Origin of the sequence: Kribbella capetownensis (assembly GCF_004331485.1) — a bacterium.
Lineage (GTDB): Bacteria > Actinomycetota > Actinomycetes > Propionibacteriales > Kribbellaceae > Kribbella > Kribbella capetownensis.
Genome location: NZ_SJKD01000002.1, coordinates 1 through 57,671 on the forward strand (window position 1 = coordinate 1; position 57,671 = coordinate 57,671).

The 57,671-nt window shown below is 67.1% G+C and carries 49 protein-coding genes and 1 pseudogene; 24 read left to right on the plus strand and 26 right to left on the minus strand.

The genetic code is table 11. The annotated features are described in order from the left end of the window. Positions 1-536 precede the first annotated feature (536 nt). The 3 genes from E0H75_RS10240 to E0H75_RS10250 all read left to right on the plus strand — a co-directional run bounded on the left by E0H75_RS10240 (position 537) and on the right by E0H75_RS10250 (position 3,607). Positions 537-1,802, plus strand: coding sequence for an MFS transporter (locus E0H75_RS10240; RefSeq protein ID WP_165553605.1), 1,266 nt, complete (start codon positions 537-539; stop codon positions 1,800-1,802). A gap of 61 nt (positions 1,803-1,863) precedes the next feature. Continuing rightward, entirely contained in the window at positions 1,864-2,781 is a 918-nt protein-coding gene (locus E0H75_RS10245; protein ID WP_131513200.1) for an alpha/beta fold hydrolase, read from the plus strand. A gap of 112 nt (positions 2,782-2,893) precedes the next feature. Then, positions 2,894-3,607 (plus strand): ParB N-terminal domain-containing protein, encoded by a 714-nt coding sequence (locus E0H75_RS10250; RefSeq protein WP_131513202.1) that lies wholly within the window; start codon positions 2,894-2,896, stop codon positions 3,605-3,607. Between the two features lie 697 nt (positions 3,608-4,304). On the opposite strand, the gene E0H75_RS10255 is transcribed toward E0H75_RS10250, so the two are convergent. From E0H75_RS10255 to E0H75_RS10295, 9 genes are all read right to left on the minus strand, one after another. After that, the gene (locus tag E0H75_RS10255; RefSeq protein WP_202872937.1) at positions 4,305-5,210 is read right to left on the minus strand and encodes a DUF1254 domain-containing protein; all 906 of its coding nucleotides are present in this window, start codon (positions 5,208-5,210) and stop codon (positions 4,305-4,307) included. 71 nt (positions 5,211-5,281) lie between these two features. Next, a complete protein-coding gene (locus E0H75_RS10260; RefSeq protein WP_131513206.1) occupies positions 5,282-6,247 on the minus strand; it encodes a DUF1254 domain-containing protein in 966 nt (321 codons plus the stop codon). Between the two features lie 33 nt (positions 6,248-6,280). Further along, the gene (locus E0H75_RS45220) at positions 6,281-7,402 is read right to left on the minus strand and encodes an IS3 family transposase (protein ID WP_202872938.1); all 1,122 of its coding nucleotides are present in this window, start codon (positions 7,400-7,402) and stop codon (positions 6,281-6,283) included. Between the two features lie 354 nt (positions 7,403-7,756). Then, positions 7,757-7,993 carry an SRPBCC family protein gene (locus E0H75_RS10270; RefSeq protein ID WP_202872939.1) on the minus strand — a complete coding sequence of 79 codons (237 nt, stop codon included), beginning with the start codon at positions 7,991-7,993 and terminating at the stop codon, positions 7,757-7,759. A gap of 3 nt (positions 7,994-7,996) precedes the next feature. Then, positions 7,997-8,161, minus strand: a complete 165-nt coding sequence (locus tag E0H75_RS43555) for a hypothetical protein (protein WP_202872940.1) — start codon at positions 8,159-8,161, stop codon at positions 7,997-7,999. Next, complete coding sequence (locus E0H75_RS44590) at positions 8,118-8,357, minus strand: ArsR family transcriptional regulator (protein WP_202872941.1); 240 nt, start codon at positions 8,355-8,357, stop codon at positions 8,118-8,120. Before E0H75_RS44590 ends, E0H75_RS43555 begins: the two co-directional genes overlap by 44 nt. After that, positions 8,281-8,772: an SRPBCC domain-containing protein gene (locus E0H75_RS10280; RefSeq protein WP_131513210.1), complete on the minus strand. Its 492-nt coding sequence runs from the start codon at positions 8,770-8,772 to the stop codon at positions 8,281-8,283. The genes E0H75_RS44590 and E0H75_RS10280 overlap by 77 nt, the downstream gene beginning before the upstream one ends. Before the next feature lies 1 nt (position 8,773). Then, positions 8,774-9,553: an ArsR/SmtB family transcription factor gene (locus tag E0H75_RS43995; protein ID WP_238162941.1), complete on the minus strand. Its 780-nt coding sequence runs from the start codon at positions 9,551-9,553 to the stop codon at positions 8,774-8,776. 1,214 nt (positions 9,554-10,767) lie between these two features. Beyond that, a complete protein-coding gene (locus E0H75_RS10295) occupies positions 10,768-13,452 on the minus strand; it encodes a TIM barrel protein (RefSeq protein ID WP_131513214.1) in 2,685 nt (894 codons plus the stop codon). Positions 13,453-13,655: 203 nt separating this feature from the next. Here E0H75_RS10295 and E0H75_RS10300 point away from each other — a divergent pair, with 203 nt between their 5' ends. The 6 genes from E0H75_RS10300 (at position 13,656) to E0H75_RS10325 (ending at position 21,339) form a co-directional block, all read left to right on the plus strand. Beyond that, a complete protein-coding gene (locus tag E0H75_RS10300) occupies positions 13,656-15,095 on the plus strand; it encodes an aldehyde dehydrogenase family protein (RefSeq protein WP_165553607.1) in 1,440 nt (479 codons plus the stop codon). Beyond that, positions 15,092-16,774, plus strand: coding sequence for a thiamine pyrophosphate-binding protein (locus tag E0H75_RS10305; protein ID WP_131513218.1), 1,683 nt, complete (start codon positions 15,092-15,094; stop codon positions 16,772-16,774). The genes E0H75_RS10300 and E0H75_RS10305 overlap by 4 nt, the downstream gene beginning before the upstream one ends. Before the next feature lie 91 nt (positions 16,775-16,865). Continuing rightward, on the plus strand, positions 16,866-17,999 hold the full coding sequence (locus E0H75_RS10310; RefSeq protein WP_131513221.1) for an ABC transporter substrate-binding protein: 1,134 nt from the start codon (positions 16,866-16,868) through the stop codon (positions 17,997-17,999). Between the two features lies 1 nt (position 18,000). Next, entirely contained in the window at positions 18,001-18,870 is an 870-nt protein-coding gene (locus tag E0H75_RS10315) for a branched-chain amino acid ABC transporter permease (RefSeq protein ID WP_131513223.1), read from the plus strand. Further along, positions 18,867-20,657 carry a branched-chain amino acid ABC transporter ATP-binding protein/permease gene (locus E0H75_RS10320; protein WP_131513225.1) on the plus strand — a complete coding sequence of 597 codons (1,791 nt, stop codon included), beginning with the start codon at positions 18,867-18,869 and terminating at the stop codon, positions 20,655-20,657. The genes E0H75_RS10315 and E0H75_RS10320 overlap by 4 nt, the downstream gene beginning before the upstream one ends. Further along, positions 20,638-21,339 carry an ABC transporter ATP-binding protein gene (locus E0H75_RS10325; protein ID WP_131513227.1) on the plus strand — a complete coding sequence of 234 codons (702 nt, stop codon included), beginning with the start codon at positions 20,638-20,640 and terminating at the stop codon, positions 21,337-21,339. The genes E0H75_RS10320 and E0H75_RS10325 overlap by 20 nt, the downstream gene beginning before the upstream one ends. A 12-nt stretch (positions 21,340-21,351) precedes the next feature. Here the strand turns inward: E0H75_RS10325 and E0H75_RS10330 are convergent, their stop codons facing one another. From E0H75_RS10330 to E0H75_RS44000, 7 genes are all read right to left on the minus strand, one after another. Further along, a complete protein-coding gene (locus E0H75_RS10330) occupies positions 21,352-21,996 on the minus strand; it encodes a TetR/AcrR family transcriptional regulator (RefSeq protein ID WP_238162942.1) in 645 nt (214 codons plus the stop codon). A 44-nt stretch (positions 21,997-22,040) separates the two neighbouring features. Beyond that, a complete protein-coding gene (locus tag E0H75_RS10335; RefSeq protein ID WP_131513231.1) occupies positions 22,041-22,865 on the minus strand; it encodes a shikimate dehydrogenase in 825 nt (274 codons plus the stop codon). 136 nt (positions 22,866-23,001) lie between these two features. Beyond that, entirely contained in the window at positions 23,002-23,790 is a 789-nt protein-coding gene (locus E0H75_RS10340) for a citryl-CoA lyase (protein WP_131513233.1), read from the minus strand. Continuing rightward, positions 23,787-24,998 carry a CaiB/BaiF CoA transferase family protein gene (locus tag E0H75_RS10345; RefSeq protein ID WP_238162943.1) on the minus strand — a complete coding sequence of 404 codons (1,212 nt, stop codon included), beginning with the start codon at positions 24,996-24,998 and terminating at the stop codon, positions 23,787-23,789. Before E0H75_RS10345 ends, E0H75_RS10340 begins: the two co-directional genes overlap by 4 nt. Then, on the minus strand, positions 24,988-25,758 hold the full coding sequence (locus E0H75_RS10350; RefSeq protein WP_131513237.1) for an IclR family transcriptional regulator: 771 nt from the start codon (positions 25,756-25,758) through the stop codon (positions 24,988-24,990). Before E0H75_RS10350 ends, E0H75_RS10345 begins: the two co-directional genes overlap by 11 nt. A 227-nt stretch (positions 25,759-25,985) precedes the next feature. After that, on the minus strand, positions 25,986-26,267 hold the full coding sequence (locus E0H75_RS42975; RefSeq protein WP_165553595.1) for a hypothetical protein: 282 nt from the start codon (positions 26,265-26,267) through the stop codon (positions 25,986-25,988). After that, positions 26,264-26,515, minus strand: coding sequence for a hypothetical protein (locus tag E0H75_RS44000; protein WP_165553596.1), 252 nt, complete (start codon positions 26,513-26,515; stop codon positions 26,264-26,266). Before E0H75_RS44000 ends, E0H75_RS42975 begins: the two co-directional genes overlap by 4 nt. Positions 26,516-26,520: 5 nt before the next feature. Here E0H75_RS44000 and E0H75_RS44005 point away from each other — a divergent pair, with 5 nt between their 5' ends. Together E0H75_RS44005 and yicI are read left to right on the plus strand one after the other, a co-directional pair. Beyond that, a complete protein-coding gene (locus E0H75_RS44005; RefSeq protein WP_238163015.1) occupies positions 26,521-27,009 on the plus strand; it encodes an ABC transporter permease family protein in 489 nt (162 codons plus the stop codon). Between the two features lie 31 nt (positions 27,010-27,040). Further along, on the plus strand, positions 27,041-29,266 hold the full coding sequence (gene yicI, locus E0H75_RS10360) for an alpha-xylosidase (protein WP_131513239.1): 2,226 nt from the start codon (positions 27,041-27,043) through the stop codon (positions 29,264-29,266). Here the strand turns inward: yicI and E0H75_RS10365 are convergent. Both E0H75_RS10365 and E0H75_RS10370 read right to left on the minus strand, forming a co-directional pair. Next, entirely contained in the window at positions 29,250-32,081 is a 2,832-nt protein-coding gene (locus E0H75_RS10365; RefSeq protein WP_131513240.1) for a glycoside hydrolase family 3 protein, read from the minus strand. The genes yicI and E0H75_RS10365 overlap by 17 nt on opposite strands. 156 nt (positions 32,082-32,237) lie before the next feature. Beyond that, on the minus strand, positions 32,238-33,449 hold the full coding sequence (locus E0H75_RS10370) for an ROK family protein (protein WP_131513241.1): 1,212 nt from the start codon (positions 33,447-33,449) through the stop codon (positions 32,238-32,240). Between the two features lie 157 nt (positions 33,450-33,606). Between E0H75_RS10370 and E0H75_RS10375 the strand changes: the two genes are divergently transcribed. Genes E0H75_RS10375 through E0H75_RS10395 form a run of 5 tightly spaced genes read left to right on the plus strand, consistent with a single transcriptional unit; the run spans position 33,607 to position 41,359 of the window. Beyond that, positions 33,607-35,274: an extracellular solute-binding protein gene (locus E0H75_RS10375; RefSeq protein ID WP_131513242.1), complete on the plus strand. Its 1,668-nt coding sequence runs from the start codon at positions 33,607-33,609 to the stop codon at positions 35,272-35,274. Then, a complete protein-coding gene (locus tag E0H75_RS10380; RefSeq protein WP_131513243.1) occupies positions 35,258-36,244 on the plus strand; it encodes an ABC transporter permease in 987 nt (328 codons plus the stop codon). Before E0H75_RS10375 ends, E0H75_RS10380 begins: the two co-directional genes overlap by 17 nt. After that, entirely contained in the window at positions 36,241-37,200 is a 960-nt protein-coding gene (locus E0H75_RS10385; RefSeq protein WP_131513244.1) for a carbohydrate ABC transporter permease, read from the plus strand. The genes E0H75_RS10380 and E0H75_RS10385 overlap by 4 nt, the downstream gene beginning before the upstream one ends. Before the next feature lie 20 nt (positions 37,201-37,220). Beyond that, a complete protein-coding gene (locus E0H75_RS10390; RefSeq protein WP_131513246.1) occupies positions 37,221-39,416 on the plus strand; it encodes a WD40/YVTN/BNR-like repeat-containing protein in 2,196 nt (731 codons plus the stop codon). Then, positions 39,413-41,359, plus strand: coding sequence for a beta-galactosidase (locus tag E0H75_RS10395; protein ID WP_131513247.1), 1,947 nt, complete (start codon positions 39,413-39,415; stop codon positions 41,357-41,359). The genes E0H75_RS10390 and E0H75_RS10395 overlap by 4 nt, the downstream gene beginning before the upstream one ends. 2 nt (positions 41,360-41,361) lie before the next feature. On the opposite strand, the gene E0H75_RS10400 is transcribed toward E0H75_RS10395, so the two are convergent. Next, entirely contained in the window at positions 41,362-42,447 is a 1,086-nt protein-coding gene (locus tag E0H75_RS10400; protein WP_238162944.1) for a LacI family DNA-binding transcriptional regulator, read from the minus strand. A gap of 283 nt (positions 42,448-42,730) precedes the next feature. On the opposite strand from E0H75_RS10400, the pseudogene E0H75_RS44010 reads away from it, so the two are divergent. Further along, a pseudogene (locus tag E0H75_RS44010) lies at positions 42,731-42,982 on the plus strand (exo-rhamnogalacturonan lyase family protein); the annotation flags it as partial. Positions 42,983-43,174: 192 nt separating this feature from the next. Continuing rightward, the gene (locus E0H75_RS10405; protein ID WP_131513249.1) at positions 43,175-43,867 is read left to right on the plus strand and encodes a glycoside hydrolase family 12 protein; all 693 of its coding nucleotides are present in this window, start codon (positions 43,175-43,177) and stop codon (positions 43,865-43,867) included. On the opposite strand, the gene E0H75_RS10410 is transcribed toward E0H75_RS10405, so the two are convergent. The 3 genes from E0H75_RS10410 to E0H75_RS10420 all read right to left on the minus strand — a co-directional run bounded on the left by E0H75_RS10410 (position 43,833) and on the right by E0H75_RS10420 (position 45,490). Further along, a complete protein-coding gene (locus E0H75_RS10410; protein ID WP_131513251.1) occupies positions 43,833-44,348 on the minus strand; it encodes a hypothetical protein in 516 nt (171 codons plus the stop codon). The genes E0H75_RS10405 and E0H75_RS10410 overlap by 35 nt on opposite strands. A gap of 263 nt (positions 44,349-44,611) precedes the next feature. Further along, positions 44,612-44,779, minus strand: coding sequence for an FAD-binding protein (locus tag E0H75_RS10415; RefSeq protein ID WP_131513253.1), 168 nt, complete (start codon positions 44,777-44,779; stop codon positions 44,612-44,614). Between the two features lie 135 nt (positions 44,780-44,914). Further along, complete coding sequence (locus E0H75_RS10420; protein ID WP_131513255.1) at positions 44,915-45,490, minus strand: hypothetical protein; 576 nt, start codon at positions 45,488-45,490, stop codon at positions 44,915-44,917. A 337-nt stretch (positions 45,491-45,827) separates the two neighbouring features. On the opposite strand from E0H75_RS10420, the gene E0H75_RS10425 reads away from it, so the two are divergent. The 3 genes from E0H75_RS10425 to E0H75_RS10435 all read left to right on the plus strand — a co-directional run bounded on the left by E0H75_RS10425 (position 45,828) and on the right by E0H75_RS10435 (position 47,409). Then, positions 45,828-46,301, plus strand: a complete 474-nt coding sequence (locus E0H75_RS10425) for a hypothetical protein (protein ID WP_131513257.1) — start codon at positions 45,828-45,830, stop codon at positions 46,299-46,301. A gap of 472 nt (positions 46,302-46,773) precedes the next feature. Further along, on the plus strand, positions 46,774-46,971 hold the full coding sequence (locus tag E0H75_RS10430; protein ID WP_202872942.1) for a three-helix bundle dimerization domain-containing protein: 198 nt from the start codon (positions 46,774-46,776) through the stop codon (positions 46,969-46,971). A gap of 156 nt (positions 46,972-47,127) precedes the next feature. Further along, positions 47,128-47,409 (plus strand): hypothetical protein, encoded by a 282-nt coding sequence (locus E0H75_RS10435; protein WP_131513261.1) that lies wholly within the window; start codon positions 47,128-47,130, stop codon positions 47,407-47,409. A 419-nt stretch (positions 47,410-47,828) separates the two neighbouring features. Here the strand turns inward: E0H75_RS10435 and E0H75_RS10445 are convergent, their stop codons facing one another. Beyond that, a complete protein-coding gene (locus E0H75_RS10445; protein WP_131513265.1) occupies positions 47,829-48,197 on the minus strand; it encodes a VOC family protein in 369 nt (122 codons plus the stop codon). A gap of 59 nt (positions 48,198-48,256) precedes the next feature. Beyond that, the gene (locus tag E0H75_RS10450) at positions 48,257-50,983 is read right to left on the minus strand and encodes an ATP-binding protein (protein ID WP_131514049.1); all 2,727 of its coding nucleotides are present in this window, start codon (positions 50,981-50,983) and stop codon (positions 48,257-48,259) included. A gap of 309 nt (positions 50,984-51,292) precedes the next feature. On the opposite strand from E0H75_RS10450, the gene E0H75_RS10455 reads away from it, so the two are divergent. Together E0H75_RS10455 and E0H75_RS10460 are read left to right on the plus strand one after the other, a co-directional pair. Next, complete coding sequence (locus tag E0H75_RS10455) at positions 51,293-51,952, plus strand: phosphoribosyltransferase family protein (RefSeq protein WP_202872944.1); 660 nt, start codon at positions 51,293-51,295, stop codon at positions 51,950-51,952. Between the two features lie 224 nt (positions 51,953-52,176). After that, entirely contained in the window at positions 52,177-53,388 is a 1,212-nt protein-coding gene (locus E0H75_RS10460) for an MFS transporter (RefSeq protein WP_202872945.1), read from the plus strand. Here E0H75_RS10460 and E0H75_RS10465 read toward each other — a convergent pair. Continuing rightward, entirely contained in the window at positions 53,289-54,521 is a 1,233-nt protein-coding gene (locus E0H75_RS10465; RefSeq protein WP_238162945.1) for an epoxide hydrolase family protein, read from the minus strand. The genes E0H75_RS10460 and E0H75_RS10465 overlap by 100 nt on opposite strands. A gap of 353 nt (positions 54,522-54,874) precedes the next feature. On the opposite strand from E0H75_RS10465, the gene E0H75_RS10470 reads away from it, so the two are divergent. Continuing rightward, complete coding sequence (locus tag E0H75_RS10470; protein WP_202872946.1) at positions 54,875-56,782, plus strand: glycoside hydrolase family 15 protein; 1,908 nt, start codon at positions 54,875-54,877, stop codon at positions 56,780-56,782. A gap of 62 nt (positions 56,783-56,844) precedes the next feature. On the opposite strand, the gene E0H75_RS10475 is transcribed toward E0H75_RS10470, so the two are convergent. Then, positions 56,845-57,579: an orotate phosphoribosyltransferase gene (locus tag E0H75_RS10475; RefSeq protein ID WP_131513272.1), complete on the minus strand. Its 735-nt coding sequence runs from the start codon at positions 57,577-57,579 to the stop codon at positions 56,845-56,847. Positions 57,580-57,671: the final 92 nt, after the last annotated feature.

Sequence of the window (57,671 nt, forward strand, 5' to 3'; positions counted from 1 at the left end):
ACCGCCGATGACCAGGATCCGCTCCATGTGTATCGCTCCCTCTCGTAGGATCGAGTGCAACGGTATGGATTTGATACCGGTATCTTCAACGGAACTGGGCGCAGAACGTCCTGAAGTCAGGCGAGCAGTCGTCGGCTATGCAGACGCCCCTGGCCGCACGGACTAGACCTTGCCGACGGCAATGACCGGCTTACCTTTCACCTTGGGCTCTGCGCTCTGCGTGTCCTCGAAAGATCGACGGACCCCAGTGTTCCCAGCGAATCGAATCGCCCCGCCCGAAGACTCACGTCGTCCCGGCGCGGAGCGGCTCCATCGAGTCGTTCTACAGACCGTGCAAACGCTGTGGCCGGCTTGCGATTCCCAGCGGTAGTGGCAGACGTCACACCTTCAGCATGATGGCTTCGTCGCCACAGTCCTCGCTCGGGGGCCCGCCTGCTGGTCGGCTCGACCTTGCATGCCCTGCCAGAGAAAGCGCCGCCGCCATGACAGCACAGCAGCCGACCGCCCCAGCGGAGACCACAGCTACGCCTCCGCGCATGCGCAAGGTCGTGACCGCCGGCCTTCTGGGCACTTCCCTGGAGACTTACGACCTCTACTTGTACGGCACGGCGTCGGCGACCATCTTCCCGCGCCTGTTCTTCACCAACCAAAGCGACACAGTGGCAACCATCTTGTCGCTCGCCACCTTCGGGGTGTCCTTTATGGCACGTCCGCTCGGCGCCATCATCTTCGGGCACTTCGGGGACCGCATCGGCCGGAAGGAAACGCTGATCACAACCCTGCTGTTGATGGGAGTCAGCACCGCCGTGATCGGTGCACTCCCCACCTACGACAGCATCGGAGCTCTTGCGCCGGTCGTCCTGGTGCTGTTGCGCTTGTTGCAGGGTGTCGGATTCGGCGGGGAGTACTCCGGAGCCGTCTTGATGCTTTCCGAGCACGCCCCAGCCGGCCGGCGCGGCTTCTACGCCGGTCTGAACAACATCGGCCCGGTATTCGGGTTCATTCTGTCCACGCTGGTTTTCCTGGTCACCGGCTCGCTGATGTCGGACGCCACATTCACCGCATGGGGTTGGCGAATCCCGTTTCTGCTCAGTGCCGTCCTGGTCGCGGTGGGTCTCTACGTTCGTAATCAGCTCAGCGAGTCGTCACTGTTCATCGAGGCGGTCAAGAAGCGTGAGTCGGCGACGCCGCCCCTGCTACAGGTCGTGCGGCGCCACCCCAAGGAGCTCATCCTGGGTACCGGCAGCACCGTCGCCTTGTTCGCCATCTTCTACCTGTTCTCGACTTATACCCTCTCCTATGCGACCAAGGTGCTCCAGATGGACCGGAGCACAGTCCTTTGGTCGGTTATTCTGGCCATGGTCGTCAACGGGGTCGCAATCCCGCTCGCGGCTTCACTCTCAGATCGCGTTGGGCGAAGGGCTGTCTGCGTCGCTGGTCTCGCCGCCGCCGCCCTGTGGGCGTTCCCGATGTTCTCGCTCATCAACACCGGGAACTCGTCACTGCTGACCTTGGCCCTGTCGGTGCAGATGGTGTTCTACGGAGTGATCTACGCCCCCATCGCGGCCCTTCTCAGCGAGATCTTCACCACCTCGGTCCGCTTCACCGGCGCCGCCCTGAGCTACAACCTGGGCGGCATCCTCGGAGCAGCCTTCGCGCCGATCATTGCCAGCGCTCTGCTGGCCCGTTACGGCAACACCGACCCGATTGCGCTGTACATCATCGCCATGTGTGTCATCTCCGCAGTCTGCGTAGCGGCGCTGCGCGAGACGCGGCTCACGAACCTCGCCGAGCCGCGATGACACCGCAAGCGTCTCTTGCCCTGGCCATCAGTACGGTCTTGTGCACGGTTGGGAGGCCAGGATGAAACTCGAGCACCAATACGCCGACGTCGGCGAAGTGCGTCTGCACTACGTGCGCGCGGGAGACCGCGCCGGGCGCAAGATCCTTCTGATCCACGGCTGGCCCGAGACGTGGTACGCCTGGCGCCACGTGATCGACGAACTGGCGGAAGCCGACGGAATCGATGTGGTTGCACCTGACCTTCGTGGCCTGGGCGACAGCAGCCGGCCGGCCGACGGATACGACAAGTGGACCATCGCCGCGGACCTGTTTCGACTGGTGCAGTCCCTGTGGCCGACACAGCCGGTGCTGGTGGTCGGACACGATTGGGGTGGGGTGGTTGCATTTGACCTTGCGGTCCAGCTCGGACAGCAAACCGCCGGGCTCGCGGTCCTCGATGTCACTATCCCGGTGGAGGCCGACGACGGCGTCGTCGACTTCAGCCAGGGTGGCCGCCGCTGGCACCACGCATTCCACCAGACTCCCGACTTGCCGGAGCAGCTCATCTCGGGCCGCGAACGCGAGTACTACACCTGGTTCTACACGCACTTCGCAGCCGAGAGGTTCGCAGGACTGGACGCCGCTGTCATCGCTGAGTACCTGCGGTGCTACGGATCGGCAGCGGGAACCAAGCCTGGTCTTGCTTACTACCGTGCTCTACCCGAAGACCGCCGACGCCACACTGAGTTGCCGCGGCCCACGCTCCAGGTCCCGGTGCTCGCCATCGGCGGCGATTCCGGCGCCGGCCGCGGACTGGAACCCGGTTTGTCCCTCCAAGGATTCGCCGACGACGTCACCAGTGAAGTCATCTCGAACTGCGGCCACTGGTTGATGGAGGAACAACCGGCCGCGGTCACGCGGCTGCTCGAGGCCTTTGCCGACCTGGTGCACGCTGGGTGGACTCGTCACACTGGCGAAAACCTGGACACAAGCCAGTGAACAAAAGGGAAGTGCTGTACTGGAGACGAAGCGCGAGACTACTTGGGATCTGGAACGGCAGGCAGAGGAGACGATCGTATTGAGGTGGAGGCAGCCGCGTCGGTCGGGGTTGATGCCTCTGTCCGACGCTCTCGAGGCGGTGGGCGACGACGGCGCGATGGGTACGTACGACGACGAGGTGCCGTTGAGCCAGGTGGTCGGCTCAGTGTCACGTTCGGAGGACTTCGATCACGAGTTCCGGCCGCGCCGGCGGACCGAGCGGTACGACGCTGTGCTCGCCCGGTTCCGCGCCGGTGATCTGCCGCCGGCGGTGAGCGTGGTGCGGCTGGGTGAGCTGTACTTCGTGTCGGACGGGCATCATCGGGCGGCTGCTGCTCGTGAGCTGGGCTGGTCACATCTGGCGGCTCAGGTTCGGCGGATCTGTTCGGTGGCGTACGCGTGCAGTTGCATGACTGTCGCGGACCTTCCGGTCAAGGCGGCTGAACGACGGTTCCTCGAAGAAGTCCCGCTGCCGGACGACATACGTCGCGCCTTGTGGCTCGATCGACCGGCTGATTGGGCGAGGCTGGCTGACTCTGCGCTGGCGTGGGCGTGCCGCCGGCAGCGAGACGGCCGATGGACGCGGGGCGATGTAGACGCGCACAGTCTGGCCAGCGCCTGGTGGATCGAGGAGGTCGCGCCTGCCGTCGCCCGGCTGCGCAGCAACGCACCGACCGACTTGGTCGACGTACAGCTCTACATCACAGAACTCGCCCGCCGCGACGGCGTTGCCGACCTCGCCTGGCCGGCGGCCCATTGTTGCCCAGACCACCTACCGCAGCCCTGATGTGTTGGTGAACAGGGCGGCCGTGACGCGAGCCGAGGGGATGTGACGCACAGTGACGATCACACTCGGCTGCCGGACCCAGCCGACGTGAGAGATGCGGCTGAAAGGGTCGAATAGAAGGAGTCCTGTAGGCATGAAGAAACCCAGGCCACCGTCGTGACCTGGGCTTGGGTGCGCCGCCAGGGACTCCAACCCCCGAACCCGCTGACTTCCAGCTGAGGCTGATCACCGTTTGTCGACGATGCTCGAAAGCTCTTATAGATAAGGGTCTCGCGACTAGGTTCCTCTCGCCGGGCAAGCGCAGGAGGTTGCGCCAGGAGCGCTGCTGTGCACGTCTCGGGTGGCTCTGGCCTAGGCGTCGCGTGACCGTGGGTGAGGTAGAACTCGCCCGCCTCCGTGATTCCCGCCGTCCAGACCTTGTTCTTCCGGCCGACACGGGCGAGGCCGCGGCTGGGCAGCGCGCGGGCGGTGTTCTTCTTGTGGGTCTGATCGCGCCAGTCGCGCGGTGGGCAGCCCTGGCCGATCCACTTGAGTACTTCCACCTGACGATCAGTCAGCTTCGGCGTCCGAACCACATCCAGTAGTCGACCACACCGTCACACTCCGCCAGTTACTGACACAAACCTCACGGCGTCCCTGACACGGATGTTCACTGGGCGCGCCTGCTGCAGGTGTCGAGCGCGGTCGACGGGTGTTGTCAGCCCGTGTACTCGGTGACCTCGGGGAGGATGTACTTGCGTGCGAGGACCTCAGGCCCGGGTCGGTAGGCGCGCATGAGGAAGTTCCATCCGTCCGTGATGTCCAGTCGGTTGGGCTTGTCACCGACGATGTCTGCTGATCCGAAGTACACGGTGAAGGTGTCGTCCGCGTTCATCGCCGTGGTTGCCGGTGACAGGCTGACGTTGTCGGAGTGGAAGAGCGCATCGTCGCCGTAGACAGCGATCGACCAGAACGCATCACACGGTGGAACGCTGTACGTCGCGACGTACGCCGTGGACGCATCGGCGGGTCCGGTGAAGTTGATGTAGACAGCTTCGCTTTCGGGGAACAGCCCCCACGCACCGGCGACGGCAAGGTGGCGGGTGACCTCATCGGCCTCACCCCGGCGTCCCATCCACCCGGCTGGGAACTGCGTGAAGGTGCGGAACTTCTGCTCGTACTGCGCCCGCAGAGCGAGCATCGAGTCCCAGTCCCAATCAGGCGCGGTGAAGGTCTGGGCGCTGCCTGCCTCGATCTGGAAGCGCCGGAGGACGTCGCTGACCTGGGCGATCTCGTCCTCGTCAGTGCGGTTGCGCAACTCGACGCGAGGGATGGCGCAGCAGTATCGGGTCGGGGAGGTGATCTCGTGCCACCCGGGCTCGCGGATGACGGCGACCATGTAGTGGTCATTGTCGATGATGAACACGGACAGATAGCGGTCGTCCATGACCTCCGGCACGAACACGCGAGCGCCGCCGCCGGTGTCGATGACGCTGCCGCCGTACAGGGTGTCACGGTTCATTCGCACCACCGGCTGCTCGTCTGTCGGCGTGGGTCGGGTGATCAGGTAGAACGCGTTCACGCCGCCCGAGCGCCGCTGGAAGGCCTGGAACCGACCGTCCACTTCTGCGCGGATATACGTTTCTGGCTCACGGTCGTCGGCATGTGTGCTCCTCGGCTTGTGCGTCAACGCGACTAGGCGGAGAGGGATTGAATCTGAACGTGGTCCCGTTCCAGGGCTTCGAGGTAGGCCATGATCGCGGGGAAGGTGGTCGGCCTGTACAGGCGGATCACCATGTTCCATCCCGCGACGGTGGTCATGTTGTTCGGACGTCCAGGTGCGTTGAAACAGAAGGTGTAACTGCCGTTTTCGTTAGGCTGGGCGGTGCGGTGGTTGTAGGCGTAGTCCTCGGTGGCGATGAAGCCGTCGGGACCGTAGGTGGTGACGGAGAAGAATCCGCCTCGCTTGTAGTCCAGCGGTGGTTTCTCGAGCGTGAGGCTCGATGGCGCCAGGTCGGCTGCCACGCCTGAGGGGACGAGCTTCGGCCAGTAGACGGCGTGTTCCTTGGGGAGACCGGCCCACCCGCCTGCGGAGGCGATCAGGAACGCCTCGGGTGACACGACGTCGGGTGTCCCGAAGGCATCCCAGCTGTTCACTGTGGGCGCCAGTTTCAGGAGCTCGAGACGTACGGCGGCCAGCGACTCGGGATCGAAACCCTTCGACTGGTACGGCGTTGCCGATGCCGCCTGGATCACGTAGCGGTCCTGGTGCTGGTGCGCGTCGTAGTACCCGTCGCCGTTCTCGGGGCGAACCTCGGTGCGGATGTTCAACCAGATGTGGCTGCCGGTGGTGACCATGTCCGGGGTGACGGTCAGCGAATCTCCGGGGTACAGGTGGGCGAACGAGTACTGGTTCTCGTCGATCATTTGAATGATCGAGTACCGGTCGTCCCACGCTGGATTCGCGATGACAGCTCCCTTGGAGACGTCGACGACGGCGTGACTGTAGAGGCAGTCCTTGTTCTCCCTGATCACGACCTGATTGGCCACGTCGGAGAAGCCCCGTGAGTGCCGGACCGTGTTCACCGGATGGTCTTCGGAGTGCGCGCTGAAGTAGCGATCGGTCTCGGCGACCGTGAAGTTGCTGCGATCCACCAACATCGAATTCCTCCCTCTGATGTTCACCATCCGTCGCTAGGCAAGGGCTTTTGCTTGAGGGTTGGCAATCCCCTGAAACCGTAGAGACTTGAGTCTTGTTGTTCGGTTGTTGACCGGATTCCCGCTGGCTGCGTTGGTGGGCTGGCCCGGAGTCGGGGTCAAGGCTGGCCGGAGGCCACCCCGAAGGGGCTTGGCCTCGACGCCGGCGAGGACGAGGTCAGGCTCGGCGTGCGGGATCGAAGGTCGTTCATGCTGCCTGGTCGTGGTGCAGGTCGTGGCCGGCTTGGAGGCGGAGTTCGTAGTTGACCGGGGAGCGCATGCCGAGGGCGGAGTGGCGCCGGTCGTGGTTGTAGTCCTCGATCCAGGCCGCGACCCGGGCGCGGGCGTGTGCCTTGGTGGTGAAGTGCTCGAGCCTGCGCAGTTCGACTCCACGGTGGAATGCCACGAATCGATGACCGCGTTGTCCAGTGCTGATCCGGGCCGGCCCATGGACTGGGTGATGCCGAGGCGGGTGCAGGCGGCCCGGACGGTGCCGGCGGTGTATTCACTGCCCTGATCGGTGTGCATGACCACGCCGGTGATCGCGTCTTTGCCACCGCGGACCGCGACAGCCATCACCAGCGCGTCGTAAGCCAGTTCGGTGTTGTGATGCTCGCCCAGGCTGAACCCGACGATGCGCCGCGACGCCATGTCCAGCACCGAGTCCAAGAACAACTTGCCCTCGGCGGTGAGGATCTCGGTGCCGTCGCCGTACCACTTGCGGTTCAGTTGACTGGCACCGAAGTCACGTCGGATCAGGTCCGGTGCGCGCCACCGGCCCCGGCCCGGACGGGTGGTCTGGTTGCGGCGGCGTTTCCGCCGCGCCCTCAGACCGAGCTCCCGCATCAACTGTGCGACGGTGTTCTCACTGACCCGCCAGCCCTCGTCGCGCAGGTCGGCGGTGATCCGGGGCGACCCGTAGGTCCCGTGATGCTTGGCGAACCACTGCCCGATCGCAATCTTGAGCTGTTCGCGGCGGGCAAACCGGGGCGAAGCGTCGCCGTACCTGACCACGTGGCGCCACTTGTAGAACCAGGCCTGACTGACCCCCAGCGCCCGGCAACTCGTCGCGTGCGGCACCCGGTAGATGTCCCTCCGGGTGACGATGAACCGGGCCACGGCTACCGGCCCATCGCATCCTTGACCCAGAGGGCCACCGGGCGCTTGAGCACATCGCGCTCCATCGCCAACTCCGCGTTCTCCCGCCGCAACCCGGGCCACCTGCGCGATCGGGTTCCCGGTCTCCCGGACGATCCGGACCGCACCCTCACGGAACTCCCGATCAAACTTCCTACGTGCCTCAGCCATCGCCTTCACCTCAAAGCGGATATCTCCACGCTACTAGGGGAAGCCCAGATCAACGAGAACGCGCGATGAGACTTAGAGCGCGGGTCAGAGACATATGAGCAGGGTGCTGACGTTATCCACGGTCAGCATGCGAGATCCGAGGACGGAGCTCGGGTTGACGTGCAGTCAGCTGAGGTCTGGGTCTTCGAAGGCTTGTTCCAGGGCTTGCGCGGCGGCCGCGTTGGCGGATTCGCGCCCGAGCGGTGGTGGTGAACCCCTCCGGTCCCACCATCGCGACAGGTGCCGGACTTCGGTGAACGCGTCGAACACCAACGCCCGTGGGACGCTGACGACCCGGGAGATCACGATCTCGCGGTCGGCCGTCACCGGCTCCGCCCGCGTTTCTTGCCGTGCCCCTGCCATCGGTCATTTCTCCTGCCGTGTCTGCTTGAGGTCCTGCACGTAGGTGTCCAGCCGGTCGAAACACTCGTTCCAGAACTGCTCGAACCCGCCGGTCCGCTCGTGGACCGGCTGCAGCCCGCGGGCGTCAAGGCCGTACAGGCGCTGCTTGCCCGCCTTGCGGCCCCCCACCAGCCATCTCCCGGAGCACCCGCAGGTGCTTGGATGCCCCCGGCTGGGTCATCCCCAGCTCCCGGGCCAGATCGGTGACCGGCCGCTCACCCGCTCGGAGCAGTACCAGGAGGACGGGTTCAACCGACAGCAGCGAGCACCTTCCCGATGGCGTCGAGCAGGCCGGCGGTGCCGGACTCGCGACCGGCCGCGGCATCTGGCCCGGGACCGTGCACACCGTCGAGGTGGACGCCCTGCTCGGTGAACGTGAGCCGGGTCCCCGGGCCGGCGCCGTCGTCGGTGGGCTCGAACACGATCGTGCTGATCGACGTCGAGGCGTGCACTCTGTCGAGCCACATGTCGTACGTGTAGACGATCCGCTGGTTGGGCGTGATGTCGGTGTACGTGGCGCGGAACTGGGACAGCGGGCCGCCCTCGCCGTGACGTCCGTCGTCGATAGCCACGCCGCCGATCCGGAAGTCGTCGGTGCGCTCGACGTAGACGAACTCGTCGCTGCCGAACCACTTGCGCTTGATCTCGGGGTCAGCGAAGGCGGCCCACACGCGGTCGACCGGAACCGGATACTCGCGCTCGAGCACGAACGTGGCGTGGGTCTGGGTGCGGTCGGTCATGTCAGTTCTCCTGTGTCGGGTGATGGTTGGTGAGGTAGTCGCCCAGGCGGTCGAGCCGGCGTTCCTGCGGGCGGCGGTGGGCCACGATCCAGGCGTTGGCCGGGACCAGCGCGTCGGGCACGAGTTGGTACGTGCGCACCCGGCCGACCTTCTCGGACGACACGATCCCTGCCTCCTCTAGCGCCCGGAGGTGCTGGACGACGGTGGGCAGCGCCATGCCGAACGGTTCGGCGAGCTGGCTCACCGACGCCGGCCCGTCGACCAGCCGGGCGACCATCGCCCGGCGGCTGCCGTCCGCCAGTGCGCGGAACATCCGGTCGAGCTCGGCGTCGCCGCCGGCTTCGTCCGAATACTTAGGCATATACCTAAGTATTCGGATTGAGGTGAGGATGTCAAGCGCGCTAGCTGGGATCTGACGTCGGCGGTCGGCGCCGGGCAGGGGCGGCGCATCACGACGCGGTGGGGTCGAGCGGGTCACGCACTCAACGCCGTGGGCGGCGAACAACGTCTCATCACCGAGGTAATCGTTGGCGTCGCCCTGCCGGGACCTGCGCGGGAAGACCTCGACGGCCCGCGTTCCGTGCTCTCGGGCGAGCGCGGTGGCCGCCTCGAGCAGGCGGTGCGTGAAGCCGTGGCGGCGGTAGCAGACGCGGGTGAAGAAGCACGTGACGAGCCACACGTCGTCGTCCTCGGACGGGTCGCGGTCGGCGAGGATCCGCTGACGCTCAGGCGAGCACGGTGATCGCGATACCGTCGACGACAGCCGCAGTTTCAAGAGCATGAGGCGACCTGTGGCAGTGAGGACTAGGAGAACATGCACCAGGAAGCCGCTGCCCGAGCGGCAATGAATCCCTAGGGATCGCGTGCCAGGCGGGAGCGGACGACCCCACGCTGACGACAATAGTTGCCTTCGGCAGCCACTCGGCAGCGATCAGGCGGTACTAGCATCCCGCCACCAGCTGGCTGATCCTCCTGCTTCAGCGTTCGAGGGGATGCGCACCTTAACCACGCGACTCCAACCGAGAATCTGAGCAGTGCTACGAATGGGGCAAGTCACAGTTGCACCTGCCTGGAATCGCCGTCTGCGGCCCGACGGCAGGAAGTCCGCGTTCGTTGAGCGCTGACCCGTTGGCGGGAAGGAGATCCCGAACCACGCATCGAGCGTGGCATCGGCGCCCAGGACGCCATGCTGGGCGGGGCCGCCGCGCTGCAGGATCCGCAGCAGCTCCACCAAACGTTGCGCGACCTCACTCGGCACATTGGGACCCGCCGTTCTCAACGTATCTATCCGTGGGACGCCGCGAAGTGTGTACGTCGCACCAGGTCCGGGATCCAAGGCCGTCGACTCGGCGATGGAGGTCATTGTTGGCTTGGTGAGTCCAGCAAGCGCATGATGGTGATGTGAGTGAGCCCTCGGAGACGGTTCAGGTGTCGACGACACAATGCTGGTGCTGCGGTGCGGAGTTCGACGAGCGCGATCTCGTCCGGTTGGGGTCGCATCCCGAGGTCGGCGTGTGCTTCGGCTGTGCTCGCTTCCTGCAGCGGGGAGCCGCGGCGCGGCAGGACGCACTCGTGCCGACCTGGTCGGGCCGCGTCAGGGGCGCCATCCGCTCGGTACGGAATGGCGTGATCGCTCGGGACTTGCACAACCGTCCCGTGGTTGGACGGTTTTTGCGACGGCTGGACCGGCACTTGCCTTAGGCCTCAGCCGAGGTGCCATCACTATCGGTATCCCAATACTGAGCTTTCGGGCGATGGCGTGGGTGATCTCGACGGTGCCGGCTTTGACGTCGAGCTCAGATCAAAGCACAGCCAGCTTCGCCGGCGCGGACGTCGCCGCCGTCGTAGACGATGGGCCTCCCACAACTGTCGGATAGGCCGAGCAAGCAGCCCCTACTCGGTAGTCCACGAATCTCTGTGAGTGAGGACCCGGCCTGCAACCACCTCAAGCGGAGACGGCAGTTACACCTAGGCCATGACCTGCAGGCCCAATTCTCATGCCGCGTCGGTGCCGGGTGTTTGGTGCTGCAGAGGATCCAGGTGTTGGCGGACGTAGGTGATTGCCTGGCGTGCGTGCTCTTGTGCGCCTGACTGGGCTACGCGGGTCGCGTGGGGGATCTCCAGGGCGTAGGGGATTCCGGCGGGCAGCGCGGACAGGACGCCGTTCAGGTCGAGGCCGCCTTCGCCGGGGAACAAGCGCTCGAAGCGCGCTGTATGGATGAGGCCTTCCTGGCTCGAGGGGGTCTCGGCGGGAGCATCGCAGAGGTGGGCGAAGTGGAACCACGCCGGTGGCAGGTCGCGGAGCTCGGCGATGCTGGAATCGGAGCGGGCGAAGTGGAGCAGGTCGACAAGGATGCCGGCGTTGGGCTGGTCGGCGGCACGCAGGACACGGACGGCTTCGGCGAGGTCGGGCGTCTCGGTCCAGGACGGGAACTCCAGGTCGATGGTGAGACCGAATGGCTGGGCGAGGTTGCAGAGCTCGGCGAAACGGTCCGCCTTGCGGCTGAAATCCGGATCGGGCAACTGGGTGATGACATGGCGAGCCCCGAGCTCGGCACCGGCCTCGAGGAAGCGCAGATAGTCCCGCGGCCGGCCCTCCGGTCCGATCCTGGCCAGCTCCACGTCGAGTACGTCGACACCGGTCGCGGCCAGCCGGCTCCTGGTTGCCCGCATCAAACCAGTGTCGGTGGCCAGCGGGTAGTGCGGCTCCTGCGCCGTGACTCGGGTCATTCTCAGTCCGACGTACCGATATCCCGCCTCGGCGGCTGCCTCGACCAACTCCGGGGGTGACAGGCTCAGTGCGGTCAGGTGCGCCAATGAATAGTCGCGCCGATCGCCCGGCGCCGCTCGCCGACTGCGCCTGTGCGCGGCCATGCAGACAGCCGCACTGTTCGCCGCACCGTAGCCCTCGTACGATCCGGTACGCTGCACCACTTCGAAGAACAGCCGTCCGCCGACGATCTCAGTGGAGAAGTGCAGGTACTCGCCGTGCTCGTCCCGGTCGTACAGGATCGAGTGTTCGCGCATGGTGGCCAGCAGTTGCGGTGGCAACAGGACGCGGGCGTCGAGGTCGTCGTAGTAGTTGTCCGGCAGCTTCAGCAGCGGTACGCCGAGTTCACGCATCGCGCGCGCGGCTGCGACCGCATCATCGGTGCTGAAGGCAACGTGTTGAGGATTCGGGACCGTCGGGCCCCAATCCCCTCGTCGCAGCGGAGCGGTGTTCAGATTGATCCGTACCCGATGATCCGGGTCCGATGCGGTCCGTCGGTGGATCAGTCCGAAGGGGGCGGGCAGCTCCGCGACCTGATCCGATTGCATACCCAGCACGGAGCGATAGAACAGTACGGCGTGGTCGAAGTCGTCGATCGACTCGGTCAGCGACACGTGATCGGTCCCGGTCAGGAGCTCTGCGGGCGCGTCTGCACCGGTCGGGAGGAAGTCGTCCAGCCAATCGGTGTGGCAGAAGAAGACGGCGGTGCCGTCGGGCGCGGCCACCGAGCAGAGGTCCGCCTCGTCCGGCCGGAACGTGCGTGGCAGAACCGGGGCCATGAGCCGTTCCGCTCGCCGGGCTGAGACCTGTGGATCCGCACTGTTCACGGCGAGCGCACAGATGGAGGCAGTAGCCGGGTGGACCGCTCGCTCGGGCGCGAAGTTCAGGAGTACTCGCGCATTGCCTTGCTCCCAGAGCTGAACGTGCTTCGACCGATGCTGCCCGGCGTGCGCGAATCCAAGCGCGGTAAGGGTTCTGGCCACTGCCGGACCCGATACATCGTCAACCGCCAGCTCGCTGAAGGCATGCCCAGTGAGCGGCGGTGCCGGTGGCAACGACAACTCGCGTTCTTCCAGAGTGAGCAGGGACCGCATCGCGTCGACTGCGGCGTACCGCGGGTCGCTCTGCCGGTAGACATCGTTGAACACCTCGAGCGAGAGCGGTCCTGAGTACCCGGTCGACAACACCCGTTCGAGAAAGCCCGCCACATCGAAGACACCCTGCCCAGGAAACAGCCGGTGATGGTGGCTCCAGTCGGCCGCGTCCATCCTCAACCGCGGCGCATCGGCAAGCTGCACGTGAAAGATCTTCGAACCCGGTACGTCGTGCACGTCGAGATCGTCGCCACGAGCGAACACATGAAAGCTGTCCAGGCACACTCCGAGTGCCACGTGACCAGACTCCCGCACGATTCGCCACGCATGCTGAGGGGTGTTGACGAACCGTGCCCACGCCGTCGCCTCATAAGCGATCCGCAGGCCGCGCCGCGCCGCTCGGTCAGCAAGCGTCGTCAGCTGCTCGGTCGCCAGTAGGTCGTCGTCCACGGCGGCCGCTGATTCCGACGAGCAGACCAGCAGGGTGGTGCATCCGAGCTGTTCCATCACGTCGAACTTTCGTTCGGCCCGGCGCAGATTCGACTCGTTCAGCCCGGCCGGCACGGCCTCGAAGTCATGGAACGGCTGGTACAGGTCGATCGACAGGCCGAGCGTCGCGCACTCGTCCCGCACCCGCCGCGGCGACCATGGCGACATGATCAGATCGTCTTCGAAGATCTCGATGCCGCTGAATCCGGCCGCGGCTGCGGCCGCGAGCTTGTCCTCGAGCGTTCCCGACAGACACGCGGTGGCGATCACCGGGCGCGGTCCGTTCAGTCCGGCCGTGGAGCTGGTCTGGCGTTCGGCGGTGAGCATGACACCTCACAATGAACGAACTGGTTACTTAGTTATACGCTCATCGGGCGACGTTGCCAACGGGATGTGATGCCAGCGTTCCGTTCTGTGGATCAGAAGAACCGCCAAACGGACCCTTGCCAGGCGATCTAATGAACCATACGGTTAGTTCAATCCCCACGCGGACTCCCCAACACCCGCGCCGCCGGAGCAAAGGGAGCACTATGGACGGAATCTATGCCGCCGGATGTCTGGTGGCCGGTCACTGGCTGACCGAAGGCCCGTCGGCGCATCGAATCGGCCCTCACCTCAGACGCGCCGTCAGCCGAGCCCGTACGGCGCTGCCCGCCGACATCACCACTGCGCTGAGCTACGCACGAACATCGGCCCAGGCGGTTGCGGCACTCGCGCCGGCCACCCGGGCCGAGATTCTTGAGCGGGCGGCGGTCCGGGTAGCCGAGAGGCGCGACGACTTCGCCCGGCTCCTGGCCGTCGAACTCGGCAAACCACTCAAGGACGGGCGCGGTGAGATGCTCCGGGTCGCTGACACCTTCGCCGTTGCCGCCGCGGAGGCTCGCGCGATCGGCGGCGAAACCCTGCCCGTCGCTGGGTGGGCTCGTGGGGTGGGCAACACCGCCTTCACGCATCGCGCCCCGGCGGGTCCCGTCGTGGCGATCACTCCGTTCAACGCGCCGGCCAATCTGCTGGCTCACAAACTCGCGGCGAGCTTCGCCGCGGGCAACACCACGATCGTCAAACCTCCGCCACAGGCGCCGGCAGCCTCGACCGAACTGGTCAAACTCCTTCTGGAGGTGGGCATGCCGCTCGAGGCGGTCCAGATTCTCCACGGCGGCGGCGATGTCGGTGCTGCTCTGTGCGCGGCGCCCGAGATCGCCGTCGTGAGCTTCACCGGAAGCGCGGCGGCCGGGGCGGCTGTCGCGAGCGCGGCCGGCCCCAAGCGAACGGTGCTGGAGCTCGGGGGCAACGCGGCAACCATCGTCTGTGAGGATGCCGACATCGAGCAGGCCGCCGCGAACTGCGCTCGGACCGGCTACAGCAACTCGGGTCAGAGCTGTATCTCTGTGCAACGTGTCTACGTTCAGCGCGGCCGGTTCGACGAGTTCGTCGAGAGCTTCACGGGGCAGGTGAAGAGCCTTGTCGTGGGCGATCCGCTGGACGCAAGGACGGACGTCGGCTCGATGGTCGACGATGACGCGGCTGAACGCGTCGTCCGCTGGACCGCGGAGTCGGGTGGAACTGTCACCATCGGCGGCACCCGGGACGGCGCGGTCTGCGCGCCGACGGTCGTGGCCGCTCCGGCGCCCGACGCAAACCTTGTCAAGGAGGAGATCTTCGGCGCGTGCGTCGCGGTCCTCCCGTACGACACGTTCGAGGACGTGATCCAGACCTGCAACCAGAGCAGATTCGGCCTGCAGGCCGGCCTGTTCACCTACGACGTACGCCGCATCCTCACCGCCTGGCGCGAACTGGAGGTCGGCGGACTGGTCGTCAACGGCTCCTCCAACTTCCGCCTTGACCATGTGCCGTTCGGCGGCGTGAAGGACTCCGGCATCGGCAGGGAGTCGCCCCGGTGGATGATCGAAGACTTCACCGTGACCAAGACCCTCCTGTTGCGGGGGATGTCGATCTGGGGAGAGCAGTGAGCACAGCCGCCGAAGCGCTCGTCGCACAGCTTCAGGAGCTGGGAGTCGAGGTCGTCTTCGGCACCTGCGGTCATACCAACATCGCGGTTCTCGACGCCCTCGGGCGCAGCCCGATCCACTTCGTCATCGCCCGGCACGAGCAGGCTGCCGCCCACGCGGCCGACGGGTACGCACGAGCGTCCGGCAAGCCGGGCGTCGTCTTGGTGCACGTCGGCCCCGGGCTGACGAACGCGGTCACCGGGGTGATGACCGCGGCGCTGGATTCGGTTCCGCTGGTAGTGATCGCGGGCGACATTCCGTCGTACTACCGCGGCCGCCATCCGCATCAGGAGATCAACCTGCACATCGATGCCGATCAGTCGGCGATCATGCGGCCGTTCACCAAGCGGGTCTGGGATGTGCAGCATCCGCATGAGCTCGGCCGGGCGGTCGAGAGGGCGTTCTGGACGGCCACGACCGGTCGGCCCGGTGCCGTCCTGGTCAACGTTGCGATGGATGTTTTCAGTAGACCGGCGGCGCCATACCCGATGTTGAGTCACGCGGACCGGCCGGATCTGCCCGCCAACACGGCCGAACGGATCGCCAGGGAGTTGGCCGCGGCGCAGCAGCCGTTGATCTATGTGGGCGGCGGACTACGCGAGTCCCGTGAGGAGCTGATCGGGCTGGCCGAGCACTTCGACATCCCGATCGCGCATTCGCTGATGGCCAAGGGCACCATTCCCGACAGCCATCCGCTGGTGCTGGGAATGACCGGCTTCTGGGGCCTCGCGCTGACCAACGACTACGCCCGCAACGCCGACGTCGTCCTCGCGTTGGCCACTCGCTTCGCGGAGACCGACGCCAGTTCGTGGGATCCCCGCTATACCTGGGACTTCACTGACACCACGCTGATCCAGATCGACATCGACCCGAACGAGCTGGGCCGCAACTACCCGGTCACCGTAGGTGCTGTCGCGGACGTGGGCCTCGCCGTACGAGCGATCGGAGAGGCGGCCAAGTCGTACCCGCCGGCCGAACGGCCTGAGCTGCGCGAACAGATCCGGCAGACTCGGACTGCGTCTTTCGTCCGGGACTTGAGTGAAGCCTTCCCCCTTCGGCCGCAGCGCATTCTCACCGATCTACGAGAAGCGTTGCCGCCCGATGCAGTGCTCGTCACCGACGTCGGCTGGAACAAGAACGGCGTCGCCCAGTGCTATGAACTGCCCGACACCGGCCGCTTCATCACGCCGGGAGGTGCCTCCACGATGGGCTTCGGGCCGGCCGCCGCGGTCGGCGTTCAACTCGCGCAACCGTCCCGAACCGTCGTGGCGCTGATCGGCGACGGCGGTATGAGCGCTCAACTCCCCGCCATATCCATGGCGGTCGAGCAGGGCACACCAGTGATCTTCGTCGTGATGAACAACCAGTCGCACGGGACGATCTCCGATCTGCAGACGTCCGCCTTCGGGCGCAGCTACGGCTGTGACTTCGCCGCCACTCCGGACTTCGCCGCTGTGGGCATGGCCTGTGGCGCTGATGGGTACGGCGTAACGGCTCCGGACGAACTGAGCAGCGCATTACGCCAGGCCGTCGGGAAGCGGCGACCGGCGGTCATCGACGTACCGATGGTGAACGAACCGGTCCCGACACCTGGCCATTGGAACATCAAGGACATCTACCAAGGCGACTTCGTCGTCTGAAGGGGCATCCGAGCTATTTCCTCGGACAACGCCCACCGATATAACTAACGTACTAGTTCGTGACTTATTCAGCGCCACGTAGAGGTGAACCGTGAGACTCACGATCGTCGCTGTCGTCCTGGCAGCCCTGACCGCCTGCTCTGCGCCCGGTGAGACGTCCGGGTCCGCCGGCGAGGCCACCGGACCTATCAAGATCGCCAACATCAACGCCCAGAGCGGCCAGCTCAGCTCGCTCGGCAAGTGGGAGAACAAGGGCGTCAAGCTGGCGGTCGACGAGGCGAACAAGGCCGGCGGGGTGAACGGCCGGCAGATCCAGCTCGACCTCTTCGACGACCAGGGCGACCCGACGGTCGGCACCAACCTGGCGCGCAAGATCTCCTCCGAGGGGTACGTCGCGATGCTCGGCACCGCCGAGAGCGCAGTGACGCTGGCGATGGCACCGATCCTCAAGACCGCCAAGATCCCGAACATCACGTCGGGCCAGTCGCCCAAGCTGGCCGACCTGAAGAGCCCGTTCCTGTTCCTGAACGCGCCCACCAGCGTCACCTTCGACGAGACGCTGGCCAAGTACCTGGTCGACGAGAAGGCCTACAAGAAGATCGCCCTGATCAGCAACAACGGCGCCTACGGCAGTGGCGAGCACGACGCGTTCATCAAGTCGCTGAAGAGCCGCAACCTCACGCCGGTCGCCGACGAGGTGGTCACACCGGAGCAGAAGGACTTCAACTCCAACCTGGCCAAGATCCGCCAGCAGAACCCGGAGGTCCTCTTCATCGGAGCTGAGGAGGTCCAGTCGGGGCTCATTGCGAAGCAGGCCCGCGAGCTCGGCGTGAAGGCGATCTTCGCCGGCGGTGCGCCGATGGGTACCGACGTCTACGCCACCACGGCGGGCCTGGCGAACGCGGAGGGTTCGGTGGTCAGCTCGCCGTACCTCAGCAACGAGGCCAGCCCGGCGGGCAAGGAGTTCGCCACGAAGTACAAGGCGGCGTACGGCGAAGACGCCGAGCTGCACGGGGCCAAGGCATACGACGGTGCGTCGATCCTGATCGAGGCGTTGAAGAAGACCGGTGGCAAGGGCGGCCAGGAACTAGCCGACGCTATCCGCGGCGTGAAGCGCGACGGGCTGCTCGGCCAGTACAACTACGACGATTTCGGTGTCGGAATCCACGAAACCAAGATCGGTCTGATCAAGCAGGGCAAGGCCTTCCCGGCGACCGCGAGCTGACGTGCAGGTCTTCCTTCAGACCCTGATCGGCGGCATCACCTTCGGGGCGGTGTACGCGCTGGTCGCGATGGGGTTCTCCATCGTGTACCGGACGATGGGGCTGGTGAACTTCGCCCACGGCAGTGTGGTGATGATCGGCGCGTACGCCGCCTCGACCTTCTACATGGCCAGCCGGGTGCCGTTCGCGGTGGCGATCGTGGTCGCGATCGTGGTCACCGGGCTCATCGGCCTGATCATCGAGCGGTTCCTGCGGCCGTTGGAGAACAAGGACTTCACGCTGATGCTGATCGGCACCATCGGCTTCGGTGCGGTTCTGGAGGCGCTGGCCATTCTGATCTGGGGAGCGACCGGACGCGCGGTGCCGAACCCGGTCGCGACCGAGCCGCTGGACCTCGGTGGCGTCCGGATCCCGACGTACAGCCTGCTGGTGATCGGGGTCGCGGCGCTCGCCACCGGCATGCTGGCCTGGTTCCTGCGGCGCACCAAGCTCGGCGCGGCGATGCAGGCGGTCGCTATGGATCACGAGGCAGCGACCGCGTGCGGGATCCATGTCGGGCGTAGCAACGCGATGGCGTTCGGGATCGGTGCCTGCCTGGCCGCGGTAGCCGGCAGCCTGATCGGCCCGATGCTCTACGTGAACCCGACGATGGGCGGGACGCTCGGCATCAAGGGCTTCGCCGCGGCCATGCTCGGCGGCTTCGGCAGTATGCCGGGGGCGATCGTCGGCGGGCTGGCGTTCGGCCTGCTGGATGCCTTTGCCGCCGGCAACTTCCAGGGGTACTCCGATCTGGTCACGTTCGTGGTCTTCGCGCTGGCCGTGATGATCCGGCCGACCGGCATCTTCGGGGAGACGACGGTGAATCGGGCGTGAAGAGACGGCTGTTGCTGCTGGCACCGATCGCGGTGGCCGCCTGGCTGCTGCCCTACGGGCTCGGCGGCTACACCATGCATGTGGTCGATGTCGCCGTCATCTTCGCCATCCTGGCCATCGGCCTCGGCCTGACCATGGGGGTGGCAGGGCAGATCAACCTGGCGCAGGTTGCATTCTTCGGTGTCGGCGCCTACACCGTGGCGATCCTCACCACCCGGACCGGCCTCAGCTTCTGGCCGGCCGCCGTACTCGCGATCCTGGCGGCGGTCGCCGCGGGCCTGCTGGTCGGCATCCCGGCGTTGCGGATGCAGTCGCACTACCTCGGCATCGTCACCCTCGGGCTCGCGCTGGGGTTCATCAACTGGGTCACCAACGCAGGCATCGCCGGCCGAGCCGAAGGCATCAGCAACATCCCCGTGCCGCCGCTGTTCGGCATCGACCTGTCCAGCGGCTACCTCTTCTACTACCTCGAATTGGTCGTCTTCGCGCTGGTACTGGCCTTCGCCCTGTTCGTCACCCGCTCACCGCTCGGCCGGCGGATGCGGGCCATGCGCGACGACGGCCTCGCCGCCGGAGCACTCGGTGCGGAGATCCCGCTGCTGCGGATGACCGCGTTCGTGCTGTCCGGCCTGTACGGCGGTGTGGCCGGGCTGCTCTATGCCGGCCTGATCCAGTTCGTCGCGCCGGAGACGTTCAGCATCAGCAACATGTTCCTGCTGCTCGCGATGGTGATCATCGGCGGCCGGGCGAGCGTCATCGGCTGCGTCATCGGCGCACTCGGCCTGGCCTTCGTCCGGGAGGCACTGCTTGACGTGTCGGCGTACGCCCAGCTCGGCTACGGCATCGTCGTCGTACTGGTCGTGGTCTTCTTCCCCCAAGGCCTGGCCGGACTTCCCGCTCAGGTCTTCCGCCGCAAGGCCCGCGAACGCCCACGCCTGGCTCCCTTCGTCCCGTACGACGAAGCCCCGCCGACCCCCGCCCGGACTGCGCTGGAGATCGACCAGGTCACCAAGCGGTTCAAAGGACTCGTCGCACTGCAAGACGTCTCGCTGTCCGTGCCTGTGCGCGAGATTCGAGGGATCGTCGGGCCCAACGGATCCGGCAAGACCACGCTCTTCAACGTGATCAGCGGCTTCTACACGCCCACAGCCGGCCGGGTCCGTCTCGACGGCAACGCGGTCACCGGTCTGACGCCGTACCGGCTGTCGCTCGAAGGCATCGCGCGGACGTTCCAGAATCTGCGCCTCTTCGAGGACCTCACGGTGCGCGACAACGTCCTGGTGGCGCTGGATCGTACGCGAACCTCCTGGATCTGGCGCTACCTCGCGCTGCCCTGGGCGGTTGCCGGCTACGACCGGTCGCTGCGCGGTCGAGCCGAAGAAGTGCTGCAGCGCTTCGGACTGAGCGACTTCGCCGACGCCATCCCGCGGTTACTGCCGTACGGGATCCAGCGGCGCGTCGAGATCGCGCGGGCGATGGCGTCGTCGCCGTCGTTGCTGTTGCTCGACGAACCCGCGGCAGGTCTCAACGGCGACGAGGTCGGCCGGCTCGCCGAGATCGTGCGTTCCATCCGGGACTCGGGCGTCACGGTCGTGGTGATCGAACACAACATGGGCCTGGTGATGTCGCTGTGCGACCACATCACGGTGCTGTCCGGTGGACGAGTGATCGCCGACGGGTCACCGGACGAGGTGGCCGTCGACCCGCGCGTGGTCGAGGCCTACCTCGGCGATTCCATGACGGCACCAACAGAGAGGGAGGCTGAGCATGACCACGCTGACCGTTGAGGGCCTCTCGGTGCGGTACGGCGGTGTCCGCGCGGCACACAACGTCAGCTTCACGGTCGAACCGGGGCAGTCGCTCGGCATCATCGGCGCCAACGGCGCCGGCAAAACCTCGACCTTGAAGGCGATCATGGGCCTGGCACCCCGCCAGGCCCGCGCCATTCGCTTCGGCAAGGATGACCTGCTCCGGGCCGCACCGCACACTCTGGTCCGCCGAGGCATCGGGTACGTGCCCGAAGGCCGGCATGTCTTTCCCGGGCTGACGGTGGAGAAGAACCTCCTCCTCGGCGCCTACTGCCGAAGCTGGAAGAACACCCCGATCGCCGAGATCTACGACCTGTTCCCCGTCCTCGGCGACATGCGCCACCGGCCGGCCGGCACCTTGTCCGGCGGCCAGCAGCAAATGCTCGCCGTCGGCCGGGCGCTGATGTGCCGGCCGAAGGTGATGCTGCTGGACGAGCCGTCGATGGGCCTGTCACCGATCCTGGTGGGCGAGATCGCCAACGTGCTCAAGCGACTCAACGCCGACGGTCTCGGCATCGTCCTGGTCGAGCAGAACGCGAAGCTCACGTTCGAGGTGACCACCACCTGCCTGGTGATGGAGAACGGCGAGATCGCCGCGACCGGCACCTCCCGCGAGCTCCGGCACGACCCGCAGGTGAGGCGGATCTATCTGGGCCTCTGAATCCTCTTCCGCTCAGTCCTTGGCGCCGGCGCCGCGAAGGTAGGCGACCACGAGTTCGCCGACCATGGTGCGGAGCCTGGCCCGGTTCTCGGGCGCGGTCATGTCGCGTCCGAAGAGGGCACCGAAGGTGTACGCGTTGGAGACGCGGAAGAAGCAGAACGAGCTGATCATGATGTGTACGTCGACGGCGTCGGCCTCGGTGACGAATTCGCCGTTGGCCTTGCCTGCTGCGAGGATGCGCTCGATCAGGTCGAGGACCGGCGTCCCCAGATTGGCCAGCGTCGCGGACTTTCGGATGTGCTCGGCCTCATGGATGTTCTCGATCGACACCAGTTTGATGAAGTCGCGGTGTGCGTCGTGATGGTCGAAGGTGAGCTCGGCCAGCGTGCGGATCGCCTCGACCGGGTCAAGGTGGGTGACGTCCACCTTCTGCTCCACCGCGCGGACCTCGGCGTACGCCTTCTCCAGTACGGCGAGAAACAGCTGTTCCTTGCTGCTGAAGTAGTAGTAGATCATCCGCTTGGTGGTGCGCATCAGATCGGCGATCTCGTCGACCCGGGCGCCGGCGTAGCCTTTACGGGCGAATTCCCGTTGGGCGACCTGCAGGATCTCCGCCTTGGTGCGCCCGGAATCACGCCGGCGCTCCGTCGTAGTCATGTCCTTCATCATAGGTACGACACCATTCGCCGTCGGCCGATCACTCACCACGAGGCCAGCTCCTTCAGGTGCTCCAGCATCCGCTTGCTGTCCGGCGTACGACCGGTGAACAGGCGCAGCGCATGTGCGGCCTGCAGCACCGCCATACCACCGCCGTCGAGCGTTCGGCAGCCCAAAGCACCGGCCTGTTTCAGCAACTCGGTCTCCAGCGGTCGGTACACGATGTCGGCCACCCAGAGCCGGGGCCGCAGCAGCTCGACCGGCAGCGGCAGCCCGGGATTCTGTGTCATACCGACCGGTGTGGTGTTGACCAGGCCATCAACGATTGCCAGGTCGGGCAGCTGATCAGAGCTGTGTGCCCGTCGATCTCCCAGCCGCTCGACCAACGCTGCGGCACGGCCCGGTTCGGGGTCGACGATCGTGAGGCAGCCGGCGCCCAGGCCCAGCAGTGCGTCGGCGACTGCGGCACCCGCACCGCCCGCACCGAGCTGAACGATCCGGTCCTTGGCCGCGCCAGGTAAGCCCTGGCCGAACGCGGCTGCGAAACCGCTCCGATCGGTGTTGTGGCCAACGGTCCTGCCGTCGCGGAACAACACCGTGTTGACCGCGCCCAGCCTGGCCGCCTCGTCCGACAGTTCGTCCAACTGAGCGATGATGGTTTGCTTGCAAGGATGCGTGACGTTCAGACCGTCGTACCCGAGGCGTCCTGTCTGCTCGAGCAGCTCGCCCAGGTCCTGCCGCAGTACGTCGATGTCGAGCAGGCGGTAGACGTAGGGGAGACCGAGGCGGGCGGCCTCGGTCTCGTGCAGCGCCGGGCTGAACGACGCACCGATGCCGGAGCCGATCAGCCCGATGAGGTAGGACTTCATGAAGCGGGCTCCCTCCAGCGGGGCGGTGCAGGCTCTCTACCACTCTACCCTCGTAATGTACGAACTGGTGAGTTAACTTGCCGCCGCAGGGCGGTGCAGGTCCCCTGGCCGCCGTCATCGCTGGAGGAGTTCGACGTCAGGTGTTGAGTGACCGGGGTGGGTGGCCGGTATAGGTGGGGATGACGGACTTCGGGAGGGGACCCTTGTTGCGCGTGTGTTCTTGGTGCTGCTCGTGGGCGTGGGCGAGGAGGCCGACCGAGCGGGAGAGGACGAAGAGGCCGCGGGCTAGTTCGGCGGGGAGGCCGAGTTCTGCGTAGATGGTGGCCGTCGCGCCGTCGACGTTCATCGGGATGGGGTCGAGGGCGGACTCCAGGGCGAGTGCGACTTCGAGGTGCTTGCCGGTGATGATGCCGTCGGCAACTGCCTGCCGGGCGGCGGCGATCAGTGGGTCGCGGCGGGGATCGTGGGGGTGGAAGCGGTGACCGAAACCGGGGACGTAGGCCTTGCGAGTCTGGTACGACGCGACCAGGTCGCGGGCCGAGGTTGCCGGGTCAGCTCCTTCGTCGACTTCTGCACGGAGTCGATAGAGCATTTCGACACATTGCTGCCCTGCGCCACCATGCACGTCTCCGAGAAGGTTGACGCCAGTGGCTATCGCGTTGTTCAGCGCGACGCCGCACGACGCGGCCATCCGGGCGGCGGCGATCGACGGCGCTTGCGGGCCGTGGTCGACGGCCGCGACCAGCGTCTGCTCGAGGAGTTTGGCCTCGCCGGGTGTTGGAAGCTCGCCGCGGATCATCAACCAGATCATCTGCGGGAAGGTGACGCCGCTGATCAGTTCCTCGATCAGGTAGCCGTGAAACCGGATCACCCCCGGCTCGATGTCCGAGATGGCAGTGGACCACCAGTCGGCGACCTCCGTCACGTTGTTCCCTCCGAATGCAGTTGGGCGATCTCGTTCGCGGTGTAGCCGAGCTCGGTCAGGATTTCCTCGGTATGCTCGCCGAGCCTCGGCGGGCGCGTCGCCGGACCCACCGCGCGGCCGTCGACGTGGACGCTGCTGCCGAGGACGCGCAGTTCGCGGTCCCGGCCGTCCGGCATCGGGACGGTGTGGATCAGGTCGCGACCGGTCAGCTGGTCAAGCGCCAGGGCTTCCTCGATGGTCAGCACCGGCGCCACCGGCACGCCGGTGCTCGCCAGCAGTTCGTCCCAGAAGGTGGCCGGGTGTTGTTCGAGTGTCTTCTCCAGTTCGGCCTTCAGTTCGAGCCGGTGCTGTTTGCGCGCTTCTCGGGTGCCGAAGCGTTCGTCGGTGACGAGTTCCGGGCGGCCGAGCGCCGCACAGAGTTCGACGTACTGCTCCTGCCTGTTGGCCGCGATGTTCAACGCGCCGTCCGCGGTTCGGAAGGTGCCGGACGGTGCGGAGGTCGCGTTTTCGTTGCCCATGGCACGTGGTTTGCGTCCGGCGACGAGGTAGTCCGACACCACCCACCCCATCGCCGCGACGGCGGTCTCCAGCATCGACACGTCGAGGTTGCTGCCGAACCCGGTGCGGGCGCGCTTGACGAGTGCGGCCGAGATCGCGAACGCTGCCGCGTACCCGCCGAGTGTGTCCGCGATCGGGAACCCGGTCCGGGTCGGCGCGGAGTCCGGCGTACCGGTCACGCTCATCATCCCGGACAGCCCCTGGATGATCTGGTCGTACGCCGGCCGACCACGCATCGGCCCGGTCTGGCCGAATCCGGAGACCGCGCAGTACACCAGGCCCGGGTTGAGGGACCGCAGTACGTCGGCCGGGAAGCCGAGCCGCTCGAGCACACCAGGGCGGAAGTTCTCCAGCAGTACGTCGGCCTCGCGGACCAACCGCTCGAAGACTGCCCGGCCCGGCGCCTTCTTGACATCGAGCGTGATCGAGCGTTTCGCCGAGTTCTGGGCCAGGAACGAGATGCCGAGTCCGTCCTTCGACAACGACGGATCGGCGCCGAGATTGCGGGCCAGGTCGCCGGAACCGGGCACCTCGACCTTGATGACGTCGGCACCCATCAACGCCAACTGGTAACCGGCGAACGGTCCCGCCAGCACGTTCGTGAGGTCCAGCACCCGCACACCGGCGAGCAGATCCGCGTCAGGCCGCACCGAAGCCACTCCAACCGGTCGCCATGATGGTGTCGGCACAACGCCGTACAGCGGTCACGTACGACGGCAGCCGGTCGTCACTGAAGCGCGTCGTCGGCCCACCGATCGCGATCGCGGCGACGACCCGGCCGTCGGAGCGCCGTACCGGTGCGGCCACACCTGACGCGCCCAGCTCACGCTCGCCATGACTGATCGCGAAACCGCGCGCGGCCGCCTCGGTGACGGCGGCCCGGAGGTTCTTGGCGAATCCGGGTTGTGCCGGCGCCTCCCGAGCCAGCTCCTCGATCAGTGAGGGATCGACCTCGAGGACGGGTGGATCGGTGAGTAGCACCTTCGACGCCGCGCCACCCCACAACGGCAGCGCCGATCCGACTGCGACGACATGCCGGACGTTCAACGTGCCCTGGGCCTGGGCCAGGCAGACGCGGCTGCGTCCGACGCGGATGTACAGGTTTGCCGTCTCGCCGGTCTCGGTGGCGAGCTTGCCCATCGCGGCACGGACCGGGGGCGAGATCTCCATCGTCTCGCTGCTCAGCCTCGACCAGCGCAGGAAGCCCGGGCCGATCGCGTACCTGCCCGGGCCGATCGCCACCACCAGGCCGCGCTGCTCGAGCGTTGACACCAGCCGCAGCACCGTCGTCTTCGGTAGGCCGCTCTCGGCGGTCAGCGCGGCCAGCGTCCAGGTCGGGTGCTCGTCGTCAAAGCGTTCGAGCAGGTCCAGCGCCCGATGCACACTGCGCACCCCATCACCATCACTCATTCCGTCACCATAACCCCAGCGTGCCGCGTAACGGAATGTCCGTACTCCCTAGCGGAATGGCGCTAGGTCGCAAGCCCCGGAGACGGCCTGCCGCTGTGGCTGACCGAGGTGCTCAGCCGCTTCGCCGACCACGACGTGATCAAAGCCGGCTGGACCTACCAGTTCCACCAGGCCAAGCCGCTCTACGCTGTTCCAGCCCACGGTCCCCAACCGGAGGCCTTCACCTGTCAGCCCGACTCACCACCAACCAGCGGAACAACCTCCCTGGACATCACATCCAGAGCTGCCGGAGCACAGGCGCCGACCGGGATATTGACGGGCAGGAACCCCTGGCCTAGGTTGTGTCGAAACGCTTCGACGATCTCACCGGAGAGCAGCCGTGGCAACGATGACGACGTGGCCCGGCGCGCCGGGGTGATCACCTGATGTTCGACTTCGAGCGGACCGTCGACGACGCGGTCGCCCACCTGGTCGGGCTCGGCCATCGGACGCTTGCCTACGTCAGTCATTCGGAGGTCTGCCTGGCCGGCGAGTACGGCACGGTCCGGCGCAGCGCCGCGGCCTTGGAGACGGCACTGGATCGCCATTGCGTCCACGGCGTGATGGTGCCCACTGCGGACACCGCAGTGGGCGGCAGGCGGGCGATCCCATTGGCTCGCGAGAAGTGCCCCGGGCTGACCGGCGTACTGGTGATGAACGAGGGCAGCGGCGCTGGGGATTCTCGCCGAACTGCGCGGCGCGGCGCTGGCCGTGCCATCCGACGTGTCAGTGGTGTCGATGGTGACATCGGAAGTCGTTGCGGACCTGGCGAGCCCTGCCCTGACCGCGATGACGTCGCCCGGTGCCGCGCTGGGAGCCGCCGCCAGCCGAGTTCTGCTCGAGCGGCTCGCGGACGACGGCAGTTCGACGTACGAGCAGTTGTTTCCCTGCACACCGGAGATCCCGGGACCCGCAGCCGCGCTGGAGGCTGGACCACTCTCGCGGGTCGTCGCTCCGACCGTCCGGCCGACCTCGGTGCTGCTGGTCCTCTTCATCTGGACCTGGAACGAGTTCTTCATCCCGCTGGTGATGCTGATGGACGCCAGCACCCAGACCGTGCCGCTCGCTCTCGCCTCACTGTGGGGCGACCGGCTGATGGACGCCACCACCACGAACGCCGGGGCGCTGATCAGCCTCCTCCCGACGGTTGTGTTCTTCCTGATCTTCCAGCGCACCCTGACCCGCGGCGTGACCGTCGCCGCGGTCAAGTGACCCGGCAACGACTTTCGGAGAGAGCAACCAGATGAAGTTCACAGACGGCTATTGGCAGCTGCTGCCCGGACTGACCCGGCTGCGCCCGGCCGCGGTCGAGAGTGTGGAGGCCGCCGAGCGATCCCTGGTCGTCTACGCGCCGGCCAAGCAGATCATCGGACGCGGCGACACCTTGAACCAGCCGTTGTTCACCATCACGCTCAGCTCACCGGCGGAGGGCGTGATCGGCGTCAGGATCCAGCACCACAGCGGCGGGCTGCCGCCGCGACCCGCCTTCCAGCTGGCCGCGGAGGAGACCCATCCGGTGAAGGTCGAGGTGGACGAGGAGACCGCGCGGCTGACCAGCGGAGAGCTCACGGCGGCGATCAAGCTCGACGGACCCTGGGATCTGCGGTTCGAGCGGGACGGCCAGGTGCTGACCGATTCCGCCGCCCGCAGTATCGGCCTGATCACCGACCAGAAGGGGCGGCACTTCCTGCACGAACAGCTCGCGCTCGGTGTCGGCGAGACGGTCTACGGCCTCGGCGAGCGGTTCGGGCCGCTGGTCAAGAACGGCCAGGTCGTCGACATCTGGAACGCTGATGGCGGCACCTCCAGCGAGCAGGCCTACAAGAACGTGCCGTTCTACCTGAGCAGCGCCGGATACGGCGTCCTGGTGGACACGCCGGCCAAGGTCTCGTTCGAGGTGGGTTCGGAGGTGGTGTCGCGCAACCAGTTCAGTGTCGAAGGCCAGGAGCTCTCGTACTACGTCCTCGCGGGTCCTACCCCGAAGGACGTGTTGCGGCGCTACACCGGGCTGACCGGCCGGCCGGCCCGGGTGCCGGCCTGGTCGATGGGCCTGTGGTTGTCGACCTCTTTCACCACCGACTACACCGAGGAGACGACCAGCGGTTTCGTGGCCGGGATGGCCGCTCGCGATCTGCCTCTCAGTGTCTTCCATTTCGACTGCTTCTGGATGCGCCAGTTCCACTGGTGTGACTTCCTCTGGGACCCGGACGCATTCCCCGACCCGGCCGGCATGCTCGGCCGGCTGAAGGAGCAGGGCCTACGGATCAGTCTGTGGATCAACCCCTATATCGCCCAGCGATCGGTCCTGTTCGAGGAAGGCCGGCGGCTCGGTTACCTGCTCAAGCGCACGGACGGCTCGGTCTGGCAGTGGGACATGTGGCAGGCCGGGATGGCGATCGTCGACTTCACCAACCCGGCGGCGACCGCCTGGTTCCGGACCAAGCTGCAGGCGTTGATCGATCTCGGCGTCGACTGTTTCAAGACCGACTTCGGCGAGCGGATCCCGGTCGAGGACGTCGCCTGGTACGACGGGTCGGACCCGCAGCGGATGCACAACTACTACCCCCATCTCTACAACCGCGCGGTGTTCGATCTGCTGTCCGAGAACCGCGGCGCGGGCGACGCGGTTCTGTTCGCCCGGTCGGCGACGGTCGGTGGCCAGCAGTTCCCGGTGCACTGGGGTGGCGACTGCGAGTCGACCTTCGAAGCGATGGCGGAGTCGTTGCGCGGCGGGCTGTCGCTGGCATCGTCCGGGTTCGGTTACTGGAGTCACGACATCGGCGGCTTCGAAGGCACGCCCGACGCTGCGGTCTTCAAGCGATGGGTGCCATTCGGTCTGCTCTCGTCACACTCGCGCCTGCATGGCTCCGGCTCCTACCGGGTTCCGTGGGCCTTCGACGAGGAGGCGGTCGACGTACTGCGTCGCTTCACCAAGCTGAAGATGTCGCTGATGCCCTACCTGGCAACCGTCGCCGAAGAAGCACACACCGACGGAACGCCGATGATGCGGCCGATGGTGCTGGAGTTCCCCACGGACCCAGGCGTCGCGTACCTCGAGCGGCAGTACATGCTCGGCCCGAACCTGCTCGTCGCTCCGGTGATGAGCAAGGACGGAGAGGTCAGGTTCTACCTGCCTGAGGGCACCTGGACCCACCTGCTGACCGGCGAGCAGGTGACGGGAAGCCGGTGGATCACCCAGACCTACGGCTTTGACAGTCTGCCGGTGCTGGTACGTCAGGGCGCGGTGATCCTTTTCGGCGCCGTCGACGACCGGCCCGACTACGGTTGGTCCGACGGCGTGGAACTGCGCTGGTTCTGCCCGTCGGAGGGCCAGGTCAGCCGCGTCGGCCTCCCCGGGCCGAACGGGGAGATCGACGCGGTGGTCGAGCTGATGCTGACCGGTGGTCAGGCAACAGCCCGCGTTGTCGAAGGCAGCTGCGACCGGTTCACCGTCAGCGTTCGAAGGTGAGCTCCCGCAGCGCGAGTGACGCGGTGGAGAAGACGAGGTAGACCGCGTGCACCCCGCTGGCTTCGGCCAGCGGGGTCGCGCTCGCGACCCAGGTATGGCGGTGACCGGTCGGCGGTACCTTGATCGTTCCGAGGACGAGGCCGTGCAGCGGGTCGTCCAGCCGCAGCTCGATCGTCCCGCCGTTGTCCTCGGCGGCGACCAGCCCGGCACACCGAGCGGCTCCGTCAGCCAGGTCGACATCCTCGAACAGCAGCCAGGCGCCGTCCTCCAGGGACCGCACGGCGTCGCCCCGGTCGGGGGCCGCGTCCGTCAGGGTCACCGCGCAGTAGTCGTCGAATGCCGTCGCCTGCAAGGGCGCTGACAGGACCGCACGCGGTGGGATCCGTTCACCCTGTACGTCGAACGCGCCGGTCAGCCTGATGTCCGTGCAGGACCGGCCGACGAGGACACTGTGCCGCGCGGTCTCGACGCAGCGCCGGTTGCGCGTGACGTCGAAGAAGGCGAGGTCGGCCGCGGGCACCGTGAACTCCACGAGGGCGCTCTCGCCCGCCGCCAGGGACACGTGGCGGAAGTCCCGCAACTGTCGCAGCGGTTGCTTGGCCCGGGACCGCTGCTGATGGCTGTAGAGCTGGACGATCTCGCGGCCGGCGCGCGCCCCGGTGTTGGTCACGGTGAGGCTGACCAGCAGTTCGCCGTCGGCCGGAACCGAGGTAGCGCTCAGCCGCAAGGCGGAGTACGCGAAGGTCGTGTAACTCAGACCGTGCCCGAACGGGTACAGCGGCGTGCCGCGGAAATACAGGTAGGTCGCGTCGGTGCCGACGATGTCGTAGTCGAACAGATCGGGCAGATCGGCCGTTGAGCGATACCAGGTCTGGGGCAGGCGGCCGACCGGGTCGAAATCACCGAACAGCACCTCGGCCAGCGCGTGGCCGTACTCCTGGCCGCCGTGCCCCGACCAGAGCACGGCCGGCACGTGCTCCTCGGCCCACTCGATCGAGAAGGGATAGCTGCTGGACATCACCAGTACCGTCCGCGAGTTGGCGGCGTGGACCGCTCGTAGCAGCCGTTCCTGGGCTGCGGGGAGGTCGAGTCCGGCCCGGTCCTCGGTCTCGCGGCCGTTCACCAGCGGATGGTTGCCTACGACAACTATCGCCACGTCGGCGGCCGCCGCGAGTTGGGCCGCCTGGGCGGCGCCGTCGACGACGGTGACGATCTCGAAGGCCGTCGCCGCCTCGGCGTCCACCGCGGTCGCCATGGCCAGGCCGTCGGCACCGACAGTGACGAACCGGCCGCTGTTGTGGTGCCGGAGTATTGAGGTCGCGTGGCCGGTTGCGACAAGTTCGAAGGTCTCCTTGACCTCCCAGCTGTTCGGCCCGGGATGGTCGGCGGTCAGCAAGCCGCTGTCGTTGACCGTGACATAGGCGCCGGTCCGCGGCGACCGCAGCGTCCAGGCGCCGCCACCGAAGTCGAACAGATCGAACGCGCCCGACGACGCCAGTGTCACCGACCCGTCCTCATGCGCGCCGAGACAACCATCGTGCGTGCGTAGCTCGATCCGGTCCGCCCCTTCGCAGAACTCCACCGTGTCCGGTCCGAGCCGTTCGGCCAAGCCGGTCCGTGCGGTGACCTGGTACGGCAGTGTGCCGGAGTACCAGTCCTGGAAGAGCACATCGGCCAGCGGTCCCACGACCGCGACCCGCCGGGTGCTCTCGGCGCTCAGGGGCAGCACCTGGCATTCGTGCTTCAGCAACACGATCGACTGCCTCGCCGCATCCCGGGCCAGCTGCCGGTGCGCCGGACCTCCGACCACCTCGACCGCGGGCGTCTCCTCGAGATCCGCCGGATCGAACTCGCCGAGCCGGAACCGGACGGCCAGGGTGTGCCGGACCGCTTGGTCGATGTCCACCTCGGCCAGCAGCCCTCGCTCCAATGCGCGCGACAGTCGCCGTACTGATGGCGCCGCGTCGCTGTCGTCCTGGGTGAAGCTGTCCACGCCTGCTCTGAGCGCGGCCGCATAAGCCTTCTCCGCGTCGTCGAAGTATTGCTGGAGACCGGTCAGGTTCGTCGGGGCACCGGCGTCGCTCACCACCAGCAGATCGTGCTCGGTCCAGCCTCTGACGATGTCGTTGATCAACGGGCTCAGGTGCGCCGGCCGTCCGTTCACCAGGTTGTAGGACGGCATCATCGCGACGGCGGCACCGGCAGCGATCGGCGCGGCGAAGGCAGGCAGTTCGTAGTCGTGCAGAACCCGCGGCGGCAGGTTGCTGGAGGTGGTGCACCGGTCCGTCTCGTTGTTGTAGGCAAGGAAATGCTTGAGTGTCGGGGCGGTCCTGAGGGTTCCGTCGACGTCACCGGTCAAGCCTTTGCCATAGGCAACGGCCAGTACACCGGTGAGCCAGGAGTCCTCGGAATAGCCTTCCTCGTTGCGCCCCCACCGAGGATCTCGCAACGGATTCACCACCGGTGCCCAGACGTTCAGGCTGACTCCCACCGGGTCCTGGTGATGGAAGACCCGGACCTCTTCGGCAACTGCGGACCCGACATCCCGGAGCAATCCGGGATTCCAGCTGCTGGCCAGCCCGATCGCCTGCGGGAAGACGGTCGCCGGGCCGAGCCAGGCCACCCCATGCAGGGCCTCGGTGCCGGTCCGGAACGTGGCGATGCCCAGCCGCGGAACGGCCGCCTGGTGCTGGTGCAGCAGGCCGAGCTTCTCCGCCAGGCTGAGCCGGTCGAGCAGGTCACCTACCCGCTCCGGCAGCTTACGGGCCGGGTCGCGGAACGGCGGCGGGACCTGGCTGGACGGCGAGGTGCTCATCGAATCGGACTCCGTGGGGGTCGGCCGCCGGCTGACGGAGGAGGAGATCGAAGGGCTTCGAAGCCTCGCCGACCGGAATCCGCAGACCGGATGGCGAGCCATCGAAGCGCTTCGATCGAAGGGTGAGTCAGAGCGTTGCACTCTCGGCGGCAGCGGTCAAGATCTCAGTGCGGAGACGGCCGGTAACCGGCCGGAGTCGAGGCTGTCCAGGGAGCGGGCGACGGCGCCGATGGCCGTCGCATCGTGACCGAAGGTCGAGGTGACCACCTGGCAGCCGCCCGCCTCGGGTGCGAGCGTGTCGTCGGCGAGTTCCTTCTCGATGGCCGGCAACAGCCAGCGGCCGAGTGCCGCGTACGAGCCGCCGAGCATCACCAGTTCGGGGTTGAGGATGTTGGCGAGCACCGAAACGCCCCGGCCGAGCATCGTGCCGACTTCGCCGAGTATCTCGAGCGTGCGGGTATCACCGGCCTCGGCCAGCCGGACCAGTTGATCGGTCCCGACCTGAGGATCGGCGTCGGGGAGGACGGCCGGATCGAGCCGGGCGAGGATCGCGGGCACGCCGGCCACGGCCTCCAGGCAGCCACGCCGGCCGCAGCCGCACAGCGGGCCGTCCGGCGCTATCCGCAGATGGCCTATCTCGCCCACATAGCCGAGATGACCGCGCAGCGGGTGACCGTCGCAGATCACGCCGGCGCCGACGCCGGTGTCGCCGGTCAGGTGAATGAGGTCGGCGCCACCGGTGTAGGGGCCGTAGCGATGCTCGGCCAGCGCGCCGAGGTTGGCGTCGTTGTCGACCAGCACCGGGAACGACGGCCGGCCGAGCGCCCGGACCAGATCCCGGCCCAGTTCGACGTCTCGCCAGCCGAGCCCGGCGGCCAGGACGACGGTGCCCTCGCGGTTGACCAGGCCGGGCACTCCGACCGTCAGGCCGAGGACGTCGCGGCCGGACGAGTGCACCGCGGCCACGGCCCGGCGCGCCAGCGCGGCCAACGCGGCCACAGCCTTGGCCGGCGTGGCGTCGGCGGATGGTCCTGAGCGGTGCCAGCGGAGCAACTGACCGCCGGCCGCGTCGTAGGCGATAGCGGTCAGTCCCCGGGCGCTGACCGCTATCCCGATTGCTGCGTACGACGAACCGTCGAGCACGAGCAGGGTGGCTGGACGGCCTACGTGGTTCTGGGTCTGCTCGGTCTCCCGCGCCAATCGCCGGTCGATCAGGTCTCCGACGATGCTTGTCACGGTGGCCTTGTTCAGACCGGTCCCGGTGGCGATCGCTGCCCGGGAGCAGGGGGCCTTGGCGCGCAGGAAGCGCAGCACTGCGGCCAGGTTGGTGGCGCGGATGTCCGTGCGATCCGCGGTCTGAGGGGTCAAGGTCCGTCCTGTTCGGCTCGGTCGGCGAAGGGCTGAGCGTAACGGATCAGTTCTGCATCTTGTGGCGCTTTCGGTCCTGAGCTAATTTGTTGGGCTACCAGCCCAACTAATGCTACCCCGGGACGGCCTCCGTTCCCAGCTTGGAAGGAAACCCATCGTGACCGGACTTGGAGGCGGTTCCAGCAACCGCCGGACGTTCCTGTCCCTGCTCGGAGCCGGCACCGCGGTCGTCACTGGTGGCGCCACGCTGTCGGCCTGTTCTTCCGACGGGAAGGCGAGCTCGGCGACGGGCCACGCCGAGACCGAGGACAAGCTGGCCGGCCTGCTGCCGAAGTACATCTCGTACGAACCGGTCAAGCCCGACCTGCCTGGCCAGAACGGCGCGGACCCCGGGTTCACGAAGTACCCGGCGCAACTGCAGCGGGCGCTGCCGGACAAGCCGGTGACCAGCGGCAAAGAGGTCAGCGCGATGACGCCTTTGTGGGGTCCATTGCCGCCTGGCCTCGGGAAGAACACCTACTTCGACGCGAACAACGAGCGGATCGGCGCTCCGGTCCGTTTCAACGTGGTCAACGGCATTGAGTACGGCGACAAGCTCGGGCCGGTGCTCGCCGCCGGGAACGTGCCGGAGCTGCTCTGCATCCCGGGCTGGGAGATCTCCGGCCAGACCAGGTTCAGCCAGGCGGTCGACAAGCTCTTCGAGGACCTGACACCGCACCTGGCCGGGGACAAGGCCGCTGCCTACCCGATGCTCGCCAACCTGCCGACCCGCGCCTGGGCGTACGGGGTCTGGAACTCCCAGCTCAAGGCCGTGCCGTTCCCGTCCAACGGACTGCCCTGGGCGCTGTACTACCGCAAGGATTTGTTCACCAAGTTCAGCGCCGAACCGCCCAAGAACATGGACGATGTCCTTGCCCTGGGCAAGGAACTGACCGACGCCAAGGCGAACCGGTGGGCGTTCGGCTCGATCAGCGACGAGGTCGCCAGGGCCTTCCGCGCGCCGGCGAATTGGCGTAAGGACTCCAGTGGCAAGCTGCTGAACAAGATCGAGACACCGGAGTTCGAGGAAGCGGTGGCCTTCACCCGGAAGCTGTTCCAGTCGGGTTACGTGCACCCCACGGTTGTCGGCAACTCGGGCACCGACCAGAAGCCACTCTTCGAGGGTGGTCAGATCCTGGTGTACCAGGACGGTCCGGGATCCTGGGCCGAGGCGCTGCAGCGGCAGTTGTCGATCAACCCCAGCTTCGACATGCAGGCCGTGACGCCGTTCGCCCACGACGGCGGGGACGCGATCGTCTGGGGCGGCGACCCGGCCGGCATCTTCACCTTCGTCAAGAAGGGCGTCGGCGAGCAGCGCATCAAGGAACTGCTCGGCGTCCTGAACTACTGCGCGGCCCCGTTCGGCACCGAGGAGTACCAGCTGGCCAACTACGGCGTCGAGGGCAAGCACTACACCAAGGAGAGCTCCGGCGCGCCCAAGCTGACCGCGCTCGGCTCGAAGGAGGTCGCCAACACCTACGTGTTCCTGGGCGGCCGGCCGGAGGCGATCACCCAGAGCCAGTATCCCGGCTACGTCCAGGCGATGAGTGCCTGGCAGAACGAGTCCTGCAAGCGCTTCGAGAAGAACCTGTTCGAGGGCATCCGGGTCGAGGCTCCTTCCAAGCTGGCCGCGCTGAACCAGCCCTTCGACGACAAACTGCAGGACATCTTCCGGGGCCGGCGGCCGGTCTCGGAGCTCAAGTCGGCGGTGCAGGCCTGGCGGACCGGCGGTGGGGACGAGGGCCGCGACTTCTACGCGAAGGTGCTCAGTGACAACGGTAGATGAGGTCACAACCCCGACCGAGCAGGAGCCGGCACCGGCGCCGCCACGGCGCCGGCCCGGCCGGCCGAACTGGCGGCTGAGGCTGCGGCGCGACTGGCCGCTGTTGCTGATGGTGACGCCGGTGATCGTCCTGCTGCTGATTTTCCACTACCTGCCGACGCTCGGCAACGTGATCGCCTTCCAGGACTATTCGCCGTACGTCGGCATCCGCGACAGCGAGTTCATCGGCCTGGCCAACTTCAGCCGCCTGTTCAGCGAGGGAGCGTTCTGGTCGGCACTGGCCAACACGCTGACGATCACCACCTTCCAGTTGGTGTTCTTCTTCCCGATCCCGATCCTGCTGGCGCTGCTGCTCAACAGCGTGCTGTCGGTGCGCATCAGAACCATCATTCAGGGCGTGGTCTACCTGCCGCACTTCTTTTCCTGGGTGCTGGTGGTCTCACTGTTCCAGCAGATGATCGGTGGTGCCGGTCTGCTCGCCCAGAGCCTGCGCAGCCACGGGTTCCATGCCGTCGACCTGATGACGAAGCCCGACTCGTTCATCCTGCTGGTCACCTTCCAGGCCGTCTGGAAGGACGCGGGCTGGGGCATGATCGTCTTCCTTGCCGCGCTGAGCACCATCAATCCGGCGCTCTACGAGGCCGCGGCGGCCGACGGCGCGAACCGGTGGCGCCGGCTGTGGCACATCACACTGCCCGGCCTGCGACCGGTGATCGTACTGCTGCTCATCCTGCGGCTGGGTGACGCACTCACCGTCGGCTTCGAACAGTTCATCCTGCAACGCAATGCCGTCGGCGCCGACGCGGCCGAGGTGCTGGACACCTACGTGTACTTCGAGGGCCTGCTGTCCGGGGACTTCGGCTACGGCGCCGCGGCCGGCCTGTTCAAGGGCGTGGTCGGCCTCGTGCTGGTCCTGGTCGCCAACAAATTCGCCCACCTGGTGGGCGAGCAGGGGGTGTATTCCCGCTCATGAGCTCGCATGCCGTCAATCCAGCGGCCGCCGCGACGACCGGGCCGCCGGGCCGCGCCGAACGGCCGGTCTGGGAGGAGGAACCGACGCGGATCAGCCGGGTAGGCAAGCCGGTCGTGCTGGCGATCGTCTTTCTGATCATCGCTTTCCCCCTGTACGTCGTGGTCGTCACGAGCCTGTCGTCCACCGAGGCGGTCACCCGCGCGGGCGGCCTGGTCGTGGTGCCCCGGGACCTGACCGTCGCCGCCTACGTTCAGCTCCTGTCAGGTGGAGTGGTCACCAGGGCGCTGGTGATCAGCACCGCCATCACCGCCGTCGGCACGGCGTTCAGCCTGCTGATCACCATGCTCGCGGCGTACGGGCTGTCGCGGCCGGGATCGCTGTGGCACCGGCCGCTGCTGTTCGTCGTCCTGCTCACGTTCCTTTTCGGGCCCGGCATCATTCCGAGTTATCTGCTGGTGAACTCGCTGGGACTCATCGACAGTTACGGGTCGCTGATCCTGCCGACCGCGATCTCGGCCTTCAACCTGATCGTGATGCGGGCCTTCTTCATGGGCATCCCGAACGAGCTGATCGACAGCGCCCGGATTGACGGTGCGGGGGAGTTCGCAGTACTGACCCGCATCGTGATGCCGTTGTCGAAGGCCGTGGTCGCGGTGGTCGGTCTCTTCTACGCGGTCGGCTACTGGAACGCCTTCTTCAACGCGATGCTCTACCTCAACGACAACACCAAGTGGCCGTTGCAGCTCGTACTGCGCACTTACATCGTGCAGCAACAGGCCTTGCCCAGCGGCGCGGGTGGGGTCACGGCGTCGCCCGGACTCGGGCTGACACCAGCACCGAGCCTGGCGATCAAGATGGCTATCGTCGTCCTCGCCGTGGTGCCCGTGCTGCTGGTCTACCCGTTCATTCAGAAGCACTTCACCAAAGGCGTCATCGTCGGCGCGGTCAAGGGCTAGTGCGGTTGAGAAGGAGTGGGATGAAGCTTCCACGCAGACACGTCCTGGCCCTGGGCACCGGGGCGGCCATCGCCGCCACGGGCACAGCCCAGCCGGCCGCGGCGGCGCAGTACCGGCGAGCGGAGCGGTATCGCTGGCGGAACGTCGAGATCGTCGGCGGCGGCTTCGTCACCGGCATCATCCACCACCCCAAGCAGCGCGGGCTGGTCTATGCCCGGACCGACATCGGCGGCGCGGCCCGGCTGGATCCACGGACCAGGCGCTGGGTGCAGTTGCTGTCCTGGGTCGGGTTCCGGGACTGGAGCCTGACCGGCGTCGAAAGCCTGGCCGTCGATCCGCACGACCCGACCCGGCTTTACCTTGCCGTCGGCACCTACACGAACGAATGGTCACCGATCAACGGGGCGATCCTCCGCTCGACCGACCAGGGCCGGACCTTCCGGCGTACCGACCTGCCGTTCAAACTCGGTGGCAACGAGCCGGGCCGGTCGATGGGCGAGCGGCTGGCAGTCGATCCGTGTGACGGCCGGATCCTCTACTTCGGCACCCGCAACCAGGGCTTGTGGCGCAGCACCGACCGCGGCGAGACGTGGGCGCGGGTGGAGAGCTTCCCAACCACTGGAACGGCGGGTATCGGGCTCGGCTTCGTCATCTTCGACCCACGTGGCTGCCGGCGCGACCGAGCGACGCGGACGATCTACGTCGGGTCGACCGACCCGGCGAACCCCTTATGGCGCAGCGCCGACGCAGGCCGGACCTGGTCGGCTGTTGCGGGGCAACCAACGGGACTCATGCCTCACCACGGCGACCTCGCCCCGGACGGACACCTCTACATGACCTACGGCGATCTCCCCGGACCGTACGAGATGTACAACGGCGCGGTCCACAAGCTCGACACCGCGACCGGCGTCTGGACCGACATCACGCCGTTGCGTCCGAACACCGGCGGCGAAGCTGGATTTGGGTATGCCGGACTGGCGACCGATTCGCGCAGGCCCGGAACGGTGATGGTGTCCACGATGAGCAGGTGGGGTCCGGTGGACGACGTGTTCAGGTCCGTGGACGGGGGAGCGACGTGGCACTCCATCGGGTCGAAGATCGTGCTTGACACCTCGGGTGCGCCCTATCTGAACTTCCATGAGCCAAAGCCGAAGTTGGGCTGGATGATCGGGGACATCTCGATCGACCCGTTCGACTCGGACAAGGTCATGTACGTCACCGGAGCCACCATCTTCGGGACCGACGACGTGACGAACGCCGAGCGGGGCCGCAGTACGCACTGGTCGGTCCGGGCACAGGGGCTGGAGGAGACGGCAGTACTGGACCTGATCAGTCCGCCGTGGGGACCGCCGCTGATCAGCGCGCTCGGGGACATCGGGGTCTACCGGCACGACCGGCTGGACGTCGTACCGCCGGACGGGCAGGCCGCGAACCCGGTCAGCGGGAGCTCGCCGAGCCTCGACTATGCGGCGAAGGTCGAGGGGTTCGTAGTCCGGGTCGCGTACGGCGGCAGCCTGCAACGCGCCGCGTTCTCGACCGATTCGGGAGTGAGCTGGCAGCCGTTCGCAGGAGAACCCGGCGGCTCCAGCCAGCCCGGAAAGATTGTGGTGAGCACGGACGCGCGAACGATCGTCTGGGTGCCGGGTGACGTCCTCCCGCACTACTCGCGCGACCGCGGCGTGACCTGGACGCCGGTCGCCGGCCTCCCGCATCAGGTTGCGGTCGCCGCCGACCGGGTGAGCCCGAGCCTCTTCTACGCGTTCGACCCGGCCACCGGTACGGCGTACCGAAGTCTCGACGGCGGCGTGAACTTCTTGCCTACGGCAACCGGACTCCCGACCGGTAGTGGGAAGCTCGAGACGGTGCTGGACCGGGCTGGGCACTGCTGGCTCGCGACCGGCGCCGGTGGCCTGCATCGTTCGGTGGACCAGGGTCTCAGCTATCACCGGCTGACGACCATCGAGGAGGCGCAGACCGTCGGCTTCGGCAAGGCGGCGCGGGGACGATCCGAGATGGCTGTCTACAGCTCGGGCCGAGTGGGCGGGGTGGACGGCATCTTCCGATCGGACGACAGCGGCGGGAGCTGGGTCCGCATCAACGACGACCGGCATCAGTACGCGTCCACCAACGAGGCGATCACGGGCGACCCCCGGGTCTACGGGCGCGTCTACCTGTCCACCAACGGACTTGGCATTCCTTACGGGGAGCCGCAATGACGCGCCTGTACTTCGGGGGCGACTACAACCCCGAGCAGTGGTCGCCGGAGGTGTGGAAGGAAGACATCGCCTTGATGCGTCGCGCCGGCGTGAACCTGGTGACGGTCGGAGTCTTCGCCTGGTCCAGCCTGGAGCCGGAACCAGGGCGGTACGAGTTCGGCTGGCTCGACCAGGTGATGGATCTCCTGCACGACGGCGGAGTGCAGGTCGATCTTGCCACGCCGACGGCATCACCACCGCCCTGGTTCAGCCGGCTGCATCCCGACGCACTCCCGGTCCGCGCCGACGGTGTACGGCTGACGCACGGAAGCAGGGATACGTACTGCGCTTCCGCGCCGGCGTACCGGGAAGCCGCGGTCGGGATCGCGCGGGCGCTGGCCGAGCGCTACTCCGGTCATCCCGGGCTGGCGATGTGGCATGTCCACAACGAGTACGGCACGGTCTGCTACTGCGACCACGCGGCCGCGGCCTTCCGGCGCTGGTTGCGGCACCGGTACGGCGACCTCGACCGGCTGAATTCTGCCTGGAACACCGCGTTCTGGAGTCAGGGCTACCTGGCGTGGGAGGACATCCAGCCGCCGCGGACCACCCAATACCTGGTCAATCCGACGCAGTCGCTGGACTTCCGGCGGTTCTGGTCCGATGAACTGCTCGGCGCATTCTCCGAACAGAAGGCGATCCTGCGTGGCTTCACCCCGCATGTCCCGATCACGACGAACTTCGTCTTCGGGGCATGGGTGCCGGTCAACCACGCCCGCTGGGCCGCCGAGGTGGACCTGGTGGCGATCGACCACTATCCCAGCAGCGCAGGGATCGGCGCGGAGGAACAGACCGCCTTCGGCGCCGATCTGGCTCGCGGCTGGGCAGGTGGGAGGTCGTGGCTGTTGATGGAGCAGGCCGCCGGTACCTTGCACGACCGCGGTCGGCTGCACACCAAGGAACCCGGTCGGATGGCCCGGCACAGCCTGGCCCACATCGCTCGCGGATCGCGCGGCGCGATGTTCTTCCAGTGGCGCGCCTCCAGGGGTGGAGCGGAGATGTTCCACTCCGCGATGGTCCCGCACGCCGGACCGCAGACCCGGCGGTTCGGCGAGATCGCCGAATTCGGCACTCTGCTACCGCGGCTCGCGGAGGTCGAGGGAAGCTCCGTGCCGGCGGAAGTGGCGATTCTCTGGGACGTCGAGGCCTGGTGGGCGATGCAGTCGACGCAATTGCCGTCGTCCGGCCTCGACTACCTCGCTGCCGTTCGAGCCGCGCACCGGCAGTTCTGGACGGCGGGTATCGGTGTCGACTTCGCGGATCCGGGTTCCGACCTCTCGGCGTACCGGCTGGTCGTCGCGCCGAGCCTCTACCTGGTCTCGGAGCAGAAGGCGGACTCGATCGCACGGTACGTCGAAGCCGGCGGGCACGTGCTGGTGACCTACTTCAGCGGGATCGTGAATGGGGACGCGCAGGTGTGGCTGGGCGGCTATCCCGGTGCCTTTGGCGAACTCCTGGGACTGCGCGTCGAGGAGTTCCACCCGGTACGCGAGGTGGATCTGGCCTCCGGCGAACGGGGGAGTCTGTGGAGCGAGGACCTGCGGCTGACCGGTGCCGAGGCGATCGACCGGTACCACGGTGGTGTGCTCGACGGTTCGCCTGCCGTCACCAGGAATCGGTACGGCGACGGCCTCGCCTGGTACGTGTCGACCCAACTCGACGATGACGCGTATCGGTCTCTGGTGACGAAAGTGGCCGGCGAGGCGGGGGTGGATGCTCCCGAGCCGGTGGAGGGTGTCGAAATGGTCCGAAGACGGTCCGGCGCGATCACGTGGACCTTCCTGATCAACCATGGCGACTCGGAGGCCGTCGTACCGATCACAGGGTACGAGCTGATGTCGGACGCGCAGCTCGTGGGGCCGTTGGTGCTGGCCGCGGGCGCCCAGGCCGTCGTGCGAGCCTGATGTCAGGGCGCGGTGCTCGTGCTCGCGCGGGCGGTCAACTGCGCGGGCATCAGAGTCACCCCTGGGCCAAGGTCGCTGTCGAGCTTGGCGATCAGGGTCTCCACTGCCTGCTGGCCGATCTCGTCGGCAGGCAGCGTGACAGAGGACAGCTGTGGCACCTGCCGTACGGCGACATCGTCGGCGCAGATCGCCATCAGCGACATGTCCTCGGGGACTCGTCGGCCGAGACGGCGCAAAACGTCGAGCAGCGGACCGATGATCGGCTCGTTCTGGATCACCACGCCGGTGATGCCGGGATGCTCACGGAGGAGGTCCCCGACGGTCTCCAGGACAGCCTCGAAGGTGGACTCGCAGGGAGTTTCGATACCCGCGATGCCGCGCCGTTCAGCCGCGGCCTGGAAGCCGGCCACCGTCCGGGCAGCGAATCCGGTCTGGCGTTCGTAGACCGCCGACGGCGTTCCCAGCAAGGCGATCTCGTGATGGCCGAGATCGGCCAGATGATCGACGCACTGCTCGGCGGCGGCGAAGAAGTCCAGGTCGATACAGGTCAGGCCCTCGGTGTCGGCCGGGATCCCGATCAGCACCGACGGCATCGGCAGCTCCCGCAGCAGTGGTACTCGTTCGTCATGCAGTTCCACGTCCATCACGACCAGCGCGTCGACGAGGGCGCTCTGCGAGACGCGTTCGAGGCCCGAGCGGCCTTCGTCGGCGGTCAGCAACAGGACGTCGTGGTCGAACCGGCGGGCGGTGGTGACCACGGCGGTGGCGAACTGCATCAGCACGGGCACGTGCATGCCCGCGCGCAGCGGGATCACCAGGGCGATCACGTTCGACCGGTTGGAGGCGAGCGCGCGGGCGCTCGCGTTCGGCCGGTACCCGAGTACCCGGACCGCTTCCTGGACCCGGTCGCGCGTCGCGCTCGAGATCGACCGCTTGCCGCTGAGAACATAGGACACTGTGCTGGCCGCCACCCCGGCCTGCCGGGCGACGTCGGTGATCGTGACGATGACTTGCCTCCGCGATCCGGGCTTCGGTAGTTGAAGCGCTTCGACAAGGACCAGCGTCGAACTCCCGCCAGCGTCTGTCAAGATCCGGCGTCGTCACGCAAGGTCACCCCGCTCGGCCAGCGTTCCCGCCGAGGGCTGCAGGATCTTGTCCAGAAGGCCACAGCCTTGCGCACGAGAGCGCCTGGAAACGTTGTGAGTCGCTGTCGCGCCTTAATTCATCGCGTCTGCAAAAGACCGGCCTCACGGAGGGTAAAGGTTTACCGATGCACGTTGCCAAATCGAATTCGAATCGAATTCGACGCCTTTCCAGCTGATGTTCGCGAGCCAGATCGGCCGTTAGCTCTGAGACGATTCAAAGCCACGACCTCGGATCAGTACTGCGATCTATAGGGGTTTCTGCTACTACCTCACCGCTGACGAGCGGGCCGGTGACCTCGTGTCCGAGCTGCGGAATCGGAGAAGACCTTCCTGGTGCTGGATCTGCTGCGCAAGCTCCGCACCGAGCTGCCGATGGGCGGGACGGATTTGCTACCGGGGAGGCAGGGGAGTCGCTGAAGATCGAAGCCGGCGCCGTTCGCGTCGTCCGGATCGCGCACGAAAGTCCCCGGCCCGATGATCCGCGCGCCGGTCGGTCTCTCGACATCGGGTGGTTCCCGGCCCTAGCGCCAGCCGCCCGGGCGTCCTAGAGTGTCGTCACTCGTCGAAGCGCTTCGATATCTTCGCAACGCTGTCGAAGCGCTTCGATCGATTCGTCCCCTGGTTCGCCCAAAGGTCCGGCCGTCGGCCGGGCTCAACGAGAGGAACGGAAATGCCCAGATGGTTGAAAGCAGCAACGGCACTGCTGGCAATGCTCACCGCCGGCCTGGTGACCGCGGCGCCTGCCAATGCGGCGACCTGGTCGTCGTCGGACAAGTGGGGTTCGTGGTCCAACGGCGGCTACACCCTGCGCAATGACGTCTGGGGTGGGGGAGCCGGACCCCAGACCATCTGGGCCAACTCCTACAGCAACTGGGGAGTCTGGGCCGATCACCCGAACACGGGTGGCGTCAAGGCCTATCCGCACGCGGCCCGCAACATCGGCAGGCGGGTGAGCGCTCTCGGCTCGTTGACCAGCAACTTCAACGTCTCGAGGCCGGGTAGTGGCTCGTACTCGTCGACGTACGACATCTGGGCCGGCAACAACGCCTACGAGATCATGCTGTGGATGAACAAGCAGGGCGCGGTAGGTCCGATCGGCAGCTACCAAGCAACCGCCACAGTAGGGGGACACAGCTGGAACGTCTACCGCGGCAACAACGGTGGCAACGAGGTCTTCTCGTTCATCCGTACCTCGAACACCAATGCCGGGTCGGTGGACATCAAAGCCGTGTTGAACTGGATCCGTGCGCGCGGCTGGATGGGCGATCAGACGGTCGGCGAGGTGCAGTTCGGCTTCGAGATCACCTCGGCGTCCGGTGGCCTGAATTTCAATACCAACTCGTACTCGGTCTCGTCCAACTGATCCCGGTCTGGGGGCTCCCGCAGCGGAGCCCCCAGACCGTTGCCATGGCAGCCGAGCCGTTGCCGACAAGCGCCTTGACCCAGCCGGTGGTGGGGTGCTTCTGCTCGCCGTGCTGGTGGTAGGTCACGAGGAACGCGAACAGGTCGTTCCCAACGCCCCAGTAGACGGGCTCGATACTCGTGACGAGGTCCGGCCAGACGCCGGACGTGATCGAGACCGATCCCGGCGTGAGGCGGATCTTGTCCGGATCACGCGTCCACTCTTCGTGCGTACGCGTGATCGCCAGAAGCTGTTCGGAGTTCGTCCGCGCACGCTGCCCCAACTCGGCGGACACGCCTGGCAGCCGGCCCTTGTGCTGCATGTGCAGCAACAACTTTGCCGAGCCGTACGCATGGGCGGCGACGATCACCTGCTCGGCGGTGAAGGTGTGATGCCGCGGGTGCGTGGCTCGCTGCGCCCAGCCCAGATGCCGCGCGTGCACCGTGAACCGGCGCCCTCGAGGGGAACGAGCTCGTGGACCTCGTGACGTTCGTGGATCTGCGCGCCGAGTCTCTCCGCCAGGTAGAGGTAGTTGGTGGTCAGCTTGTTCTTCGCGTTGTGGCCGCAGCCGATGTTGCACTTCCCGCAGGAGATGCAGCCGGTGCGCACACCGGCGCCACAGAGGACGAGTACGTCGTCCAGGTACTCGACCCGCTGGATCCCGTACAGCTCCGCCGCGGGGAACCAGAGGAACCCAGGTAGGTGCTAGTGGCTCTTTGGGATGTCCGCGTCGTTCCACCGCTTGCCGGATTCCAGGACGCCGACCCGGTATCCCTTCTCCGCGGTGCAAAGGGCCGCAACGCTGCCGCCGAATCCGGAGCCGACGACCAGTACGTCGTAATCGAAACGCGCTATCGAGACCTCCTTCACCATCGCTCGTACGACCACGTTCCGGCCTGTCGATTTCGCATCGCACCAGGGGTCTCACTGGTATGCGCCCGGGACTCAACCCGATGACCAGTGGTGCCGCGCCTCATACAGAACGCCTGAGGCGGGCCTGCCTTCGCATTATCGCGTCCGCGACCGACGCAGAGCGTTCTTCAACGTCCCGGACAGTCGGAATGCGGCGGCGGTCGTCAGCCCGTAGACGAGGTGCGCGCTCAGGTCCTTTGCGAGCGTACGGCGGTCGTACTTCCAGATCGGCTCGTACAGCTTGGCGGCCGGCAGTACGACGTACCCGCTGGCCCACACGCCCGCGCCGAAGGGGGCGCCGTACCGGATCCGCGGTGTCCGCAACGACCCGGCGACGACGCCGTACCTGGCGCCGTTGGCAATGCCGTAGCCCCAGTGCATGACGTTGTTGACCAAGGCGGCACGTTCGTCGGGCAGTTGACGACGGAACAGTCCTTCGAACACCCGCTTCCCGACCTGGGCAGGCGCAGGGGCCTGGTCCCAGCTGCGGATATCGGAGCTGAACTCCCAGTGCAGGAATCCGCCTTTGCCGCCGTCCTTGCGGTAACGGGCGTACAGCAGCAGGTCCATGGCGAGCGTGCCGACAGCCCCGGACAGGACCCCGTTGCTGATGGCTCCGAGAGCTGTGAGCGGCCGAGTCCCAGCCACTACCTCACGCGCGTTGCGTTTCATGATGACGATCTCCTTCTGATCTGGGTCTTCTGATCTGAGTTACTGCGGCAGCTCGTCGCGCTGGCCGGCGCTCCTGGTGTCGCGTGCTCACTGCCGACACTGCTCCGAGGCGCCCCCCTTCACACCAGTGAGATTCCCGGGCCGGTCCACGGGGCCTTCAGCGGTGGTTCGTCTGCTGCTTGGCTGACGTCGTCCAGCCGCGATCCGATCTGTACGTGCGCGAAGGCCGAGCGGCCAGATCCGCACTGGGCGAGGACCAGGGACTTCCCCTGGGGTGACGCGTCAACGCCGGACGCATCTTGGTGGTAGCGGAACCCTTCAAGGATTGGACAAAGCGATGACCACCATCCACTTCACCGAGGTGACCACCTCGACGCCCGAGCAGTTCATTGCCGGGCTCACGGACTTCGGTCCGGGTCGCTCGAAGCTGTTCGCCAACAGCCACGACGACAACCTCGAGGTGCACGACCAAGGCCCCGGCTACGCCGACGTCACCGAAGGCTCAGGCGGCGTCTGGGAACGCCTGCACTACGACTGGTCCGACCCGAACCATGTCGTCCTGAAGACCACCGACTCCAGCGTCTGGGGCGGCGCCTCCGGTCACACCTACACCTTCAAGCGCCGGGCCGATGGCGCGACCCAGATCGACGTCGTCATCGTCCGCGAGGGCAAGAACCTCAAGGGCCATCTGCTCGCAGGTGTGTTCGCCCTGTTCGGTAAGCGCGTCCTCGGCAAGGCCTTCGACGACAGTGTCCGGGCGATCGAGGCCCGCAACATCCCCACCACCAGCACGATCCGCACGAACGTATGACCGCCACGCCAAAGTTGATGCTTAAGGCAAGGAACCTGATGGTTGCGGCGCTGGGCGCGGCGTTGCTACTGGCCGGCGCCGCAACCATCAGGCCACGGAAACTCGCAGTTCCCGGGCCGTGACCTAGGGCCGGAGACCACTCCGATCAGCTACGCCAGCGCGCTCGACCTCGCGATCAAGCCAGACAATGCGCAGGCGGTCTTCGCCGCCGACCTGCCCGCCCGCCAGGCCGAGCCGCGCGTTGACAGCTACCGAGAACAGCCGGCCAGGGCATCGCGCTCCGGCCGGCTCACGTGGCGATCGGGTTCGGCAAAGGAATCCCGGGAGGCGTCGGACGACGAGTTGGGCCGCGGGATGCCGTGTTCTTCCGTACGTCGGGGCATCCCGGACCGGAGATGCATTCGGACCCGATGGAGTAGTCAAATGTTGGACAGGGTTGCGCGGGGGATGAGCGGGCGCCATCTTGGAGGGCATGGACAGATCGGATGAGGACCGGGCGATCAGCGAGGTGATCGACCGGCTGGCCAAGCAGTTCCCGGCCGTGTCCGCGGATGAGGTTGCGGATGCCGTGGGGCAGTCCCGGCCCGAGTTCGACAACGCTCGGGTGCGGGACTTCGTGCCGTTGTTCGTCGAGCGGGGAGCCAAGGCTCGGCTGCGGGAACTGGTGTAGTCACGATTCTCCCGCGGCACCGCCCAACTACTTGCACGTGGGATCGCGGTCTGGAGACGTAGCAGCCCACGCCGTGAGTGACACCGGTGCGAGAGGAAAGCGGCCGATGGCAGACAGCACGGAAGACTCCTTGCAGAAGGCCAGCGTCGCGCTGCGGTGAGCTGTCGAGGTACTGCGCCGCCGCCCGGCGACGACGTGGTGGCGAAGTCGTTGGTGGCCGAGTTCCATGAGCTGCGGACCTTGATGTCAACGGCAACAGTCTTGATGAGCTCGTTCGCCCTGCTTCGGTTCACCGACGTGATGAACGAGCACACGGGGCAACAGGGCGCGCGCACCCTGCAGGAGGCCGACGCCGAGTTGAGCGCCGCCTCTGACTACCTCAGCCGGGCCGCAGGCCACCTGACCACCGCAAGACAGAGACTCGACACCCTCACCTGAGCCGTCGGTTCGGTCGCCTCGTTCGGTCCCTCAGGTGCGCTCCCGGCGACCGCTCCACTCGGCGTTAGCTTTCGTCTTGGCGGGTGAAGAGTTGGAGGAAGAGCAGGAAGATGTTGAGGATGTCGAGGAAGATCGATGCGGCCAGCAGGGGTGCGGAGTCGAGGTCGGTGGTGGGGCCGCGACGTCGGCCATCTGGCCGGTGCGGGCGTCCGTAGTACTCATGATGTTGGGCTGACCTCGATCTCGGAGCAGACGACGCCATCGGCGAGCAGGCTGGTGTGCCACGCCTCCAGTTCCGTCGGCGACGGGACCTGGAACGCGAGGTGGTCGAGTCCGATCCGGTGGGGATCGAACCGGCCGTCGGAGTCCTCGGGGTGGTCGCGCAGCGCGATCAGTCGAGCGCGGGTATACAGCCATGCTCAGCTCAAAGGCGCGCCTTCGACCAGTAGCCACTGGTTGCCGTCGGGATCATCGAACGTCACGGCGTCGCAGCCGGTACGGCAGCGGATGACCGCGCTCGGTGATGCTCCGCGCGCGAGGAGTTCCGCGCGGGCTGCCTCGAGGTCCGGCACAGTCAATTGGCCGCGGAACGAGCCCGGCGTGGCGGGCGTGATCCCGGTGCCGATGATGATTGAGCACACTGAACTCGGCGGGGTCAGCTGGACGACCCGGAGGCCGTCGCGCGTCGCCTCGTCGACGTCCAGCCGGAATCCGAGGGCACGGTAGAAGTGCCGGGTGCGGTCGACATCGGTCACGGGTACGACGACTGCTTCGAGCTTGCTGTCCACGCTCCGATCGTCGCCGCGGGCGACCGGCGTCGCGTCCGTCGAAATCCCTGGTCCGTGCCTCAGCCGGAGCGGGCCAACGCCGTACGGAGCTGCCGGCGGGATCTGATGCCGAGTTTGGAGAACGTCTTGCGCAGGTGCCACTCCACAGTGCGAGGGCTGATGAACAGTTGCGCCGCGATCTCGGGGTTGGTCAAGCCGTCCCGTGCCAGGCCGGCGATCTGTGCCTCCTGCGCGGTGAGGTCGTTGCTGGTCTCCGGCGAGCGCTTGCGAACGGTCTCGCCGGTGGCGAGCAACTCGTGCCGGGCCCGTTCCGCGAATGCCTCGAGCCCCATCCCGGTCAACTGATCGTGCGCAGTCCGCAGTTGCTCGCGTGCGTCGACCCTGCGGCCTTCTCGGCGGAGCCACTCGCCGTACAGCAGCTGGGACCGGGCGGTCTCCACCCGTAGAGCGGTCCTGCTGAGGCGCTCGATCGATTCGCGATAGTCGGCCTCTTGCCCGCCGAGAAGGGCCCGGATACGTGCCTCGATGCCGAAGCCCCAGTCGGTCGGTACGGCGGTGGTGCGTTCGGTCAGCCAGGTCAGTGCGGACTCGACGAGCTTTGTGTCGCCGGTCCTCGACGCCGCCTCGGCCAGCTCGCTGACCACGAGGACGCCGTACCCGATGACATCCTGCTCGAAGACCCGGAGGGCGGCGTCCCGTGCCGTGTCGTAGCGGCCGAGTCCGTTGTGCAGTACGGCGTTCGCGTACGTCGCGAAGACCGCCATCCGGCCCTGCTCCCGCGCGGTCGCCTCCCGGACCGCCGCGTCGATCAGGCGGCAGGCCGTGACCTCGTCGCCGCGGAACGCCTCGAGCAGCAGGCCGCCGTACCCGACCTGTGGGTTCCCGGTCGCGGCTGCGATCTGGCGATCCTCCTCGACCAGGCCGGCCACGGCGTCGAGGTCGCCCGTGAGGCATTCGAGGTTGGCCCGGAAGCTGAGAGCGAACTGGAGTTGCACGAGCGCGCCGGTCTCCCGGGCCAGCCGATCCTGCCGGCCCGCGAGTTCCTGCGCAGTCTCGAAATCCCAGACCTCGATCGCGACGATGCCGCTGGCCCGGTTGCCGGCCAGCCAGAGCCAGCTGCCGACATCTTCGGCGCCGACCTCTTCTTCCCGGGCCCGGGCAAGCGCCTTGATCAGGTCGGGTGCCGCGGTCGCGTAGCCGCGGGTGAAGCGCACGGCCAGCGCCTGCAGGAGCATGTCTGCCGGTGGTTCGGAGTCGGCCGGGGGAGGTGCTGCGCCGGCCGCGAAGGCGAGAATGCCCGGGGTGTCCGGTCCGCTGGCCCAGATCGCCGCGGACATCGCCTCGAGGTAGGTGATCCGTGCCCGGCGAGCGTTGAGCGGGTCGAGTTTCCTCGCTGCGGCGAGCAGGGTCCGGGCAGCCTCGCGGGCGCGGCCCTGGTCGAAGGCGATCTCGCCGCGCAGACACTCGCCCTCTGCCGCCCGCAGCGTGTCCGGTGGACCGTCGGCGACGTCGTTGAGCAGGTCGAGAGCCGCGTCGAGAGCGCCCGCGCTCCGCTTGGCAGTGGCTGCGGCGAGGAGTCGCTCGGCCCGGCGGTCAGGGTCGAGGGTCAGCTCTGCTGACCGTTCGAGGAAAGAGCCGGCCGCGAAGAAACCACCACGGGCCTGTGCTCTCCGCGCAGAGCTCTCGAGTTCGGCAGCGACCTCCTCGACGGGCACCGATGTCGCCTGCGCTCGGTGCCAGACACGCCGGTCCGGATCGAGGCCGGGATCCGTCACATCCGCCAACGCCTGGTGCACAGCCTGTCGCGCCTGCGGCGTGGCGATCCGGTACACCGCGGACCGGACGAGCGGATGCCGGAACTGGATGTGCCGACCGAAAGTGATGAGCCCGGACTCGGCCGCCGCGGCGGCCGGGTCTGCGCCGAGCCCAAGCTCCTCCGCGGCACGCCATAGGAGTGTCGGGTCTCCCAGCGGTTCGGCCGCGGCGGCCAGCAAGAGCAGCCGGGTGTCGGCCGGGAGTGGCTCGAGCCGCCGGACGAAGCTCTCCTCGATCCGGCCGGCCAGCGTGCCCGCACCGAGTCCGTCCGCCAGTTCAGCTGCAGTCCAGGCGCGAGGGAGCTCGAGCAGCGCCAGCGGGTTGCCACGGGTCTCGGCGACGATTCGGTCCCGGACGCGCGAATCGACCATCCCAGGGAGGACCGAGTCCAGCAACGCCCGTGCGTCGCTGTCGCTGAGACCACGCACCTCCAGCTCCGCCAGTCCGGTGAACTCGTGATCCATGCCGTCGCGGACCGCGAACAGCATCACCACCGACTCCGCCGCCAGCCGACGGGCGACGAATGCGAGGATCCGCGCCGACATCCGGTCGAGCCACTGTGCGTCGTCGACGACGCACACGACGGGCTGACGGCCGGACGCGTCGGACAGCAGGTTCAGGACGGCGAGCCCGATGAGGAAACGGTCCGGCGCCGGTCCGGTCGCCATGCCGAACGCCGTACCGAGGGCCTCGTGCTGTGGACGCGGGAGGCGCTCAATACCGTCGATGAACGGCTGGCAGAGCTGGTGCAGCCCGGCGTACGCGAGCTCCATCTCGGATTCGACTCCGGCCGCGCGGGTTATCCGGCAGCCGTGGGTGCGCTCCAGCAGCGAGTCCAGCAGGGCCGACTTTCCGACTCCGGCCTCACCGCGCAGGACCAGGACGTCACTGCGACCCGTGCGTGCGGCCTCGACCAGGCGGTCCAGCACAACGCCCTCCTCCTGGCGCCCCAGGAGTCCGCGATCTGCCATCGTCACCCCCGCTGTCCCCGGGCACCCCGGCAGCCTACCCAGCCCGGTTCGATCGGCAGGCCTCTCAAGTTTTCACCTGAGACCGACCCGACGCAACGCCGACATCCAGAGGGTGCGCTTCCGCAGCATCGTCGTCGGCAGTGGCGGAGCGGTCGCGACCGAGCTCGGCGGCGTACGCCGACCTCGTCACGAACTGGTGGGCCTCGCTGCCTCGGCGCTAGTGCGCACACCAGGGATTCGCCCAGGGGCGACCAGATCGTCGGCGGCGCATCGTCGAAGGTATCCATCCACTCCCAGGAGGAGAACATGATGAACAGCGCTCTTGTCGCCCGACTCGCGACGGTCCCGGGCCTGGTGCGCGCGGGGATCTCACACTGGGACATGAAGACCCGGCTTCCGCTGCACCCGTTGTCCGTGGAGACTGCGTACGGCGATCCGCGGTTGCTGCACGACCTCGCGGTACCAGGTGCAACCTTCGCGGAGCGGCTCGGCGTGGAGGTCATTGTCGGCGCGGAGACCGGCGGCATCCCGCTCGCGGCCGCAGTCGCGTTGGCCGCCGATCTGCCTTCCGCGTTCGTGCGGAAGCCCGGATATGTGGGACACGAGGACCACGAGCCGAGGATCCGCGGTGCGGCGGTCGCCGGCCGCCGGGTACTGCTCGTCGACGATGCGGTCGCGCAAGGCACTGCACTCGAGGCATTCGCCGCCGAACTGCGAGCTGAAGGCGCGATTCTGGTCGCCGCCTTCACGGTGGTCGACATGCGCGCCGTCGCCGGCTCGGTGACACCGACCGCTCGTCGACTCCCGATCGAATCGATCGCCACCTACCTCGACGTCTTGTCAGCCGCCACCGAACAAGGCGTGCTCGAGCCGAAAGTCCACCAACTCGCCGTCGACGCCCTCGTCAACCACTGGCCCGACAACGACCCCCGCTGGAACCTCCTCGTCACCACGCCCAACGCCGCCTGACCGACACCTTCGGAGCGCCGGAGTACGCCTCACAGAGCCGTACTCCGGCGAGGTCCACGGGCATGACCAGCACGCGAGAATCCGGGGCGCTGGTAGACGCGGTCTCGCGCATGGCCGGCACCTCGGGGACGACGTAGCGTCGTAGCCAGGAGAACGTCTGACCGACAGCATCAGGGGGCGCGACCTTGATGTGCTGCGCGACCTGGTGAGGTCGCCGCCGTAAAATGCAGCGCACCGATGCGCCTCAGGGGGACGATCCGCATCGCGGCCGGAGGAGCTGCCTTGTCCGCGACCGAATCCTCGGCCGAGCCCTCGACCTGGGCGCCGCTGCGGAGGAAGGTTTCCGCGGCCTGTGGGTGGCGCAGCTCGGCTCCAACATCGGCAGCTGGATGCAGTCGGTGGGTGCGCAGTGGACCGTCGTTCACCAGCCCAACGCGGCCGCCCTGGCATCGATCGTCCAGGCGGCCGCACTCCTGCCCGTGCTGTTCGTATCGCTGCCCGCGGGCGTGCTCGCCGATGTGCTGGACCGAAGGCGACTGATCGCGATGGTCACGCTCGCGATGTCCCTCATCGCCGGCACGCTGGCAGTGCTGAGTGGTGAGGGCTTGCTGACGCCGACCGCCCTCATTGCGATCATCTTCCTGCTGCAGCTCGCCTTGCCCAGCTGGGTCCGGGCGCGCGCATTGGCGGTCTACATCATTGTTTTCCTGGGCGGGCAGGGGATCGGCGCCCTGATCTGGGGACTGGTGGCCGCGGCGCTGGGGGCGGCCGCAACCTTGGTGGTCTCGGGTGTCCTGCTCGTGCTGGGAGCGGCGTCGTTGGTGGTGATTCCGCTGCGGGCCCGGACCGGGGAGCTGGACTCGATCGTGGTCACGCCCTGGGCCGAACCGGAGATCGGCATCCTGACCGGGGAGGACGAGGACGTCGATCCGCGGTCCGGTCCCGTCCTCATCGAGGTCTCGTACCGCGTCGCGGCCGAGAACGGCGAGCAGTTCCGGGACGCAATGGCCGAGGTGGGCGAAGCGCGGCAGCGTACCGGAGCCCGCCGCTACGCCGTCTTCCGCGACGTCAGTACACCGGACCTGTACGTCGAGGTGTTCGAGCTGGCGTCCTGGGGCGAGCACCTGCGCCAGCACCATGAGCGCGTCACCGGCCGGGACGCCGAGCTCTATCGCCGCGCCGGCGAACTCGCGCGAAGTACCGCGCGCCCGCCACCTGCTGGCGAACTGAGCCGTCAGCCGGTGTGTTCGCGGATCCATTCGAGCGCGGGCTCGGCGTGGGCGGGCACGGAGATGTGGATGTCGCCGGGATGCAAGTCGAGAGTGGTGGGCGAGGATCAGCGACTCGGCTCCGCAAGCCTGTCTGCTCGCAGCGGTTGGAATGCGGCCCGCAGCTCGGCTGCGAACAGCTCGGGTTCTTCCCAAGCAGCGAAGTGACCGCCGCGCTCCGCTTCATGGAAGTAGGTGAGGGTGGGATAGGCCTGCTCGGCCCAACTGCGCGGTGTTTGCCAGATCTCGCCGGGGAAGCTGGTGAAGCCGACCGGGACCCGGACAGGGGGTGGCGGCGCTGGGTTCTGCGCGGCGGGTGCGTCGGGCCCATAGGCCTCCCAGTACGACCGGGCGGCTGAGGTCCCGGTGCCGGTCAGCCAGTACGTCGTGATGTTGTCCAGCACATGGTCGCGGGTCAGATTGCCGGAGGGCTGTCCGTCGACGAAGGCCCGGGAGATCTTGTAATAGGCGTCGGTATCGTGGTCGATCATCCAAGCGGCGAGGGCCGCGGGCGAGTCCAGGAGCGCGTAGCCGATCGTCTGCGGCCGGGTGGACTGCTCCACGAAGTAGCCGTTGCCGCTGGTCTGGAACGTCTTGATCGCCGCCTGCGCCGCACGTTCCTGCTCGGCTCCCGAAGGCAGGGCGGCGGGATCGTTCAGCGCGGGCACGAGCAGGTTGGTGTGGATGCCCACGAGCCCCTCGGGTGCCTGGCGGCCCATCGCGTCGGTGACGCCGGCACCTACGTCGCCGCCCTGCGCCACGAAGCGGGTGTAGCCGAGGCGGCGCATCAATTCTGCCCAGGCGCGAGCAGTGCGGCCGAGGTCCCAGCCGACTTCGGCGGGCTCGGCGGAGAAGCCATAGCCGGGCAGAGATGGCAGCACTGCGTGAAACGCGTCTTGGGCGGTGCCGCCGTACCTGGTCGGGTCGGTCAGCGGACCAATCGAATCGAGCAGCTCCATGACCGAGCCGGGCCAGCCGTGCGTCATGATCAGCGGCAGTGCGTCGTCGTGCTGCGACCGCACGTGCAGAAAGTGGATCTCCACGCCGTCGATCTCGGAAGTGAACTGCGGCAGCGCGTTCAGCCGGGCCTCGACCCGGCCTACGTCGTACCCGCTCGCCCAGTACCTGCACACCGCCTGCATGGTGGCCAGTTGCACGCCCTGTGAGCGGTCTCCGACGAGCTCTCTGCTCGGCCAGCGGGTCGCGGCGAGGCGACGTACCAGTTCATCGAGTGCCCCCTGCGGTATGGCCACTGAGAACGGACGGATCGCGTCGGCGCCCGGCTTACTGGTCGTTGCCACGATGGACCTCCAGAAGCGCAGGCGAATGCATCCCAGCAGGCTGACATGCGTTGGGCTGACACGGATCACCCCCAACGGGTGACACCGTCCACGTAGCCCTTGCATTGATGCCGGTGTGCTGAGCTATCCGCTGACAGGTTTCTCTACGTCTTCAACCCCGCGACTCGCACCGAACCGAACTACAAGCGCCCACCTGCTGTATGGACGGAGCACTGTTACTGCCTTCAAGCTGGCGACCTTCGTGAGGCGACTGCGGCGGTGACCGTCGATCCGGCCTGACGTCGGCACGAGCGTTCAGGGTCATGATGGTGGGAGCGATGGATCAGCTCCGTGGTTGTGGAGAGGGGAGGGGCATGACCTTGCCGCAGGATCCGAGTCGGAGCGCTCACCCGCCGATCGCGGACTACGCCTTCCTGTCGGATTGCGAGTCCAACTGCTTGATCGCGCCCAGCGGCGCGGTGGAGTGGATGTGCCTGCCACGGCACGATTCACCCAGCGTGTTCGGGGCGATTCTCGACCGCGCCGCGGGGAGCTTCCGGCTCGGTCCGTACGGCGTACAGGTGCCCGCCGCGCGCCGCTATCTGCCAGGCAGCCTGATGCTCGAAACGACCTGGAAGTCGTCGACCGGTTGGCTGATAGTCCGCGATGCTCTGCTCATGGGGCCGTGGCACAACGTCTCCGAGAGGTCGCTGACTCACCGGCGGACGCCGACCGATTACGACGCGGAGCACTGTTTGCTGCGGACGGTGAAATGCGTCAGCGGTGCTGTGGATCTCTCGATGGTGTGCGAGCCGATGTTCGGATACGGCCGGCGCGAAGCAAGCTGGCGGTACGACGGCCTCGGGTACGCTCACGCGGTGGCAGACTGCCCTGCCCAAGATCATGACCTCACACTCAGCCTGACCACCGATCTACGCCTCGGTCTCGAGGGCCGTACGGCCCAGGCGCGGACCCGGATGTCGCAAGGCGATACGGCGTTCGTGGCGCTGTCGTGGTCGGTGCTGTCGCCTCCGCAGACGTGGGCGGAAGCCCTCGAGCGGATGGGGCGGACCGCGGAGTACTGGCGGCAATGGATCAATGTCGGTGTGTTCCCGGACCACCCGTGGAGTCGCTATCTGGCGCGCAGCGCACTCACGTTGAAAGGACTCACCTTTGCGCCTACCGGGGCACTGCTTGCCGCCGCGACGACGTCGTTGCCTGAGACGCCGTACGGTGAGCGGAACTGGGACTATCGCTACTCGTGGGTCCGGGACTCGACGTTCGCCCTCTGGGGGCTGTACACGATCGGGCTCGATCGCGAGGCGAACGATTTCTTCTGCTTCCTCACCGAGATGTGTGACGGCGATCAGGACATCCAGATCATGTACGGCATCGGCGGTGAACGCGAGTTGCCCGAACAGATTCTGGACCAGTTGAGCGGTTACGAAGGCGCGAGGCCGGTCCGGGTCGGCAATGCCGCCTACCTTCAGTGTCAGCACGACGTCTGGGGTGCCATTCTCGACTCGGTGTACCTGCACGCGAGAACGCGCGACCAGGTGACTGAAAGCCTGTGGCCGTTCCTCAAGCGACAGGCGGAAACGGCAGCGAAGCAGTGGCGCGAGCCCGACCGCGGAATCTGGGAGTCACGCGGTGAACCACAGCACTTCACGTCCTCCAAGCTGATGTGCTGGGTGGCGATGGATCGTGGTGCCAAGCTGGCCCGGCTGCACGACGAGCCCGGATTTGCCGACGACTGGGAGGCGGTCGCCGACGAGATCCGCGCCGACATCTGCGCCAACGGTGTCGACGACCGGGGGGTCTTCGTGCAGCGGTACGGCGCCACCACCCTCGATGCCTCACTGCTGCTCCTGCCGTTGCTGCGGTTCCTGCCGGCCGACGATCCGCGGGTGCGCGCGACCGTACGGGCTATCGCCGACGAACTCACCGAGGACGGCATGGTGCTGCGTTACCGCGTCTCGGAGACCGATGACGGGATGCACGGGACAGAGGGGACGTTCACGATCTGCTCGTTCTGGCTGGTGTCTGCGCTCGTGGAGATCGGTGAACTGGACGAAGCCACCGCCCTCTGCGAGAAGCTCCTGTCCTACGCGAGCCCGCTGGGCCTCTACGCCGAGGAGATCGACCCGCCGAGCGGCCGCCACCTCGGCAACTTCCCGCAGGCCTTCACCCACCTGGCCATGATCAACGCCATTACGCACATCATCCGCGCCGAGCAAGCAGCCGGAGCGACCACCTTCGTCCCCGCACACCAGCGACTCTGATCGGTGGATGATGTTGCAACAGCACGTTGGGGGCTCCTGTAGCGGCTGGTGAATCTGGGCGGTCAGGCGGCGTCGTCGAGGAGTTTCCAGCGGGGGTCGCTGTCGGGCCAGTGGTTGACGAGGGCGTCGACGGCCAGTTGGTGGGTGGCCGGATCGAGTACGCCGTGATCGGTGGCTGCCGCGAGTACCTCGAGATAGGTGGCGACTGACTCGACCGGGAGCGTCTTGGCGATCGACGCCACTGAGGTGGCGACGTCGCGCATGTCGACGAGAGTGAAGACACCGACGAGGTCTGCGCCTTCGGCTTGGAGTTCGTCGGCGAAGGCTTCGAGCGCCGCACCCGAGGAGACGGCGTCGTCGACGAGGAGCACTCGCCGGCCGGCGACCGACGCGCCGCGGACGTGCGGCTCGTGGTCCTCATGCCCGACGTATCCGGGCTTGCGGACGAAGGCGAAGGCGAGGTCGCCGGCCAGCGCGACCGCGGTGGCGAGCGGGATGCCGCCGGTTTCGGCGCCGACGATCACGTCCACGCCGAGCCGGCGCGCGAAGGCTGCACCTGGTACGGCGAGGTCGTGGAGCAAGTGCGGGTCGCCGTACGCGTTCTCGTTGGAGAGCGGGTGCAGCGGGAGCCGGGTCTTCATGTCCCAGTGAGCGATGCCGGGCCGGACCAGGCCCGGAACAGCAGCGAGGCGGGCTACGAGGTCGGTGCGCGATGTTGGCACGGCGGCGAGGCGGGGAATGTCGGCGCGCTCGGCGACTATTGTTCGATTGACGTTTGCGAGCTTCTTCGTGTTCATACCATCGACGATCGCGCTGGGCTGCGCGGATCGCGTCCGTGGTAATCCCTGGTCAGTACCCCAGTGGAGGCAGGAGTCTCGGAGCCGCGCGA

Excerpts from the sequence above, each read along its gene's own strand:
- E0H75_RS10240 (WP_165553605.1), top strand. The coding sequence starts at position 537 with ATGCGCAAGGTCGTGACCGCCGGCCTTCTGGGCACTTCCCTGGAGACT.
- E0H75_RS10245 (WP_131513200.1), top strand. The coding sequence starts at position 1,864 with ATGAAACTCGAGCACCAATACGCCGACGTCGGCGAAGTGCGTCTGCAC.
- E0H75_RS10250 (WP_131513202.1), top strand. The coding sequence starts at position 2,894 with ATGCCTCTGTCCGACGCTCTCGAGGCGGTGGGCGACGACGGCGCGATG.
- E0H75_RS10260 (WP_131513206.1), bottom strand. The coding sequence starts at position 6,247 with ATGTTGGTGGATCGCAGCAACTTCACGGTCGCCGAGACCGATCGCTAC.
- E0H75_RS10270 (WP_202872939.1), bottom strand. The coding sequence starts at position 7,993 with ATGGCAGGGGCACGGCAAGAAACGCGGGCGGAGCCGGTGACGGCCGAC.
- E0H75_RS44590 (WP_202872941.1), bottom strand. The coding sequence starts at position 8,357 with ATGCCGCGGCCGGTCGCGAGTCCGGCACCGCCGGCCTGCTCGACGCCA.
- E0H75_RS10280 (WP_131513210.1), bottom strand. The coding sequence starts at position 8,772 with ATGACCGACCGCACCCAGACCCACGCCACGTTCGTGCTCGAGCGCGAG.
- E0H75_RS43995 (WP_238162941.1), bottom strand. The coding sequence starts at position 9,553 with ATGCTCTTGAAACTGCGGCTGTCGTCGACGGTATCGCGATCACCGTGC.
- E0H75_RS10295 (WP_131513214.1), bottom strand. The coding sequence starts at position 13,452 with ATGCTCACCGCCGAACGCCAGACCAGCTCCACGGCCGGACTGAACGGA.
- E0H75_RS10300 (WP_165553607.1), top strand. The coding sequence starts at position 13,656 with ATGGACGGAATCTATGCCGCCGGATGTCTGGTGGCCGGTCACTGGCTG.
- E0H75_RS10325 (WP_131513227.1), top strand. The coding sequence starts at position 20,638 with ATGACCACGCTGACCGTTGAGGGCCTCTCGGTGCGGTACGGCGGTGTC.
- E0H75_RS10330 (WP_238162942.1), bottom strand. The coding sequence starts at position 21,996 with ATGACTACGACGGAGCGCCGGCGTGATTCCGGGCGCACCAAGGCGGAG.
- E0H75_RS10335 (WP_131513231.1), bottom strand. The coding sequence starts at position 22,865 with ATGAAGTCCTACCTCATCGGGCTGATCGGCTCCGGCATCGGTGCGTCG.
- E0H75_RS10350 (WP_131513237.1), bottom strand. The coding sequence starts at position 25,758 with ATGAGTGATGGTGATGGGGTGCGCAGTGTGCATCGGGCGCTGGACCTG.
- E0H75_RS42975 (WP_165553595.1), bottom strand. The coding sequence starts at position 26,267 with ATGACTGACGTAGGCAAGCGTCCGATGGCCGAGCCCGACCAGGTGGGC.
- E0H75_RS44000 (WP_165553596.1), bottom strand. The coding sequence starts at position 26,515 with ATGGCACGGCCAGCGCCGCGCCGCGCAGTTCGGCGAGAATCCCCAGCG.
- yicI (WP_131513239.1), top strand. The coding sequence starts at position 27,041 with ATGAAGTTCACAGACGGCTATTGGCAGCTGCTGCCCGGACTGACCCGG.
- E0H75_RS10365 (WP_131513240.1), bottom strand. The coding sequence starts at position 32,081 with ATGAGCACCTCGCCGTCCAGCCAGGTCCCGCCGCCGTTCCGCGACCCG.
- E0H75_RS10385 (WP_131513244.1), top strand. The coding sequence starts at position 36,241 with ATGAGCTCGCATGCCGTCAATCCAGCGGCCGCCGCGACGACCGGGCCG.
- E0H75_RS10390 (WP_131513246.1), top strand. The coding sequence starts at position 37,221 with ATGAAGCTTCCACGCAGACACGTCCTGGCCCTGGGCACCGGGGCGGCC.
- E0H75_RS10395 (WP_131513247.1), top strand. The coding sequence starts at position 39,413 with ATGACGCGCCTGTACTTCGGGGGCGACTACAACCCCGAGCAGTGGTCG.
- E0H75_RS10405 (WP_131513249.1), top strand. The coding sequence starts at position 43,175 with ATGCCCAGATGGTTGAAAGCAGCAACGGCACTGCTGGCAATGCTCACC.
- E0H75_RS10415 (WP_131513253.1), bottom strand. The coding sequence starts at position 44,779 with ATGGTGAAGGAGGTCTCGATAGCGCGTTTCGATTACGACGTACTGGTC.
- E0H75_RS10420 (WP_131513255.1), bottom strand. The coding sequence starts at position 45,490 with ATGAAACGCAACGCGCGTGAGGTAGTGGCTGGGACTCGGCCGCTCACA.
- E0H75_RS10425 (WP_131513257.1), top strand. The coding sequence starts at position 45,828 with ATGACCACCATCCACTTCACCGAGGTGACCACCTCGACGCCCGAGCAG.
- E0H75_RS10430 (WP_202872942.1), top strand. The coding sequence starts at position 46,774 with ATGGACAGATCGGATGAGGACCGGGCGATCAGCGAGGTGATCGACCGG.
- E0H75_RS10450 (WP_131514049.1), bottom strand. The coding sequence starts at position 50,983 with ATGGCAGATCGCGGACTCCTGGGGCGCCAGGAGGAGGGCGTTGTGCTG.
- E0H75_RS10455 (WP_202872944.1), top strand. The coding sequence starts at position 51,293 with ATGAACAGCGCTCTTGTCGCCCGACTCGCGACGGTCCCGGGCCTGGTG.
- E0H75_RS10460 (WP_202872945.1), top strand. The coding sequence starts at position 52,177 with ATGCAGCGCACCGATGCGCCTCAGGGGGACGATCCGCATCGCGGCCGG.
- E0H75_RS10470 (WP_202872946.1), top strand. The coding sequence starts at position 54,875 with ATGACCTTGCCGCAGGATCCGAGTCGGAGCGCTCACCCGCCGATCGCG.
- E0H75_RS10475 (WP_131513272.1), bottom strand. The coding sequence starts at position 57,579 with ATGAACACGAAGAAGCTCGCAAACGTCAATCGAACAATAGTCGCCGAG.